At 63.1% G+C, this 57671-nt stretch carries 48 protein-coding genes, 1 other RNA gene and 1 riboswitch (1 of these 50 running past the window's edge); of the genes, 22 read left to right on the top strand and 27 right to left on the bottom strand.

Annotated elements, in window-relative coordinates; translation table 11 throughout:
* A protein-coding gene (locus tag B5F19_RS08040) for an APC family permease (RefSeq protein WP_087289583.1) crosses the window boundary here: on the bottom strand, window positions 1-621 show its 5' end (the start). The gene continues 729 nt to the left of window position 1, outside the view; the window shows 621 of its 1350 coding nt (coding positions 1-621); it begins with the start codon at window positions 619-621; its stop codon lies off the left edge, out of view.
* Window positions 622-945: 324 nt separating this feature from the next.
* Between B5F19_RS08040 and B5F19_RS08035 the strand changes: the two genes are divergently transcribed.
* The 16 genes from B5F19_RS08035 (at window position 946) to B5F19_RS07955 (ending at window position 17952) form a co-directional block, all read left to right on the top strand.
* Window positions 946-1632, top strand: a complete 687-nt coding sequence (locus tag B5F19_RS08035) for a site-2 protease family protein (protein ID WP_087289582.1) — start codon at window positions 946-948, stop codon at window positions 1630-1632.
* Window positions 1633-1665: 33 nt separating this feature from the next.
* Entirely contained in the window at window positions 1666-2469 is an 804-nt protein-coding gene (locus B5F19_RS08030; RefSeq protein ID WP_087289581.1) for a segregation/condensation protein A, read from the top strand.
* A 19-nt stretch (window positions 2470-2488) separates the two neighbouring features.
* Window positions 2489-3124 carry an SMC-Scp complex subunit ScpB gene (scpB, locus tag B5F19_RS08025; protein ID WP_087289580.1) on the top strand — a complete coding sequence of 212 codons (636 nt, stop codon included), beginning with the start codon at window positions 2489-2491 and terminating at the stop codon, window positions 3122-3124.
* Window positions 3121-3756: a DUF2953 domain-containing protein gene (locus B5F19_RS08020; protein WP_087289579.1), complete on the top strand. Its 636-nt coding sequence runs from the start codon at window positions 3121-3123 to the stop codon at window positions 3754-3756. The genes scpB and B5F19_RS08020 overlap by 4 nt, the downstream gene beginning before the upstream one ends.
* Before the next feature lie 3 nt (window positions 3757-3759).
* Window positions 3760-4173 (top strand): GerW family sporulation protein, encoded by a 414-nt coding sequence (ytfJ, locus tag B5F19_RS08015; protein ID WP_087289578.1) that lies wholly within the window; start codon window positions 3760-3762, stop codon window positions 4171-4173.
* 93 nt (window positions 4174-4266) lie between these two features.
* Window positions 4267-5367 carry a D-alanyl-D-alanine carboxypeptidase family protein gene (locus tag B5F19_RS08010; protein ID WP_242972737.1) on the top strand — a complete coding sequence of 367 codons (1101 nt, stop codon included), beginning with the start codon at window positions 4267-4269 and terminating at the stop codon, window positions 5365-5367.
* A gap of 38 nt (window positions 5368-5405) precedes the next feature.
* On the top strand, window positions 5406-6125 hold the full coding sequence (locus B5F19_RS08005) for a pseudouridine synthase (protein ID WP_087289577.1): 720 nt from the start codon (window positions 5406-5408) through the stop codon (window positions 6123-6125).
* 139 nt (window positions 6126-6264) lie between these two features.
* Window positions 6265-7128: a MurR/RpiR family transcriptional regulator gene (locus B5F19_RS08000; RefSeq protein ID WP_087289576.1), complete on the top strand. Its 864-nt coding sequence runs from the start codon at window positions 6265-6267 to the stop codon at window positions 7126-7128.
* A 6-nt stretch (window positions 7129-7134) separates the two neighbouring features.
* Window positions 7135-8376 (top strand): NAD(P)/FAD-dependent oxidoreductase, encoded by a 1242-nt coding sequence (locus tag B5F19_RS07995; protein WP_087289575.1) that lies wholly within the window; start codon window positions 7135-7137, stop codon window positions 8374-8376.
* Between the two features lie 548 nt (window positions 8377-8924).
* A complete protein-coding gene (cmk, locus tag B5F19_RS07990; protein WP_087289574.1) occupies window positions 8925-9602 on the top strand; it encodes a (d)CMP kinase in 678 nt (225 codons plus the stop codon).
* 2 nt (window positions 9603-9604) lie between these two features.
* On the top strand, window positions 9605-10195 hold the full coding sequence (locus tag B5F19_RS07985) for a lysophospholipid acyltransferase family protein (RefSeq protein ID WP_087289586.1): 591 nt from the start codon (window positions 9605-9607) through the stop codon (window positions 10193-10195).
* A complete protein-coding gene (locus B5F19_RS07980) occupies window positions 10192-12144 on the top strand; it encodes a bifunctional 4-hydroxy-3-methylbut-2-enyl diphosphate reductase/30S ribosomal protein S1 (protein WP_087289573.1) in 1953 nt (650 codons plus the stop codon). The genes B5F19_RS07985 and B5F19_RS07980 overlap by 4 nt, the downstream gene beginning before the upstream one ends.
* 991 nt (window positions 12145-13135) lie before the next feature.
* Complete coding sequence (locus B5F19_RS07970) at window positions 13136-13612, top strand: CarD family transcriptional regulator (RefSeq protein WP_087289571.1); 477 nt, start codon at window positions 13136-13138, stop codon at window positions 13610-13612.
* Window positions 13613-13688: 76 nt separating this feature from the next.
* The gene (gene ispD / locus B5F19_RS07965; protein ID WP_087289570.1) at window positions 13689-14426 is read left to right on the top strand and encodes a 2-C-methyl-D-erythritol 4-phosphate cytidylyltransferase; all 738 of its coding nucleotides are present in this window, start codon (window positions 13689-13691) and stop codon (window positions 14424-14426) included.
* 2 nt (window positions 14427-14428) lie between these two features.
* Window positions 14429-14908, top strand: a complete 480-nt coding sequence (gene ispF / locus B5F19_RS07960) for a 2-C-methyl-D-erythritol 2,4-cyclodiphosphate synthase (protein ID WP_087289585.1) — start codon at window positions 14429-14431, stop codon at window positions 14906-14908.
* 416 nt (window positions 14909-15324) lie between these two features.
* The gene (locus B5F19_RS07955) at window positions 15325-17952 is read left to right on the top strand and encodes a cation-translocating P-type ATPase (protein WP_087289569.1); all 2628 of its coding nucleotides are present in this window, start codon (window positions 15325-15327) and stop codon (window positions 17950-17952) included.
* 121 nt (window positions 17953-18073) lie between these two features.
* On the opposite strand, the gene B5F19_RS07950 is transcribed toward B5F19_RS07955, so the two are convergent.
* A complete protein-coding gene (locus tag B5F19_RS07950) occupies window positions 18074-18814 on the bottom strand; it encodes a DUF554 domain-containing protein (protein ID WP_087289568.1) in 741 nt (246 codons plus the stop codon).
* 571 nt (window positions 18815-19385) lie between these two features.
* Between B5F19_RS07950 and B5F19_RS07945 the strand changes: the two genes are divergently transcribed.
* On the top strand, window positions 19386-20429 hold the full coding sequence (locus B5F19_RS07945; protein ID WP_087289567.1) for a tyrosine recombinase XerC: 1044 nt from the start codon (window positions 19386-19388) through the stop codon (window positions 20427-20429).
* Between the two features lie 314 nt (window positions 20430-20743).
* Here the strand turns inward: B5F19_RS07945 and B5F19_RS07940 are convergent, their stop codons facing one another.
* From B5F19_RS07940 to murD, 9 genes are all read right to left on the bottom strand, one after another.
* Entirely contained in the window at window positions 20744-21868 is a 1125-nt protein-coding gene (locus B5F19_RS07940; protein ID WP_087289566.1) for a DUF362 domain-containing protein, read from the bottom strand.
* A gap of 50 nt (window positions 21869-21918) precedes the next feature.
* The gene (locus tag B5F19_RS07935; protein WP_087289565.1) at window positions 21919-22872 is read right to left on the bottom strand and encodes a DMT family transporter; all 954 of its coding nucleotides are present in this window, start codon (window positions 22870-22872) and stop codon (window positions 21919-21921) included.
* Between the two features lie 112 nt (window positions 22873-22984).
* Window positions 22985-24958: an NAD-dependent DNA ligase LigA gene (gene ligA, locus B5F19_RS07930; protein WP_087289564.1), complete on the bottom strand. Its 1974-nt coding sequence runs from the start codon at window positions 24956-24958 to the stop codon at window positions 22985-22987.
* A 224-nt stretch (window positions 24959-25182) separates the two neighbouring features.
* A complete protein-coding gene (gene yunB / locus B5F19_RS07925) occupies window positions 25183-25911 on the bottom strand; it encodes a sporulation protein YunB (RefSeq protein WP_087289563.1) in 729 nt (242 codons plus the stop codon).
* Between the two features lie 58 nt (window positions 25912-25969).
* Complete coding sequence (locus B5F19_RS07920; protein ID WP_087289562.1) at window positions 25970-27217, bottom strand: methionine gamma-lyase family protein; 1248 nt, start codon at window positions 27215-27217, stop codon at window positions 25970-25972.
* Window positions 27218-27300: 83 nt separating this feature from the next.
* A complete protein-coding gene (locus tag B5F19_RS07915) occupies window positions 27301-28299 on the bottom strand; it encodes a M42 family metallopeptidase (RefSeq protein WP_087289561.1) in 999 nt (332 codons plus the stop codon).
* 153 nt (window positions 28300-28452) lie between these two features.
* The gene (locus tag B5F19_RS07910) at window positions 28453-29475 is read right to left on the bottom strand and encodes a M42 family metallopeptidase (RefSeq protein ID WP_087289560.1); all 1023 of its coding nucleotides are present in this window, start codon (window positions 29473-29475) and stop codon (window positions 28453-28455) included.
* A complete protein-coding gene (locus B5F19_RS07905; RefSeq protein ID WP_087289559.1) occupies window positions 29472-30509 on the bottom strand; it encodes a M42 family peptidase in 1038 nt (345 codons plus the stop codon). The genes B5F19_RS07910 and B5F19_RS07905 overlap by 4 nt, the downstream gene beginning before the upstream one ends.
* 781 nt (window positions 30510-31290) lie before the next feature.
* Window positions 31291-32673 (bottom strand): UDP-N-acetylmuramoyl-L-alanine--D-glutamate ligase, encoded by a 1383-nt coding sequence (gene murD, locus B5F19_RS07895; protein ID WP_087289557.1) that lies wholly within the window; start codon window positions 32671-32673, stop codon window positions 31291-31293.
* A gap of 138 nt (window positions 32674-32811) precedes the next feature.
* Between murD and rnpB the strand changes: the two genes are divergently transcribed.
* Window positions 32812-33167, top strand: an RNA gene (rnpB, locus tag B5F19_RS07890) — RNase P RNA component class A.
* 361 nt (window positions 33168-33528) lie between these two features.
* Window positions 33529-33688, top strand: a riboswitch (M-box (ykoK) riboswitch).
* 330 nt (window positions 33689-34018) lie between these two features.
* Window positions 34019-35023: a magnesium transporter gene (gene mgtE, locus B5F19_RS07885; RefSeq protein WP_087289556.1), complete on the top strand. Its 1005-nt coding sequence runs from the start codon at window positions 34019-34021 to the stop codon at window positions 35021-35023.
* A 463-nt stretch (window positions 35024-35486) separates the two neighbouring features.
* Here mgtE and B5F19_RS17470 read toward each other — a convergent pair whose 3' ends face one another.
* Window positions 35487-35918 carry a DUF6291 domain-containing protein gene (locus tag B5F19_RS17470; protein ID WP_162612545.1) on the bottom strand — a complete coding sequence of 144 codons (432 nt, stop codon included), beginning with the start codon at window positions 35916-35918 and terminating at the stop codon, window positions 35487-35489.
* A gap of 374 nt (window positions 35919-36292) precedes the next feature.
* On the opposite strand from B5F19_RS17470, the gene B5F19_RS07870 reads away from it, so the two are divergent.
* Entirely contained in the window at window positions 36293-36709 is a 417-nt protein-coding gene (locus B5F19_RS07870) for a hypothetical protein (protein ID WP_087289553.1), read from the top strand.
* Between the two features lie 71 nt (window positions 36710-36780).
* Here the strand turns inward: B5F19_RS07870 and mtnA are convergent, their stop codons facing one another.
* From mtnA to leuC, 11 genes are all read right to left on the bottom strand, one after another.
* Window positions 36781-37857: an S-methyl-5-thioribose-1-phosphate isomerase gene (gene mtnA, locus B5F19_RS07865; protein ID WP_087289552.1), complete on the bottom strand. Its 1077-nt coding sequence runs from the start codon at window positions 37855-37857 to the stop codon at window positions 36781-36783.
* A gap of 1 nt (window position 37858) precedes the next feature.
* On the bottom strand, window positions 37859-38536 hold the full coding sequence (locus tag B5F19_RS07860) for a class II aldolase/adducin family protein (protein ID WP_087289551.1): 678 nt from the start codon (window positions 38534-38536) through the stop codon (window positions 37859-37861).
* Between the two features lie 5 nt (window positions 38537-38541).
* Window positions 38542-39375: an EFR1 family ferrodoxin gene (locus B5F19_RS07855; protein WP_087289550.1), complete on the bottom strand. Its 834-nt coding sequence runs from the start codon at window positions 39373-39375 to the stop codon at window positions 38542-38544.
* Window positions 39376-39423: 48 nt separating this feature from the next.
* A complete protein-coding gene (locus tag B5F19_RS07850) occupies window positions 39424-39714 on the bottom strand; it encodes a putative quinol monooxygenase (RefSeq protein ID WP_087289549.1) in 291 nt (96 codons plus the stop codon).
* A gap of 18 nt (window positions 39715-39732) precedes the next feature.
* Entirely contained in the window at window positions 39733-40158 is a 426-nt protein-coding gene (gene ruvX / locus B5F19_RS07845) for a Holliday junction resolvase RuvX (RefSeq protein ID WP_087289548.1), read from the bottom strand.
* 289 nt (window positions 40159-40447) lie between these two features.
* Window positions 40448-41113 carry a TIGR03936 family radical SAM-associated protein gene (locus tag B5F19_RS07840; RefSeq protein WP_087289547.1) on the bottom strand — a complete coding sequence of 222 codons (666 nt, stop codon included), beginning with the start codon at window positions 41111-41113 and terminating at the stop codon, window positions 40448-40450.
* Window positions 41106-42950, bottom strand: coding sequence for a TIGR03960 family B12-binding radical SAM protein (locus B5F19_RS07835; RefSeq protein WP_087289546.1), 1845 nt, complete (start codon window positions 42948-42950; stop codon window positions 41106-41108). The genes B5F19_RS07840 and B5F19_RS07835 overlap by 8 nt, the downstream gene beginning before the upstream one ends.
* Before the next feature lie 234 nt (window positions 42951-43184).
* Window positions 43185-44384 carry a pyridoxal phosphate-dependent aminotransferase gene (locus tag B5F19_RS07830; RefSeq protein ID WP_087289545.1) on the bottom strand — a complete coding sequence of 400 codons (1200 nt, stop codon included), beginning with the start codon at window positions 44382-44384 and terminating at the stop codon, window positions 43185-43187.
* A gap of 979 nt (window positions 44385-45363) precedes the next feature.
* Entirely contained in the window at window positions 45364-46440 is a 1077-nt protein-coding gene (gene leuB / locus B5F19_RS07825) for a 3-isopropylmalate dehydrogenase (RefSeq protein WP_087289544.1), read from the bottom strand.
* Window positions 46437-46922, bottom strand: coding sequence for a 3-isopropylmalate dehydratase small subunit (locus tag B5F19_RS07820; RefSeq protein ID WP_087289543.1), 486 nt, complete (start codon window positions 46920-46922; stop codon window positions 46437-46439). The genes leuB and B5F19_RS07820 overlap by 4 nt, the downstream gene beginning before the upstream one ends.
* A gap of 143 nt (window positions 46923-47065) precedes the next feature.
* Window positions 47066-48322 carry a 3-isopropylmalate dehydratase large subunit gene (leuC, locus tag B5F19_RS07815; protein ID WP_087289542.1) on the bottom strand — a complete coding sequence of 419 codons (1257 nt, stop codon included), beginning with the start codon at window positions 48320-48322 and terminating at the stop codon, window positions 47066-47068.
* 135 nt (window positions 48323-48457) lie between these two features.
* Here leuC and B5F19_RS07810 point away from each other — a divergent pair, with 135 nt between their 5' ends.
* Entirely contained in the window at window positions 48458-49078 is a 621-nt protein-coding gene (locus tag B5F19_RS07810; protein WP_242972736.1) for a Crp/Fnr family transcriptional regulator, read from the top strand.
* A gap of 398 nt (window positions 49079-49476) precedes the next feature.
* Here B5F19_RS07810 and spoIVA read toward each other — a convergent pair whose 3' ends face one another.
* Window positions 49477-50955, bottom strand: coding sequence for a stage IV sporulation protein A (spoIVA, locus tag B5F19_RS07805; RefSeq protein WP_343219423.1), 1479 nt, complete (start codon window positions 50953-50955; stop codon window positions 49477-49479).
* A 325-nt stretch (window positions 50956-51280) separates the two neighbouring features.
* On the opposite strand from spoIVA, the gene B5F19_RS07800 reads away from it, so the two are divergent.
* A complete protein-coding gene (locus B5F19_RS07800; RefSeq protein ID WP_242972738.1) occupies window positions 51281-53665 on the top strand; it encodes a phosphoketolase family protein in 2385 nt (794 codons plus the stop codon).
* 445 nt (window positions 53666-54110) lie between these two features.
* On the opposite strand, the gene xerD is transcribed toward B5F19_RS07800, so the two are convergent.
* The 3 genes from xerD to scfB form a co-directional block, all read right to left on the bottom strand.
* Window positions 54111-54992: a site-specific tyrosine recombinase XerD gene (gene xerD, locus B5F19_RS07795; RefSeq protein ID WP_087289539.1), complete on the bottom strand. Its 882-nt coding sequence runs from the start codon at window positions 54990-54992 to the stop codon at window positions 54111-54113.
* A gap of 31 nt (window positions 54993-55023) precedes the next feature.
* Entirely contained in the window at window positions 55024-55644 is a 621-nt protein-coding gene (locus tag B5F19_RS07790) for a hypothetical protein (protein WP_087289538.1), read from the bottom strand.
* Between the two features lie 320 nt (window positions 55645-55964).
* A complete protein-coding gene (scfB, locus tag B5F19_RS07785; RefSeq protein WP_087289537.1) occupies window positions 55965-57398 on the bottom strand; it encodes a thioether cross-link-forming SCIFF peptide maturase in 1434 nt (477 codons plus the stop codon).
* Window positions 57399-57671: the final 273 nt, after the last annotated feature.

Genomic DNA, 57671 nt, shown 5'->3' with positions numbered 1-57671 from the left:
GGTGGCCGCCAGCGCGGCAAAGAGGGGGCTTTCCACCGCGTCCGCCGCCGCGACGGCAGTGAAGTTCTCCACAATCAGGCCGGAGCGCAGCCCGGCTGCAGTGCCGATGACCGCCATGAGCAGAATGGGCACCAGCTTGATGACGGTGAGAGAGACCTGGAACTTGCCCGCCAGCCTGGGGGCGGTAGCGTTCATAAAGTACACCAGGGCCATATAGAGCATGGTGATGGCCAGGCAGGGGCCGCTTAAAATGTCATAGCCAAGCAGGACGCAGGTGTACCGGGCGGACACCCAGCACAGGGTGCTGGTGAGGCAGGGGAAGTACACCGCCGCCATGAACCAGCCCAGATAATAGGCGTAGTTCTCACCCACGGTGGCCTCGGCGTAATCCACCACGCCGCCCACTTTCTCATAGCGGGTGGCCATCACCGCGAAGGCGCAGGCGCTGGCAATGGCGATGCACCCGCCTAGCAGCCAGGCCAGAATGCCGGTTTTCAGGTCGCCGCCGGTGGCGGTGAGAATTTTTTCCGCTTTGAAGAAAATGCCGCTTCCGATGACGATGCCGATCACCATGGCGATGGCGGTGGGCAGACCGTATTTTTTAGTCAGTTGCTCTTCCATAACATTCCTTTCCCAGTTCCTCTATTTAACGCGGTAACGCTGTAAAGTGTCTCAGTAGCAGGGTTATTATTATACCGGAAAAGCCGCCGTTTGAAAAGAGGGGAAATGGCTTTTTTCCTCCTATTCAGACTGCAAAGGTTCCCCGCGCCGGGACAGGCCCACTCCGCACTTGTCAATTCCCGTGGAACTTGGTATAATAAATTTTACTGCATCGACCCGGAGAAGCCGAGGTGCGCGGCCCAATGCGCACGGCGTCATCTCGGGGCACAGCCGGAGACGGCTCTGTTTTGATCTAGCTTTTCCATTTCAAAGAGGTACCTCGCTATGGGCGCACTGACCGGATTATTACACCATATGGATTGGCTGAGCATGCTGCTGTTCGTCATGAGCGGCGTGGCATGCCTCATCTGCCTCACCGTCCACGAGCTCTCCCACGGACTGGCGGCCTACAAGCTGGGGGACCCCACCGCCAAGCTCAACGGACGGCTGACTTTGAACCCCCTGTCACACGTGGACTGGATCGGTCTGTTCCTCCTGCTGGCTGTGGGAGTGGGCTGGGCCAAACCGGTGCCGGTGGACCCCCGGAATTTCCGGGAACCGCGGAAGGGGATGGCTATTACAGCCCTGGCCGGCCCTCTGTCCAACTTTGTGCTGGCCCTGGTCTCTCTGGGGATCGGCTCCCTGCTGTTCCACTTTGGGCCGACGAGCCAGCCGGTGGCCTATCTCCTGCTGTTTTTGTGTCAGCTCTCGGTGCTCAATGTGGGGCTGGGCCTCTTTAATCTCATCCCCATCCCGCCGCTGGACGGCTCCCGGGTGGTGGAAATGTTCCTGCCGGAGCGGGCCTACCGGTGGGTGCTCCGCTATGAGCGCTATCTCATTGTGGCGGTGGTGCTGCTGGCCTGGATGGGCTTCTTCGGTGGGCCCCTGTACCGGGCCATGGCCTGGGTGCTCCGGGGGATGTGTGAGATCACCCAGTTTCCCTTCGCCCTGATTGCCTATTACTTCTTTTAACTGCCTTTACTTCAAAGGCCGGGAGGCGTAGCTTTGGACAGTCCTATCTATCATTTGGAGCGGGTGGTGAAGGCCAGGACCGAGGACCTGGAGGACTTCACAGGTCCTCTGGACCTGATTCTCCATCTGCTGAGCAAAAATAAAATGGAGATCAAGGACATCCAGATCTCCCTGATTCTGGACCAGTACCTGGCCTGGATGGACCAGCGCAAGGAGCTGGACCTGGAGGTGGCCAGCGAGTTTGTCACCATGGCCTCCCAGCTGCTGTATATCAAGACCCGGATGCTCCTGTCCATCCACGACGAGGAGGCCCTGAGCGAGATGGAACAGCTCATCGCCACCCTGGAGGCCCACCAGCGCAACGAGAATTACCTGAAGATCAAAGAGGTGGTCCCCCAGTTGGACCAGCGGTACACCTACGGCCGGGACTTTCTCACCAAGGAGCCGGAACCCCTCCAGCCCAACAAGGAGTACCGCTACGTCCACCCCAAGGAGGACCTGAAAAAAGCCATGCTGGCGGTGCTGGCCCGGTCGGACCACAAGCTGCCCCCGCCGGTGTCCGCCTTTCAGGGCATTGTGGGCCGGGAGCCCTATCCCGTGGCGGAGAAGGCCATGGAAATTTTAAACCGGCTGCTCCATTTGGGGGTGACCCGATTCAAAAGCCTGTTCCGGGGGAGCCGCAGCCGCTCAGAGGTGGTGGCTACCTTCCTGGCAGTGCTGGAGCTGTGCAAGGCCAGGCGGCTGCGCCTGGCGGGGACGGCGGAGGACTGCACCGTCACCAGCACAGGGGAGAGCGGAAGAGAGGAGATTACCGCTCCCTCGGACGGGGCAGAATAACCGGGAGGAGGTTTGCTGCGTGGAACTCAAAGAGATGGAGGCGGCCCTGGAGGCCGTGCTCTTTGCCGCCGGGGAGCCGGTTGGCGTGGAGCGGCTGTGTCTAAGTCTGGAGGCGGACCGGCCCACCTTGGACGCGGTGGCCCAGCGGCTCATGGACCAGTACAGCTATGAGCGCCGGGGAATCCGCCTGCTGCGGCTGGACGCCAGCTATCAGATGTGCTCCGCTCCGGAGTACGCCGACTATGTGCGGAAAACCCTGGAGAGCCGGAAGCCCGCCCGGCTGTCCCAGCCCGCCCTGGAGGTGCTGGCTGTCATCGCCTACTACCAGCCGGTGACCCGGGCCTATGTGGACCAGGTGCGGGGGGTGGACAGCTCCTACACCGTGGGCCTGCTGCTGGAGCGGGACCTGATCGAGGAGAGCGGCCGCCTGGCGGTGCCCGGCCGGCCCATTTTGTACCGGACCACCAAGACCTTCCTGCGCTCCTTCGGCCTGAGCAGTCTGGAGGAGCTGCCCGAGCTCCCCAGCGGCACCCAGGAGGGGGACCAGATGACCCTGAAGCTGGAGGAGGCGGTGGCCAAGCTAAAGGCCGAGGAGGCCGGCGAGACGCCGGAGGGGGAGACGCCTCCGGAACCGGCGGAGGGAGGGACCCCATGATCTGGGGAATTTTCCTGGCCGTTCTGGCGGCGCTGGCCCTGCTGGGGCGCACCCGCCTGGGCTTCCGGGGGACGTACACCCGGCAGGAGGTGGGCGTTTGGTTCCGCCTGGGGGCCTTTCAGTGGCGGCTCTATCCCTGGAAGAAGAGAAAAAAGCCGGAAAAGCCCAAGGAGGCGAAGCAGCCGCCGAGGCCCTCAAAACCGGAGGAGCCCAAGCCGCCGATTCTGTCCCCGGGCGGGGTGTTTCAGCTGGTCAGTCGGCTGCTCCCCGTGGCCCTGGAGGGGGCCGACGCCTTCCGGCGGCGGCTCCAAGTGGACGTGTTCCAGCTGGAGATTGTGGCTGGGGGACCTGACCCGGCGTCCGCGGCGGAGCGGTACGGACAGATCAACGCCCTGCTGGGGGCGGTGTGGCAGCCGGCGGTACAGGCTCTCCACATTCAGGACGGACGGGTCCATGTGGACCTGGACTTTGACCGGCGGGAGCCCGCCCTGTATGGGACGGCCTCCCTGTCTCTCACCGCCAGCCAGCTCCTGTGGCTGGGCCTGCGGTACGGCCCCAGGTGTCTGAATATCTTTTTGGATGTACGAAAACAAGAGAAGGCCGCGCAGGCGCGGCAGAGAAAGGCGGCTTAAACAATGGAACAGCAGCACCCGTTAAACGACCTGATGAGCACCGCTATGGAGAAGATTCGCACCATGGTGGACGCAAACACCATCATCGGCACCCCCATCCAGACGGGGGATGTGACCCTGATCCCGGTCTCCCGCCTGTCCTTCGGCATCGCCAGCGGGGGGAGCGACTTTGTCACCAAGAGCCAGAAGCCGGAGCAGCCCAAAAACTTCGGCGGCGGCAGCGGAGCCAGCGCCCGTCTGGAGCCGGTGGCCTTCCTCATCATCCGGGGGGACAGCGTGCGCCTGCTCCCGGTGGCCCCGGGCCCCATCACCACGGTGGACCGGATCGTGGACGCGGTTCCCGAGGTGGTGGACAAGGTGACCGAGTTCATTGAGAGGCAGCAGGAAAAGAAAGCCCAGGAGGATGAACTGTCGTAAGGCGGAAACACTTTCCAGTCTGTTTCGAGCAAGAAAGCCCCTGTTTCCGGGCAAGCTGATCCCATATCTCCAAATGCAGGAGGCGATGGGAATTTGAAGCGCTGGAAAGGGATTTTCCTTGCATTCCTTCTGGTTTTGACCCAGATCCCGGCGGCCCAGGCGGTGGGGACCTCGGCCTCCTCCGCCATTTTGATGGAGGCTGGCAGCGGCCGGGTGCTCTATGAGCACAACGCGGATGAGCCAAGGCTCATTGCCAGCATCACCAAGCTGATGACCGCCCTGGTGGCCCTGGAGTCCGGGAAGAGCCTGGACGACGTGGTGACCATCCAGGCGGAGGACACCCGCACCGAGGGCTCCGCCCTCTACCTGAAGCCGGGAGAACATGTAAAGTTGGAAACTTTACTGTACGGGCTGCTCCTACACTCCGGCAACGATGCGGCCCTGGCCATCGCCCGTTTCTGCGGGGGGAGCGTGGAGGACTTCGTGGCCGGTATGAACGCCAGGGCCCGAGAGCTTGGCATGACCAACAGCCACTTTGCCAACCCAAACGGCCTCAACGACGAGGGGCATTACTCCTCCGCCCGGGATATGGCCCTGCTGGCCCGGGCCTGTCTGGATAACGAGTATCTGGCCCAGATGGTGTCCACCAGGACCATCACCCTGGATGGGCGCACCTTCACCAACCACAACAAGCTGTTATGGCGGTACGAGGGCTGCGTGGGGATGAAAACCGGCTTTACGGAGAAGGCCGGGCGGACCCTGGTTTCGGCGGCCCGGCGGGACGGGATGACCCTCATCGCCGTCACCCTCAACGACCCCGACGACTGGGCGGACCACGCCGCCCTCTTTGACTACGGCTTCTCCGCCTGTACTCTGGCGGCCGAGGTTCAGACAGGGGAGACGGTGGGGAGCCTGCCCGTGTCTGGCAGCCTGCTCCCCCTGGTCCCGGTCCAGGCGGCGGAGGACCTGTCCTGGCCCCTGCTGGAGGGGGAGACGCTGGAGACGGAGCTGGAGCTGACCCAGACGTCCCTCACCGCTCCGGCGGCGGCGGGGACCCAGGTGGGCGTTCTGCGGGGCTATGTCAACGGCGTCCAGGTGGGGGTGGTCCCCCTGGTGTGCGCAGCGGCTGTGCCCCGCGATCTGGCAGAGCCGCAGAATCCCCTTCAGCGCCTGCTGGGCTGGTTATGGAACTGATTTTGGAACAGAGTGTGATAGGAGAAGGAGGCGGTCCCATGGAGGAGCGGCTGCAAAAACTGATCTCGTCCTGCGGACTGGCCTCCCGCCGGACGGCGGAGGCCTGGATCACGGCGGGGCGGGTGACGGTGAACGGAGTTCCCGCCCAGCTGGGAGACCGGGCGGATCTGGACCGGGACCGGGTGGAGGTGGACGGCGTCCCACTCCGCCCGGGGGAGGAGCGTACATATCTCATGCTCTACAAGCCCCGGGGCTGTGTGACCACACTGTCCGACGAGAAGGGGAGAAAGACGGTGGCCGCCCTGGCGTCCGGCTGCGGCCGGCGGGTATGGCCGGTGGGGCGGCTGGACCTGGACTCGGAGGGACTTCTGCTGATGACCGACGACGGGGCGCTGACCAACCAGCTGCTCCACCCCCGGCACCAGGTGGAGAAGGAGTACCTGGTGTGGGTCACCGGGGACGTGGACCGGGCCCTGCCCATCCTCGCCGGCCCCATGGAGCTGGATGGGGAGCCCCTGATCCCCGCCCGGGTGCGGCGGGGGCGGACCTCCGGGGAGGTCACCCAGCTGTCGGTGGTCATCCGACAGGGGAAAAACCGGCAGGTGCGGCGCATGTGCGCCCTGGCCGGCCTGGAGGTAACGCGGCTCAAGCGCATCCGGGAGGGAGAACTCTGGCTGGACCGGAGCCTGAAGCCGGGCCAGTGGCGGCCCCTGACGGCGGAGGAGCTGGCTCTTCTGGGCGGAAAACCAAAGATTTAACGAAAATGCAAGGCGATTTTGCAAGAGATGGTGAAAATCCTGCAAAATTGACTTGCATTTTTTGTTGGAACCCGTTATCATAGGGCAGGAAGGAAAGAATGGCTCCCGCTCCGGGAGCTCCGTCAGGAGATGATTGCAGATGAATCGGGATATTTTGGCGCTGATCCACGAAAATATGGATACTTTTTCCAAGGGACAAAAGCGGATCGCCAACTATATCTTGGAATCCTATGACAAGGCCGCCTTTATGACGGCCAGCAAGCTGGGGAAGCGGGTCAATGTGAGCGAGTCCACCGTGGTTCGTTTTGCCGCCGAGCTGGGATATGACGGCTATCCCAGCATGCAGCGGTCCCTGCAAAAAATGATCCGAAACCGGCTCACATCGGTGCAGCGCATCGAGGTGGCCAACGACCGAATGGGGGATCAGGACGTGCTGGATATGGTCCTCCAGTCGGACATTGACAAGATCCGGCTGACTCTGGAGGAGATCGACCGGGAGAGCTTTGACAAGGCGGCCGACGCCATTGTGGCGGCCCGGCGCATCTACATTGTGGGCCTGCGGTCCTCGGCCTCCATTGCCACCTTTTTGGGCTTCTATTTCAATCTGATTTTTGATAACGTGGTGATGATCTCCGCCAACACCGTCAGCGAGGTGCTGGAGAGCCTGCTCCGGGTTGGGGAGGGGGACGTGGTCATCGGCATCAGCTTCCCCCGGTACTCCAGCCGGGCGGTCCAGGCCATGAGCTTTGCCCGGGACCGGGGAGCCACCACCATCGCCATCACCGACAGCGAGGTGTCCCCTCTGGCCTCCATCGCCCAGTACACCTTGAAGGCCCGCAGCGACATGGCCTCTTTCGTGGACTCCCTGGTGGCGCCGCTGAGCCTGGTAAACGCCCTGCTGGTGGCGGTGAGCCGAAAGAAGAACGAGGACCTGTCCAAGACCTTCGAGACCCTGGAGAAGATCTGGGAGGAGTACGGCGTATACGAAAAGACGCTGGAATAACAGACCATGACCGATATCATTGTCGTTGGGGGAGGGGCCGCCGGTATGATGGCGGCCCTCACCGCCGCCCAGGGCGGGGCCAGTGTGGCGCTGCTGGAGCGCAACCCGAAACTGGGACGGAAATTGTATATCACCGGCAAGGGCCGGTGCAATGTGACCAACCACTGCTCTGTCCAGGAGGTGCTGGACAGCACCCCCCGGAACAGCCGCTTTCTCTACGGAGCCATGACCCGCACGCCCCCCGCCTGGGTGGAGGACTTTTTCCGGCAGGAGGGGGTCCCCCTGAAGGTGGAGCGGGGGAACCGGGTGTTCCCGGAGTCCGACCGGGCGGCGGACATCATCGACGCCCTGTTCCATGCCCTCCGCCGCAGCCGGGTGCGGGTCATACAGGACCGGGCCCGGCACATCCTTGTGGAGGACGGTGCGGTGTGCGGCGTGGCTGGGGAGCAGGGAGAGCACCACTGTAAGGCGGTAATCCTTGCCACCGGCGGCGCCTCCTATCCCGCCACCGGCTCCACCGGGGACGGCTACGCCATGGCGGCCGAGCTGGGCCACACGGTGGTGGATATCAAGCCCTCCCTGGTGCCTCTGGAGGCAGAGGGGGACCTGTGTCCGCGCATGCAGGGCCTCGCCCTGAAAAACGTGGTGCTGAGGGTGAAGAACCGGAAGAATAAGGTCCAGTTCCAGGAGCAGGGGGAGCTGCTGTTTACCCACTTCGGCCTGTCCGGCCCGCTGGTGCTCAGCGCCAGCGCCCACCTGCGGGACTTTGGAAAGGACGCTTACAGGGCGGTCATCGACCTGAAGCCCGCCCTGGACGAGGAGAAGCTGGACGCCCGCCTGGTGCGGGAGCTGTCCGAGAACGCCAACAAGGACATGCAGAATGTGGCGGGGGCGCTGGTGCCCCGGCTGATGATCCCGGTGGTGCTGGAGCTGTCCGGCATCCCGCCGGAGCGGAAGGCCCATGACGTGACGAAAGGGGAGCGCCGCCGCCTGCTGGAGACCCTGAAGGGGCTCACCATCCCCGTCAAGGGGCCCCGGCCCATCGCCGAGGCCATCGTCACCTCCGGAGGAATCAAGGTGGGGGAGATCGATCCCAAGACCATGGCCTCCAAGAAGGCGCCCGGGCTGTTCCTGGCCGGGGAGCTCATCGACGTGGACGCCTACACCGGTGGTTTTAACCTCCAGATCGCCTGGGCCACCGGCCGCGCCGCCGGCGAGGGCGCGTTACTTTTCTTGAACGAAAAGTAGCGAAAAGAACTTTAGGGCGCAAAACTTAGTTTTGCTTGATCGTTTCTGCCTCTTCTGTTCCACTCGAATGGGACGGAGGGCGGTCCGGTGTGCTGTTCCTGCGGCAAAGTTTGTACCAGGGCCGATGGCAGGGGAAGCGCAGGCGCAGTTCTTGAACCGCAGACGGTTTCCATTTCCACCGCGTTAGGGCCCCAGTGGGCCCGGATTGAAGCGCAGGCAGGTATTCCTGATTTTGAGCGCCGGAAATTTTATGGGACTTGACAGGAGAGGCCCCTCGTAAATCGGGGTCCAGGGGGCCGCGAATATGGGCGCATGAGCGCCCATCCTGAGCGGCTCCTTGGCGGTTCTTTGGTGACTTTCTGGCCGCCCAGAAAGTCACTCGCCCCGCAGGGCGAAACCTTTTAAAACGGCGCGCCGGGGTCGTTGCGCCCTACGCACAAAAAAGCTTATAAGATCAGGCGGCGAAACGCAGTTTCGCCCAAAAGTTCTTTTTGATTCTTTTTCTTACAAGAAAAAGAATGAACAACTCAAACGGAGCGTATACAGTTATGCAAGAGAGAAGCATCGCCATCGACGGCCCCGCCGGGGCCGGAAAGAGCACCCTGGCCCGGGCTCTGGCCCGGGAGCTGGGGTATTTGTATGTAGACACCGGAGCCATCTACCGCACAGTGGCCCTCCGGGCCCGGGAGGCGGGGGCGGACCCGTCGGTCCCGGAGCAGGTGGCTCCGCTGCTGGAGGACCTGGACCTGCGCATGGACTACGGCGGGGACGGGGTACAGCGGATGTACCTGTCCGGCCGGGACGTGACCGAGGCCATCCGGGAAAATGAGATCTCCGCCTTAGCCTCTCAAGTGGCGGCCCTGCCGGCGGTGCGGGAATTTTTGCTGGAGTTCCAGCGGAAGCAGGCCCGGGAACACGACGTGGTCATGGACGGCCGGGACATCGGGACGGTGGTCCTGCCCCAGGCGGGAGTAAAAATCTTCCTCACCGCCGCCCCGGAGGCCCGGGCCCGGCGGCGTACCGCGGAGCTTCTTCAGCGGGGCCAGGACGCGGATTTTGACGAAATCCTGCGTGAGATCCGCCAGCGGGATGAGCAGGATGAGAACCGGCCGGTGGCCCCCCTCCGTCAGGCGGAGGACGCGGCCCTGCTGGACACCACCAATTTGGATTTGAAGGGCAGCTTGGAGGCCCTCCTGACCCTAGTGAGAGAGAGGCTTTCCCTGTGAAAATGAGATTTTATTATAACCTGCTGTACCGGATCGTGTGGCCCTTCTTCTGTCTGGTCCATCCCATCCGCTCCATTGGGCGGGAGAATATCCCGGAGGGAGGCGCGGTGTTCTGCGCCAACCACTCGGCTCTGGCCGACCCCCTGATGGTCTGCTTTGCCGCCACACTGCGCTGGCATATCCGACCCATGGCCAAGATCGAGCTCTCCCGGGTGCCCCTGGTGGGCTGGCTGCTGGGCAAGGCCGGGGTCATCTACGTGGATCGTGGCCATGCCGACGTGAAGGCGGTGAAGGAGGCCCTCACCTGCCTGAAGGCCGGAGGCAAGATGCTGGTATTCCCCGAGGGCACCCGGGTTCACGACGGGGAGGACGTGTCCGCCAAGGGGGGAGCCGCCCTGTTCGCCACCCGGACGGGGGTGCCCATCATCCCGGTGTATGTCTCCCGGAAGAAGTACTGGTTCCGCCGCAGCCCGGTCATCATCGGCAAGCCCATCACCCCCAAGATCGCCGGACGGAAGGCCACCTCCGAGGAGCTAGAGAAGATCATGAACGACGTGATGGAACAGATCTACCGCCTGGGGGAGTCAGCATGAGAGAACTGCATCTGGCCAAGTCGGCCGGTTTCTGCTACGGGGTCCGCCGGGCGGTGGAGCTGGCCGAGTCCGCCGCCTCCTCCGGGACCCCCTGCGTCCTGCTGGGCCACATCATCCATAACCAGAACGTGGTGGACCGGCTGGCCTCCCTGGGGCTGCGCACGGTAGAGTCGCCGTCGGAGGTGCCGGAGGGCTGTCAGGTGGTCATCCGCTCCCACGGGGAGAGCCGGGCGGTCTATGAGGCACTCCAGGCCAGGGGCGCCAACATTTTGGACGCCACCTGTCCCAACGTGAAGCGCATCCACCAGATTGTCTCCCAGGCGGAGGAGCATGGCCGGCAGCCTGTGATTGTGGGCACGCCGGACCATCCGGAGGTGGTGGCCATCGCCGGCTGGTGCCGCCGTCCGGTGGTACTTTCTGGGGTGGAGGATCTGACAAAATGGCTCTCAGGGGACCCAAAACGACGGGAGCTGCCCCTCACATTTGTCTCCCAAACCACCTCCACACAAAAAATTTGGGAAGACTGCGTGAAAAAAGCAAAAAAAGAGTGTACAAATCCGGAATTTTTTGATACAATATGCGGAGCGACATCAAAACGCCAGGAGGAAGCCCATCAGTTGGCCGCGGTATGCGACAACATGGTGGTCATCGGCGACCGGAAAAGCTCCAATACCAAGCGTTTGACCGAGATCTGCCGGGAGGTATGTCCCAGCGTGCAGCAGATCGAACGGGCGGAGGAGCTGGACTGGAGCCGGCTGGCCCAGGCAGAAGTTGTCGGCATCACTGCGGGTGCTTCCACACCCGCGTGGATAATAAAGGAGGTTTGTGACAAAATGAGCGATGAAATCATGGAGATCGAGGAGTCCTTTGCTGACATGCTGGAGCAATCGATCAAAACTTTGAATAATGGGGATAAGGTAACTGGTACTGTTGTGGCCATCACGCCTACCGAGATCCAGGTGGATCTGGGTACCAAGCACTCCGGCTACATTCCTGTCTCCGAGCTCACCGACGACCCCACCGCCAAGGTGGAGGATCTGGTGAAGGTGGGCGACGAGGTGGAGGCCATCGTGGTCCGGGTCAACGATCAGGAGGGCGTGGTCACCCTGTCCAAGCGCCGTCTGGACGTGGACAAGCACTGGGAGGAGATTGAGGCCGCCCGGGAGAACGAGACCGTCCTGGAGGGCGTGGTTACCGAGGACAACAAGGGCGGCGTCGTGGTGTCCGTGAAGGGCATCCGGGTGTTCGTCCCCGCCTCTCAGACCGGCCTGCCCCGGGAGACTCCCATGAGCACCCTGGTCAAGGAGAAGGTCCGCGTCATCATCACCGAGGTCAACCGTGCCCGCCGCCGCGTGGTGGGCTCCATCAGCCGCGTCATCCGCGCTGAGCGCGCCGCCGCCGCTGAGAAGGTCTGGGCCGAGATCGAGGAGGGCAAGCACTACACCGGCACCGTGAAGTCTCTGACTTCCTACGGCGCTTTCGTGGACATCGGCGGCGTGGACGGCATGGTCCACATCTCCGAGCTGTCCTGGAGCCGCATCAAGCACCCCTCTGAGGTGGTGAAGGTGGGCGACACCGTGGACGTGTACGTCATCTCCTTCGACACCGAGAAGAAGAAGATCTCCCTGGGCATGAAGGACCGCAGCCAGGACCCCTGGACTGTGTTCACCACCACCTATCAGGTGGGCGACACCGCCAACGTGCGGGTGGTCAAGCTGATGCCCTTCGGCGCCTTTGCCGAGGTGGTGCCCGGCGTGGACGGCCTGATCCACATCTCCCAGATCGCCGACCACCGCATCGAGAAGCCCGGCGACGTGCTGGCTGAGGGCGATAAGGTGGACGTGAAGATCACCGACGTGGATATGGAGAACAAGAAGGTCTCCCTGTCCATCCGCGCTCTGCTGGAGGAGGGCCCCGCTGACGAGGAGCCCGCCGAGGACGAGGAGTAATCTCCCGCTCAAATAAGAGATGAGAACGCGCTGTCCGTTGGGACGGCGCGTTCTTTTTTGCAGAGAGAATCCTCTGTTGGAAAACGCCTTCCTTTGCAGTAGAGCACAAGCATCAGTCCATTTATGGGCAGGGGAGTCCCTTGGGGCTTCCGCTGATGATAGGAACCGGGCGGCCCGGTGTACCCGCCGCTGCAGACCTCATCCGCCTCGCTTCGCTCGGCACCTTCCCCTAAAGGGGAAGGCTTTCGGGCGGCCACATGGGGCCGCCTCTACGGTGGCGGAAATCTCCAGGGCGGGCGGCTGATAGCCGCCCCTGCGGGCAAACACCAAAGCCGTCCCTTCTTTTCGTAGGGGCCGGACACTGGCCGGCCCGTCGAGGTTCTCTGCGGTTCCAGAGCCCACCCTCATCCGCCTCGCATGCGCTTGGCACCTTCCCCCTCCTAGGGGGAAGGCTTTCGGGCGGCCGCAAGGGCCGCCCCTACATCAAGAAACAAATCCGCATCAGAAGCGTTAGTTCGGCAAAGCCAGGCACGGACCGGAAATCGCACCAGCTGTAATTTTCCACCTAATCAGGCCGCCGTAGGCGGCCCCCAACGCAAAGCCCAGCGAAGCGGGTTTGCGTTGGAGAGGAGGAGCGATGAAGTGAGCGAGCTTTGTCCGATAGGGCGAAGCGAGGGATACGAAATCCGCGACGACGAAGTAGCCCGGATTGAACTGCGGAGAGCTACTCAGATTTTGCGCGCCTTCGAGCCTTGCGAAAATACAGAGCAGGAGAGACGCGGCGGGGGCAAGCCCCCGCCCTACAAAACTGCACATGGAAGCGTGTTTGAGTAAGAGCGTAAAAATGTTAAAATTAAGGAATAATTCTGGAGAACTCCCCAGAGAACTTGTCAAACTCCGGAAAACTGGCTATAATATTCTTGGGTAAGTATCAGAATGTGAAACATGCGCCGGATTCCGGCGAATCAAAACAGAATGGGAGGTGTAAGCAGTGTTTCACATTGGGGACAAGGTTGTCCACCCCATGCACGGAGCGGGCATCGTGGAGAGTATTGTACAGAAGAAGGTCAACGGCGTGACGCGGGATTACTACATCCTGAAGCTGCCGGTGCGGGCGATGGTGGTAATGGTCCCTGTGGAACACTGTGAGGAGATCGGCGTGCGGCCCATTGTGGACAGGGCTCTGGCCGACCGGGTGCTGGATGAGATGGCCTCTCTCCATGTGGAGATGACCAACAACTGGAACCGGCGCTACCGGGAGAATATGGAGCGGCTCAAGAGCGGAGACCTGTTCCAGGTGGCCCAGGTGGTGAAGGGGCTCATGCTCCGGGACGTGGACCGGGGACTGTCCACTGGAGAGCGGAAGATGCTCCACTCCGCCAAGCAGATCTTGATTTCGGAAATTGTCATGTGCCAGAGCAGCAGCTATGAGGACGTAGAGGAGCGGATCAACCAGGCCCTGGCGTAATCACACAACAGGAAAACGCATAGACTGGACAAGGGGGAGCCGAAGGGCTCCTCTTTTGCGGAGGAGGAACAAGAGGATGGCAGGTCTTCTTTCCCGGCTGGGCCGGAAGAAATCGGTACATATCTGGTCCGCCGTGGTGGTGGCGGCCGGGAGCGCCCGGCGGATGGAGGGCATCGACAAGGTGCTCACCACCCTGGGGGAGCTGCCGGTGCTGGTTCACACCCTGCGGGTGTTTCAGCAGTGCCCGGACATCGCGGAGATCGTCGTGGTCACCCGGGAGGACCTGATGGTGGAGGTGGGCAGCATCTGCCAGGACTTTGCCCTCACCAAGGTGAGCAAGGTCATCAAGGGGGGCAAGGAGCGCATCCACTCGGTCCAGGCCGGGTTAAGCGAGGTGCGGGAGGACGCGGAGCTCATCGCCATCCACGACGGGGCCCGGCCCCTGCTGCCGCCCGACGTGCTGGAGGAGGTCCTCCACAGGGCGGCCCAGACCGGGGCGGCTGCCCCGGCGGTGCCCATCACCGACACGGTGAAGCGCTCGGAAAACGGCCTGGCGGTGGAGACGGTGGACCGCTCCACCCTGTTTGCCGTCCAGACCCCCCAGGTGTTCCAGGCCGACCTGATCCGCGCGGCGGTGCAGAAAGCTCTGGAGGACGGGGAGGTGCTCACCGACGACTGCGCCGCCGTGGAGCGGCTGGGCATGAAGGTGTCCCTCACCCGGGGAAGCCGGGAGAATTTGAAGCTGACCACCCCCTTTGACCTGATCGTGGGGGAGGCCATTTTGGACGCGCGGGAGAGGGGAGAGCTGGGATGACCATGCGCATTGGACACGGATACGACGTACACCGGCTGGTAGAGGGCCGGAAGCTGATTCTGGGCGGGGTGGAGGTGCCCCACACCCTGGGGCTGCTGGGCCACTCGGACGCGGACGTGCTCACCCACGCGGTGATGGACGCCCTGCTGGGGGCGGCGGCCCTGGGGGACATCGGACGGCACTTCCCGGACACCGACCCGGCCTATGCGGGGGCGGACAGCCTGAAGCTGCTGGACCATGTGGTGGAGCTGCTGGAGAAGAAGGGGTACCAGGTGGGCAACGTGGACGCCACCATCCTGGCCCAGAAACCCAAGCTGGCCCCCTATATCGAGAGCATGCGGGATAACCTGGCCGCCCGGATGAAGGTGGAGCCGGAGCAGGTGAACGTGAAGGCCACCACCGAGGAGAAGCTGGGCTTTACCGGCGCCGAGGAGGGCATCGCCGCCCACGCGGTAGCGTTACTTTTCTTGAAAGAAAAGTAACCAAAAGAACTTTGTGCGAAACTGCGTTTCGCCTCTTGAGTTTATACATGCCGTGCAGGCAAAAGGATTTTGTGGGAAACCTCTTGTAAAAGCTGAAAATCAAAATTTGCAGGTTCTTAACAAAAAAACTTCATTTCCGACTTGACAGAAGAAACCCTGACTGGTATACTAGCTTCACGGAAGCAAAAGGGAGTAGTGCAGGGCCGCTGTCAACATCCCGGCTTGAAACGCAAGCCTGGCAGCGGACGCCGAGAATTTCGGTTACAAGACTTTTGCGTAAGCGTTTGATTGCAGACGTTTGCGCAGAAGTCTTTTTTTCTTTGCAGCCCGCCCTGATCCCGGACGACCGCTTCTAAAATGCAAACCAGATCCGCTGAAGCTGCATGGTTCCGGCGGAGGGAAGGAGAGACATGTCCATGGAGTCCCGGTATTACAGTCAGACCCCCGAACAGGTCTTAGCGGCCGTGGAGAGCAGGGAGGAGGGCCTCACTTCCCAGCAGGCCCAGGAGCGGCTGGAGCGATTCGGCCCCAACGCGCTGCGGGAGGAGAAAAAGAAGCCGGTGTGGCAGGTGTTCTTGGAGCAGTTCAAGGACCTGCTGGTGGTGATTCTCATTGCCGCCGCTGTGATCTCCATGCTGTCCGGCAATGTGGAGAGCACCATCGTCATCTTTGCGGTGCTGATCCTCAATGCGGTGCTGGGCACCGTCCAGCACTGCAAGGCGGAAAAATCCCTGGAGAGCTTGAAGGCCATGTCCGCCCCCACCGCCCGGGTGCTCCGGGACGGGGAGCGGCTGGTGATTCCCTCCGCCCAGATCGTCCCCGGCGACATTGTGGAGCTGGAGGCGGGGGACATGGTGGTGGCCGACGGCCGCATTCTCCATAACTACTCCCTGAAAGTGAACGAGAGCTCCCTCACCGGCGAGAGCGAGGGTGTGGAGAAGACCGAGGCGGTCATTGAGGGGGACAAGGTGGCCCTTGGGGACCGGAAAAACCTGGTGTTCTCCGGCTCTCTGGTCACCTATGGCCGGGCCCTGGTGGTGATCACCGGCACCGGCATGGACACCGAGCTGGGAAAGGTGGCCGCCCTGATGAACCAGACCCAGCGGCGCAAGACTCCCCTCCAGGAGAGCCTGGACCAGTTCAGCCGCCGGCTGGCCATGATTATCCTCATCATCTGCGTGGGCGTGTTCGCCCTGTCCCTGTACCACGCGGGCAGCTTCGGCACCCAGGCCATCCTGGACTCCCTCATGTTCGCCGTGGCCCTGGCGGTGGCCGCCATCCCCGAGGCCCTCAGCTCCATTGTCACCATCGTCCAGGCCATGGGCACCCAGAAGATGGCCAAGGAGAACGCCATCATGAAGGAGCTCAAGGCGGTGGAGACCCTGGGGGCGGTGTCGGTGATCTGTTCGGACAAGACGGGCACCCTCACCCAGAACAAAATGACCCCCCAGACCGCCTTTGTAGACGGGGAGCTCATTTCCTGCCAGGAGCTGACGCTGGAGAACCCCATTCACCGGCGGCTGGTCCGTGCCGCCATCCTGGCCAGCGACGCCACTACCGACGAGGAGAAGGGGACCGCCGTGGGCGACCCCACCGAGGTGGCCCTCATTATGATCGGCGACCGCATGGGCATCGAGGAGCGGGCCTACCGGGAGCAGTACCCCCGGCTGTGCGAGCTGGCCTTTGACTCCGACCGGAAGCTCATGTCCACCCTCCACGTGCTGGAGGAGGGGGAGACGGTGATGCTCACCAAGGGGGCGCTGGATGTGCTGCTGGACCGGTCTGTGAGCCTGCTCACCTCCGAGGGGGTTGTAGAGCTGACACAGGAACGGCGGGAGCAGATTCTGGCAGTGAACCAGGCTCTGTCCAGCCAGGGGCTGCGGGTGCTGGCCTTTGCTTTCCGTGGGATGCCGGGAGCCCGGCAGGTCACCCTGGTGGATGAGCGGGACTACACCTTTATCGGTCTGATCTCCATGATCGACCCGCCCCGTCCGGAGGCAGTTCAGGCGGTGGCCGACGCCAAGCGGGGCGGCATCCGCACCGTGATGATCACCGGCGACCACAAGGTCACCGCCTCTGCCATTGCCAAACAGATCGGCATTCTCCAGGAGGGAGACGAGGCCCTGTCCGGCGGGGAGCTGGACGAGCTGGACGACCAGGCGCTGGACCGGAAGCTGGAGCATGTGTCCGTCTACGCCCGGGTGTCCCCGGAGCACAAGATCCGCATCGTCAACGCCTGGAAGCGCAAGGGGAAGATTGTGGCCATGACCGGCGACGGGGTGAACGACGCTCCCGCCCTCAAGTCCGCGGACATCGGCGTGGCTATGGGTATCACCGGCACCGAGGTGTCCAAGGACGCCGCCGCCATGATCCTGGCCGACGACAACTTTGCCACCATCGTCAAAGCGGTGGTCAACGGCCGGGGCGTGTACACCAACATCAAAAACGCCATCACCTTCCTGCTCTCGGGGAATATGGCGGGCATTTTCAGCGTACTGGTCACCTCGATTCTGGGCCTGCCCAATCCCTTCCTGCCGGTTCACCTGCTGTTTATCAACCTGCTGACCGACTCCCTGCCCGCCATCGCCATCGGGGTGGAGCCTGCCACCGGCGACCTGCTCTCCCAGAAGCCCCGGGACCCCAAGGAGCCCATCCTGAGCCGGTCTCTCATGGGCCGCATCGGCGTGTACGGCCTTCTCATCGCCGCCGCCACCATGGCCGCCTACTTTATGGGCCTGAACAGCGGGGGGAGCGCCCTGGCCATGACGCTGGCCTTTGCCACCCTCACCCTGGCCCGGCTGTTCCACGGCTTCAACTGCAGGGGGCAGCAGTCCATCTTCGCCCTGGGCTTTTTGAGCAACAAGGCCAGCTTGGCCGCCTTCTGCGCTGGAATCGTGCTGCTGGCGGCGGTGCTGTTTGTGCCCTTCCTGAGCGGCCTCTTCCAGGTGGCCCCCTTTACCATGGAGCAGATCGGCCTGTGCGCCCTGCTCGCCCTATCGCCCACTGTCGTCATCCAGATCGGCAAGTGTGTTGGTCTGCGATGACCATCTTCCTTTCCTTTCTTTTGCAGAGGCGGTCCCGATCCGGGACCGCCTCAATTTTTGCGCCTTCAAATAGAACAGAGCCCCTCCGAAGCGGCCGGAGAGGCTCTGTTTACCCATCAATTTATATCGGAAGGAAAGACACCGCCCACTGAAACACCGGTCCGAAAACCAGGGCAGGGAGGAGGTTGGCCACTTTAAACTTGGCGCCGAAGCACAGGTTGACCCCCACGCAGAAGATGAGCATATTTCCCAGCAAGGACAGGTTGGCGATGACCCCATCGCTGAATATTGGGGCCACCAGCCCGGCGCAGAGGGTGACCGCCCCCTGGAGCACTCCCACCGGCAGGGCGGAGAAGATGGCCCCTTTGCCGTAGATGGAGGCGAAGATCATCACGATCATAAAGTCCAGGATGGATTTGGTGTACAGGGTGGCCGCGTCGCCGGTGAGGCCGTCCTGAATGGAGCCTACGATGGCCATAGCCCCGATGCACACGGTGAGGGAGGCGGTGACAAAGCCCTGGATAAAATGACTGTCGCCGCCCCGGTCGGCCTTGGCTTTCAGCCAGGCCCCCAGCTGCTCCATGCGCCGGTCCAGGTCGATGAATTCGCCCGCCAGCGCCCCCAGGGCCAGTGCCAGGATCATGGCCAGGGTTTTGCCCGTGCCGGCAGAGGAGAGAACGCCGTTTTCCGCGGCCAGCATCCCCGCCAGAGCCCCCGAGGCCCCAATGAACAGGGTGGCCAGCCCCAGAGCCTTCAAAATACCCTCCTGGTAGTGCTCTTTCAAGCCGCCCTTGGCCAGCAGGCCCAGTGAGCCGCCCGCTATAATGGCCAGGACATTGGCGATGGTTCCCGTGCCGATCATGGAGAATTCCCCCTGTCGATTCCGTTATGTCCTTTGAAATTATAGCAGGTTTTCCCGGGAAGGGAAAGGGAGCACGCGAAAATAGACTGGACAAGCGGTGGGAGGCAGCTGTTTGCAGCTGTTTAAAGTGGGGGCGGCTCGAAAGCACGGGGCCGTCGGGACAGGGGCGGCTCAGTATGCGTCCGTCGCAGGCAGTTTGTCAGAGCAGCGCGGCGGACAGCGCCAGTGGACACAGGCCGGACCGCTTGGGCGGTTCTGGCTCCAGAGCGCACCCGTGGTTTTCCGTTGACAGGACCTTCTGGCACGTGGTAAGATAAGAAAAACAATCCAACCATGCTGAAAGAGAAGGGAGGCACAAATCGTCCGCCGCTGGAAGGAGCCTTGAGAGCCAGAAGAGCCGCCGGGGAGGGCGGCTATGAATTTGGGAATGTAGGTCAACAAAATAAAAATTTTGTTGACCTGAGAGGAGGCAAAATGGCCCCTCTCCTGGGTTTTCCCGGATTTCAGGCCTTTGGAGCCTGCGGCGCTCCAGGTCCGGCTTCTTGTCTTTTGCTGCACGATTTGATTACTTGTGACGGATTATCGCACTGATGCACCGCCCATCCTGCGGGATTTCCTGGTCTACCACGAGACCATCCAGGGCCACTCCCGCCGGACCGTGGACGAATATTTTCTGGACCTGCGGAACTTTTTCCGCTTCCTCAAGCTGGACAAAGGCCGCGTCGCCCGCAATACGCCGCTGGACCAGATCTCCATTGACGACGTGGATCTGGAGCTTGTCGGCTCCGTCACCCTCAGCGACGTGTATTCCTATATGAACTACCTGTCCCGGGACCGGATCGTCCATCCCAACAGCCCGGACGCCCACAGCGGGCTCTCCGCGCCCGCCCGGGCCCGTAAGGTGGCCGCCATCCGCTCCTTTTATAAGTACCTCACCAACAAGGCCAAGCTGATCTCCGAAAACCCCATGCAGGACCTGGATTCGCCCCATCTGAGAAAGTCGCTGCCCCGGTATCTGGATTTGGAAGAAAGTGTCAGCCTCTTGGACCACGTGGACGGGGCCAATCAGGCCCGGGATTACTGTATCCTAACTCTGTTTTTAAACTGCGGCCTGCGGATCTCCGAGCTGGTGGGGCTGAACGTCACCGACGTGCGTGGCAATCAGCTGCGGGTGTTGGGCAAGGGCAACAAGGAGCGGATGCTCTTTCTCAACGAGGCATGTCAGAGCGCGCTGGAGGACTGGCTCACCGAGCGGAGCATGCTCACCCTGGTGGACCAGAACGCCCTCTTTGTAACCTTGCAGAACCGGCGGCGCATCTCCCGGGCGGCGGTTCACAAGCTGGTGAAGAAGCATCTGGCCGCCGCCGGCCTGGACAGCACCCAGTACTCCGCCCATAAACTGCGCCACACGGCCGCCACCCTGATGCTCCAAAACGGCGTGGATGTGCGCACCCTCCAGGAGGTGCTGGGCCACGACCACCTGAACACCACCCAGATCTACACCCACGTGGACAACGACGATTTACGCACAGCCGCCCGGGCCAACCCCCTGGGGAAGGTGAAAAAACGGGGGAAACTAGAGGAAAACAAGGAAAACGAGGGAGAAAAAATGTAGCCTCTCCCCTTCCCGCCTACCATCAGAAGAACCGGAAAGGGCCAGAGGCTTTGTTCCTCTGGCCCTCAGGCCGTCGAAAAAGTCTAGAGACTTTTCCGACGGCCTGCAAAAATGCCGTTACTTTCCCGCCGTTCAGCGGCGGAAAAGTCCTCGCTGCGCTCGCTGAACGCCTTGCCATGCAAGGCATTCAGGGCATTCGATCCCACTCGAGGCGGGCTGCCGCCCCCTCGAGCTCCCCCGCCCACACTCGGGAGGTTTTTCGACAAGCTGAGGGCCAGAGAATTTGTTCCTCTGGCCCTTTTTAGTTTCAGGATTTATACGCGGATCAGCTCATAGCTGCGGCTGCCCAGGCCGATCTTCTCGGCGTGCTCCAGACAGCTCCTCCAGTCGGTCTCCGGGGTGGTGTTCTTGAAGTGGTCGTGGTGGTCGCAGAAGCCCTCGGCGTGCATGTTGTCGTCCAGCAGGCTGCCGGGGATGGGCTCCTGCTTCAGGCAGGCGTCGGCGCAGGCCTGGTCCAGGGCCACCGGGTCAAAGGAGGCGAACATGCCCACATCGGGCAGGATGGCCATGTCGTTCTCCCCGTGGCAGTCGCAGTAGGGCGACACGTCGATGACCAGGCTGATGTGGAACTGGGGCCGCCCGTCCACCACCGCCTTGGCGTACTCGGCCATCTTCCGGTTCAAGTCCGGGATTGCCGCGTCATTCTCCGCCGAAATGGCGTCGAAGTTGCAGGAGGCGATGCACCGGCCGCAGCCCACGCACTTGCTGTGGTCGATGGAGGCCTTCCGGTCCTCCCCATAGGAGATGGCGTCCTGGGCGCACTGCTTGGCGCACTGGCGGCAGCCCACGCAGCGCTTGGCGGAGACGGTGGGCTTTCCCGCCGCGTGCTGTTCCATCTTGCCCCGGCGGCTTCCGCAGCCCATGCCGATGTTCTTGATGGTCCCGCCGAAGCCGGTCATCTCGTGACCCTTGAAGTGGCTCAGGCTGATGAAGATGTCCGCATCCATGATGGCCCGGCCGATCTTGGCGGCCTTCACGTACTCCCCGCCCCGGACCGGGACCTCAATGTCGTCGCTGCCCTTCAGGCCGTCGGCGATGATCACCTGACAGCCGGTGGAGTAGGGGGTGAAGCCGTTCTCATAGGCGCTCTCAATGTGCTCCAGGGCGTTTTTCCGCCGCCCGGGGTACAGGGTGTTGCAGTCGGTCAGGAAGGGCAGGCCGCCCAGGAACTTGATCACGTCGGCCACCCGCTTGGCGTAGTTGGGCCGCAGGTAGGTCAGGTTGCCCGGCTCCCCGAAGTGGATCTTGATGGCGGTCATTTTGTGGTCAAAGTCGATGTCGCCGATTCCGGCGGCGCGGATCAGCTTCTCCAGCTTGTCCAGCTGGCTGACGCCGATCTGGGTGCGGAGGTCGGTGAAATAAACTTTGGATGTTGGCATCTTGGTTCTCTCCTCACATTTTTTGAATTGGAAAAATACTTCCCTGTTGGTCAGAAGCGGGAAAAGGCAACGCCCCGCTTGGTCTCGATCACCCCAGGCACAATGGCGCAGAAGGAGCCCGCCACGATCAAAATGATCCCCAGCAGCATGTTCAGCGGGATCTCCTCCCCGTGGAGGGCCCAGGCCAGCACTGGGGACAGGGCTGGCTTGAAGAAATAGACCAGAGAGACAATGCTGGCCGGCTGGTACTCCATGGCCATGAAGTAGGCGCAGAAGCCCACGCCCGCCACACCAGCGGACACATACAGCACCACGGGCAGGTTTTCCAGGGTGTATCCGGCAAACAGCGGAATGTTGGCAAAGGCGGGCAGCCCCGCCGCGGTGATGGCCTGGGCCGCCGCCGGGATGTGGGTGAGGCCGATGAACACCAGGATGATCAGACTGCCAAACAGGAATCCGAAGCAGGTGACCACCGAGCCGCCGAACTGGGCCACTTTTTTCTTTCCCATGACTCCGTAGATGGCAAACAGAATGGTGGCCGCCAGGGCCAGCACCACGCCGAAGGGGTCCAGGCGGGTCTCAAAGGGGTTGATGATGGCCACGGTCCCCAGCACCTCCAGCACCAGGGCGGCGATGTGGCGGCCCCGGATGGCCTCGCCCAGGAACAGAAATGCCAGGAAGGTGACGAACACCGGGTTGCAGCTGAACAGCACGGCCACCACCCCGGAGTCCACGTAGTTCACCGACAGCTGATAGATGGGCATGCAGATGGCGATACCCACCAGGCCCAGCAGGGCGAAATAGGCCACGCTTTTCCGGTCCAGAGACAGCCCCCGCTTTTTCAGCGTCCGCCAGGCCAGCGGGGCCAGGAACAGAAAGCCGATGAAGAAGCGGGCGAAGGTGAGCTGGACGGAGTTAATTTCCCCAGCGATGTATTTTAGTGCCACTTCAAAAGTGCTGAACATGATGGTGGCGATGGCAATAAAGATGTACCCCTGTTTCATATCCGCTCCCCTTTTCTCTCCAGCGTAGGAAGCGGGCGGACCGCAACACGGCCCGCCCGCCGGCATAGTTGATTATAGCACAAAAACAGGGACTTGAACAGAGTGGAGCCGGTCAGGCCAGAAGATTTTGGAACTCCTCCTCAGTGAGGACGGGAATGCCCAGCTCCTGGGCCTTTCTGAGCTTGGAGCCCGCCGCCTCCCCGGCTACCACGTAGGTGGTCTTTTTGGACACGGAGGAGACAGACTTGCCCCCCCGCTCCTCGATGAGGGCGGAGGCCTGGTCCCGGGTGAAGCGCTCCAGCGAGCCGGTGAGCACAAAGGTCATGCCCGCAAAGCGCTGGTCGCTCCCCTGCTCCGCCGCCGTCATGTTCACCCCCGCCTCCTTCAGGCGGGCGATGAGGTGCTGGCTCTGGGGGCTGGCAAACCAGTCCAGGATGCTCTGAGCGGTGATGGCCCCGATGTCGTCCACGGCGGTGAGCTCCTCCAGGGCGGCGCTCTGGATGGCGTCCAGGGTGCGGAACCGGGCGGCCAGAATCTTCCCCGCCTTCTGCCCCACCTGCCGGATGCCGAAGGCGTACAGCAGCCGGGACAGGTCCTGCTCCTTGGAGCGCTCGATGGCGGCGATCAGGTTCTGGGCGGACTTCTTGCCCATCCGCTCCAGGGGCTCCACGTCCTCCGCCTTCAGGAAGTACAGGTCCCCGGGAGTCTTGACCAGCCCGGCGTTCACCAGATTCTCCACCACGGCAATGCCCAGGCCTTCAATGTCCATGGCGTCCCGGGAGGCAAAGTGGGCCAGATTCCGCAGCAGCTGGGCGGGGCACTCGGCCCCGGTGCAGCGGATGTGGGCCCCGTCCTCGTCCCGCTCCACGGGGGCCCCGCACACGGGACACACCGTGGGGAACACATAGGGGACCGTCCCCTCGGGCCGCTTCTCCCCTACCACGGACAGAATCTCCGGGATGATCTCCCCCGCCTTGCGCACCAGCACCGTGTCCCCGATGCGCACGTCCTTCTCGGCAATGAAATCCTGGTTGTGGAGGGTGGCGTTGGTGACGGTGGTCCCCGCAAGCCGCACCGGCTCCAGCACCGCCTTGGGGGTGAGCACCCCGGTGCGGCCCACCTGGATGACGATGTCCACCACCTTGGAGGGCTTCACCTCCGGGGGGTACTTATAGGCCGCCGCCCACCGGGGGAACTTGGCGGTGCTGCCCAGGGTCTCCCGCTGAGCCAAATCGTTGACCTTGATGACCGCACCGTCGATATCAAAGGGGAACTCCTCCCGGCCCTCCCCGATGGCGGCCACCCGGTCCACCGCCTCCTCAATGGTGGCGGCGCTGTAATGGGGAATCACTTTAAAGTTCTTGGACTTCAGATAGTCCAGCGTCTCCAGGTGGGTGCGGAACGTCTCCCCCTCCGCCCACTGGACGTTAAAGACCGCAATGTCCAGCTTCCGGGAGGCGGCCACCTTGGGGTCCAACTGCCGCAGGGACCCGGCGGCGGCGTTCCGGGGGTTGGCAAAGAGGGCCTCCCCCCTTCTCTCCCGCTCCTCGTTGAGGGCGTGGAACACCTTCTTGGGCATATAGACCTCCCCCCGGACAATGAGCTGGCTGGGGGCGTCCGGGATGCGCAGGGGAATGGACTTCACCGTCCGCAGGTTTTCGGTCACGTCCTCCCCCACCTGGCCGTCCCCCCGGGTGGCCCCCCGGACAAACAGGCCGTTTTCATACTCCAGGGCCACGGACAGACCGTCCACCTTGGGCTCCACGTCGTATACCGCGTTGGGGACCACACCCTTCACCCGCTGGTCGAACTGTCGCAGCTCGTCGTAGTCAAATACGTCCTGGAGGGACTCCAGGGGCACCTTGTGGACCACTTGGGTAAAGGACTCCAGGGGTTTTCCGCCCACCCGCTGGGTGGGGGAATCGGGGGTGATGAGCTCGGGGTGCTCCCCCTCCAGCTCCTCCAGCCGGCGGAGCTTGTGGTCGTAGTCGTAGTCCGACATGCTGGGGTTATCCTGTACATAGTACTCGTAGTTGGCCTGCTCCAGCTCCCGGCGAAGGGCCTGGATCTCCTCTTGAATGTCCATCAAAGTTCCTCCTGCGTTTGACTTGGTGGGGATTTCATGGGAATGACGCGCCCCATGCGATATGTCGGGTTGTAGGGACAGTGTCCCCGATAGCCCGTGAACAAGCGGCCCTGCGTGTCCGACTCTGCGACAAATCAGCGGGGGTGTGCGCAGGGGCGGATATGATCCGCCCGTATCCAATTTTCACTGCGGGAACAGCGGGCGGCTGATAGCCGCCCCTACAACTAAAATCCCCCGTTTTGTAAAAAGATCTGGGGCACCTGCCCCACAATGACGGTCTCGGCGATGGGGATCTGGGTCTCGCACACCGCCTCCACCGCTCCGCCGGGGAGCATGAGGGTCAGGGGGACCGCAAGCTCCAGGTCGATCTTGTGGAGGGTCTGGTTCACCCCGGCGGAGGAGAACTGGCTTTGAAACTCCCCCTCCACCGTGCCCACCGTCATGGCGTGGACCTTCATGGTGGGCCCCAGGCCCCAAAGCAGGTCCAGGTCCACCAAACTGCCCAGGGGAATCTGGATCTGGGACACGTCCACCCCGTCCAGGGCCTCCAGCACCACCCCGATCAGCTCCGCCCGGAGCTGGTTCATGGCCGCCGTGTTGGTGGTCAGGGCGGTGATGGTCCCCGCGGAATCCCGCTGGATGGTCACCAGATCTGAGTAGGTGACCGCCTCCTCCCCCAGCTGTTCCCAGATGGCGTGCTCGATCACCCCGGCCACGGCGTTTTGTGCCTGGGCCTGGGCCGCCGTCACCACCATGGGCCGCAGCCGGGCCTCCAGAAAGCCGATGACCGCGGCGGCCAGCAGGATACCCACCAGCAGGGTCACCTGCCAGGGCCTGGGACGCCGCCAGCGCGCCCGCACGGGAGCCGCCCCGGAGCGCCCGCCTCTCCTTGCGCGGGGGCGCAGCGGGCGCCGGGACCGGAAATACCGCCGCAGCCGCCAAAGCAGGTCCATACGCCTCCCCTCCCATCAAGAGAGGATATGCGCCCGGCGGCTTGGCCTATCTCAATTTTTAGTGGTTCAGCAGCTCCTCCACCGCCAGCAGGACCCCCAGCTTGCCCGACTCGAAGGTGAGGCCGCCCTGGAGGTACACGGTGTAGGGCTCCCGCATGGGGGCGTCGGCGGACAGCTCGATGGACGCCCCCTGGATGAAGGCTCCCGCCGCCATAATGACCTGACAGTCATAGCCGGGCATGTCCCAGGGCTCAGGAGTGACGTAGGAGTCCACCGGGGCCCCGAACTGGATGCCCTTGCAGAATTTCTTTAACGCCTCGGGCTCCTTCATGTGGATCATCTGGATGATGTCGTGGCGCACCGCCGAGGACACCGGCTCGGTCTCATAGCCCAGGAGCTCCATCACCCGGGCGGCAAATACGGCGGTCTTGACCGCCTGGGCCACCGTGTGGGGGGCCAGAAACAGGCCCTGGTACAGCAGGCGGTTGTTCCCCAGGGTGGAGCCGCACTCCGCCCCGATACCGGGCACCGTCAGGCGCATGGCGGCTCCCTCCACCAGGTCCCGCCGCCCGGCGATGTAGCCGCCGGTGGGGGCCAGGCCGCCGCCAGGGTTTTTGATGAGGGAGCCCACCACCAGGTCGGCCCCCATGTGGGTGGGCTCGATGGTCTCCACGAACTCCCCGTAGCAGTTGTCCACGATGACCGCCGCGTTGGGATTGGCCTCCTTGATGACGCGGCACATCTCCCCGATCTCCGCCACCGACAGGGACGCGCGGGTGGAGTACCCCTTGGAGCGCTGGATGAGCACCGCCTTCACCCGGGGGCCGGCGGCCGCCTTGGCCATTCCATCCAGGTCGGGCTTGTTGTCAAGGAGTTCTACCTGCCGGTATTCGATACCGTAGTCTTTCAGGGACCCGTGGCCCTTGTCCACCGCGCCGATCACCCCCAGCAGGGTGTCGTAGGGGGCCCCCACAGCGGACACCAGCACGTCCCCCGCCTTCAGACAGCCGTACAGGGCGGCGGCGATAGCGTGGGTACCGTTGACGAACTGGATGCGTACCAGGGCGGCCTCGGTGCCGAAGATCTGGGCGTAGATCTCGTCCAGCTTGTCCCGGCCCAGGTCGTCGTAGCCGTAGCCGGTGGTACCGGCGAAGTAGGCGTCTGATACCCGATGGGTCTGGAAAGCGTCCAGCACCCGGGCGGCGTTCTCCTCGGCGATGGCGTCGATACGGGCAAACTGGTCCTTTAATTCCTCCTGGGCCCGGCGGCCCAGTTCTTTTACTTTTTCGCTGATCTGTAAACTCATAGTTTGGTTACTTCCTCTTATTTTTTCTGTTTTTCCGGGGGAGATTTCGCCGCCCCGGCGGCGAAATCCTCCGCAAAAACTGATTAAGACATTTTCTTCTCCACAAATGCCAAAACCAGCTCCACGCACGCCTGCACGTCAGAGAGGTCCACCATCTCCACCGGCGTATGGATATACCGGCAGGGCACGGACACGCCGCCTGTTTTGACCCCGGTGCGGCTCACATGGATGGCCCCCGCGTCGGTGCCCCCGGTGCGTAAAATGTCCCGCTGGACGGCGATACCGCGCTCCAGAGCTGTCAAGTCTAACTCCTTCACGATCTCTGAGTGGCAGATGACAGAGTGGTCCATCAGCTTGATAGCCGCCCCTTTTCCCAGCTGGACGGTGCCGCACCGGTCTGTGCCGGGAGTGTCGTCCACGTCGGTGACGTCCACCGCCAGGGCGTAGTCGGGTTCGATGGCATAGGCGGCAGTTTTGGAGCCCCGCAGCCCCACCTCCTCCTGAGTGGAGAATACAAAGTAGAGATCGTTAGGGCAGTTTTCCGGCAGCTTCTCCAGCACCTGGAGGAGAATGGCACAGGAGACCCGGTTGTCCAGGTAAGGGGAAATCACTTTCCCACCGCTGGAAAACGTGGGTGTGTCGTAGACGGCGGTGTCACCAATCTGAACCATCTCCCGGGCCTGAGCCTCGTCTCTGGCTCCAATGTCCAGGTAGCACTCGTCCAGCTTCAGCTTGGAGAAGGAGGCCTTTTCCTCCTTCACCACCACGCCCCGCACGCCGTTCTGGAATCGGACAGGGGTGTACAAAATCTCCTGGGGGGCGACGCCTCCCAGCTTGCCCACCCGGAGGAAGCCCTCCTTTTCAACGTGGGTGACAATGAAGCCGATGGAGTCCATGTGGGCGCACAGCATCACCTTGGGGCCGGGTCCCGGCTTGTGGATGATAAGATTGCCCATGGTGTCGGTGGAGGCCTCCCCGCCATAGGGGGCGGCCAGTTTTCGGATGGCCTCCCGGACACCCCCCTCGTTGCCGGAGGGGCCGTGGGCAGAGACCAAAGTTTGAATCAGTTCAAAAAGTTCCATGAAGAAACTGCTCCTTTGTGAGGTTCAGAAAATGTGTGCCTATTTGCAGGGGCGGCCCAGGTGTGCCAAATAGTAGGCCGCAGGACGGCGGGGGCAAGTCCCCGCCCTATGTGGTACAAGTTCCCGGCGGGCCATTCAACGAAAACTGGTGGTTCAAATCCTCGCCAAATGATCCAAAAACGCCCGGGTCAGCTTCCGCATATTCTCAAAGTCCGAAATACACCCCACGCTGGCGGGGGCGTGCAGGTAGCGCACGGCGGCGGAGAGGGCCGCCACCCGCACCCCGGCCTTGGAGCGCTGGATGGTCCGGGTGTCGTTGCCCCCGGCGATATATTCCTTGGTCTGCCAGGGGATGTTCCGCTCCTCCGCAAGGCTTCGCAAGGTCTCAAACAGCTCCCGGTCGTAGATGGTCCCCCCGTCCATGTAGGAGATCACCGGCCCCTTTCCGGGGGCGCATACCCGCCGGGCCCCCTCGATCTCGGGCAGATCGGCGGCGGTAGTGGTCTCCAGCACCAGGGCGATCTCCGGTGTGACCGAAAAGGCGGCCCCAAAGGCCCCACGGGTGCCCACCTCCTCCTGGGCGGTGAAGGCGAAGGTCACATCCAGAGGCAGGTCCTCCTTCAGCAGCTCCAGCAGAATGGCGCAGCCCACCCGGTCGTCGATGGCCTTGGACTTGAGGAAGCCGTCCCCCAGCTCCTCCGGCTCCCCCACAAAGGCGCCGTAGGCGCCCAGGGGGACCTTGGACAGGGCCTCCTCCCTGCTGGCGGCTCCAATGTCCAGATAGAGGGAGTCGGTCTTGGGGACCTTCTTCCGCTCCTCCGCCGTGAGCATGTGGATGGCCTTCATGCCCACAATGCCGGGCACCCGGTCCGGGCCCAGCTCCACCGGCTTGCCCAGCACCACCCGGCGGTCCACGCCGCCCACAAAGTCGAACTTCAAAAATCCGTCCTCGGTGGCCCGGGTGACAATGAGACCCACCTCATCCATGTGGGCGCACAGGAGCACCTTACTCCCCGTGGCCCTCCTGCCCCGTTTGAACACGATCAGATTGCCCAGAGCGTCGGTACAGATGGCGTCGGCGTAGGGCTCCGCCTGAGTTCGGAGATAGTCCCGCACCGCATCCTCGTCCCCGGATACCCCGTTCAGGGCGCACAGGGTCTTTAATGTCTCAATCACAGGGCCTCCGCCTCCTCTCCCAGTCCCCGCACAAAGGCGGCCAGCAGCTTTGCGGTGTTGATCAGGTCGTCCCCATGGACGGTCTCAATGGGGGTGTGCATATACCGCAGGGGGACGGACAGCACCGCCGTGGCGATCCCCTCCCGGATGATCTGCATGGGCCAGCCGTTGGTGCCTGAGGAGCCGGCCATCACCTCGTACTGCACGGACAGCTCCAGCTCCTGGGCTTTTTGTTCCATGCGCTTGGACATCCATTTGGTGCAGTTGGGGCCCAGGCCGATCACCGGCCCCTTCCCCAGGGGGAAGGTCTTTTCCTTGGACGCGTCCGGGGAGTCCCCGTGGGTCACGTCCACCGCCACGCAGAAATCCGGAGCCAGGCCGTAGGCGGCGGTGATGGCTCCGGTGCTGTGGGTCTCCTCCTGGGTGCTGCCCAGGAGATACAGGTCCACGTCCAGCTCTGCGTCCTTCAACTGCTCCGCCGTGTCCAGCAGGACGGCAAAGCAGGCCCGGTCGTCCAGGGCCTTGCCGCACAGGAGCTTGTCCCCCAGGTTGCGGCAGCCGGTGCGGTAGACGGCTGGGGTGCCCACGGGGATGCGGCGCTGGGCCTCCTCCTGGGTGAGACCCACGTCGAGAAACAGGTCTTTGATGGGGATTGCCTGATCCATATCCTCCCGGCTCTGGATGTGGGGGGGCAGACAGGCCACCACCCCATAGGCGGGGGGATCGGAGAGAATGGTCAGCTCCCGGTCGGGGAGCATCCGGGGGTCCACCCCGCCCAGAGGGGCGAAGCGGAGAAAGCCGTCCTGATGGCCGGTGACAATAAAGCCGATCTCGTCCAGGTGGGCGTCCAGAAGCAGTTTTCTGGCCCCCTCCTTTCCGCAGCAGCGCACGCCCACCACATTGCCCATTTTGTCGATCCACGCCTCGTCCACCAGGGGGCGGAGCAGCTCCAGGGCCGCCTGGGCGGCGGGGGTCTCAAAGCCGCTGGGGGCGGGGATGGAGCATAATTGTTCTAATGTTTCCGGGTAGTTCAAGGAATTGGTTCCTCCTTGTTTGCGTCTGTTTTTTATCGTGGGAGAGTTTCGCCGCCTGCTGGCGGCGAGTTTCTTTTTGGACGGCCAAAAAGAAACTAAAAAGCCGCCAGGGGGCCGTTCAGATGGACGCTTCGCGCCCATATTCACGGTCCCCTGGACCCCCGTTTACGGGGGCCGCCAATGCGGGAACTTGGCGGTCAACGCAAAGGCGCGGGTAGTTCAGTCGAACGCCTGCCCCTCGTCTTTCGCTGCCGCTTACCTGGCGGTAAATAGAGAGCTGGGCACTCCCCTATTTGAGTGCGCCTTTGTTGCGGTGGGGCTCAAGTTCAGCTCAGGAATACGGCGGGAGGGGCAAGCCCCTCCCCTACAAGTGCTCAAGAAAGCCTTCCTGACTTGGGTAGGGGAGTCCCTTGGGGCTCCCGTCGTCAACGAATCTGGTACCGTTGGCTCGGCCAAGCCAGGCGCGGCTGTGGGACCGCACCAGCCGCAATTTTTGCAAACCCAGGGCCCCGTGGCCCGGGAGAAATTGCGGAGGTCACTCAGATTTTGCGCGCCGGAAGTATCTGGGAACTTCTCAGGAGGGTCCCCCGTGAATGGGGTCCAGGGGGGCGCGAATATGGGCGCGTGAGCGCCCATCCTGAGCGGCCCCCTGGTGCCTCTTTGGCTTCTTTCTGGGCATCCAGAAAGAAGCTCGCCGCCCGCAGGCGGCGAAACCTCCTGCAAGACGGGAGCGCTGCCCGAGCAGAAAGGAACCCGCCCCGCAGGGCGGAACCCTGCCAAATCAAAGCTCCTGCACCAGCTGCTTAAACACCTGCCCCCGCTCCATGAAATTCTTGAACCGGTCGAAGGCGGCGCAGGCCGGCGAGAGGACCACGATGTCCCCCGGCTGGGCGGCGGCCCTGGCCTCTTTTACCGCCCCGGCCAGATCCCCGGCCATGAAAATATCGGGGGTGTGGGGCCCATACCCGTCCGCCTGCTCCACCGCCTGGCGGATGGCGGGGGCGGTGTCCCCGGTGAGGACCAGGGTCTTCACCCGGTCCACGATCTCCAGGCCAAGCTGGGTAAAGGGGACTCCCTTGTCGTATCCGCCGGCAATCAGAATGACCTTCTGGGGGAAGGACTCCAGACAGGCGGTGGTGCGGGTGGGGCTGGTGCCGATGGAGTCGTTGTACCAGCGCACCCCGTCCAGCTCCCGGACGAACTCGATCCGGTGCTCCACTCCTTTGAAGCGCAGGGCCACCGCCCGGACGCATTTGTCGGGGACCAGGCCGTCCACGGCGGCGATGGCGGCCATATAGTTTTCAATATTGTGGTCGCCGGGGAGCTGGATGAGCTCCAGGGGGAGCACCTCCCGGCTGCCCTGCTCGTTGGTGAGCCAGATGGCCTCGTCCCGGAGGTAGACCCCCTCGTCCAACTGCCACTTCCGGCTGAACCAGGTGACGGGGCACACCGCCTCCGACGCCATGCTCCGCGCCCCCGGGTTGTCAAAGTTTAAAATCAGCCGGTCCTCAGGGCTCTGGTGGAGGAAAATATTTTTCTTGGCCTGGACATACTCCTCCATGGTGTGGTGGTAGTCCAGGTGGTTGGGGCTTATGTTGGTGACCACGGCGATATGGGGGCTCTGGTCCATGGTCATCAGCTGGAAGGAGGACAGCTCCAACACGGCGTAGTCCTCCTCCACCATGTCGGCCACGTCGGCCAGCAGGGGCCTGCCGATGTTCCCCCCCACATACACGTTCTTCCCCGCCTCTTTTAAAAACTCGGCGATGATGGTGGTAGTGGTGGTCTTTCCGTCGCTTCCAGTGACGCCGATGAGCCGCCCGGGGCAGGTCTGGAAAAACACCTCCATCTCCGAACTGAGAGCGGCCCCACGCTGGACGGCGTCCAGCAGCTCCGGGGTGTTGGGGCTCAGACCCGGGGTGCGGAAGATCAGCTCCTCCGGGAGGTCCTTCAGGTAGTTCTCCCCCAAGATCAGCCTGGCACCCAGGCTCTCCAGCTCCTGGGCCTGCTCGGCCAGCCGCTCCCGGGGCGAGCGGTCCCGGACGGTGACCTCCACCCCGGCCCGCAGAAGCATTTTAATGAGCGGGATGTTACTTACCCCCATGCCGATGACGGTGACCCGCCGGCCGCTGAGCTCGGACAGATACTCTTTGATGGTAGACATAACGCCCCCTCCTTCCATTCCGTTCCAGTGAATTCTTACCTGGTTAGTATATTACCATAGCGGCCGGAAAAATTCAATTCCCAAGAACCCGGCCCTTTTATTTGACAACCGTCCGGTTTTCCGGTATGATAGAGGGCGCAAGCGGGCTGGACAGCCGCGCGGGCGGGGCGAAAGGCCCGTCTGTGAGGAAAGTCCGGGCTCCACAGGGCAGGGATAACGGGTAACACCCGCCGGGGGCGACCCTAGGAAAAGTGCAACAGAAATAGACTACCGCTCCGCCATGGGGCGGCAAAGGTGGAAAGGTGAGGTAAGAGCTCACCCGATGGCGTGTGAAAGCGCCCATCGCTGTAAACTCTATCCGGAGCAACGCCGTGGAGGGACACATAGGCCGGCCCGGCCGTCCCGGGGAGGCGGCTTGAGCGCGTTGGCAACAGCGCGTCGAGATAGATGGCTGTCTTAAAAGACAGAACCCGGCTTACAGGCCCGCTTGTACCAGAGGGGATACGCGTTTCGGCGCGTATCCCCTCAATCTGTTGAAAAACCTCTGCGGAGCAGAATCCGTCTGAGCTCAGCCGGGGGCCGCCGCGCCGCGGTGCGGCGCAAAAGCAGCGGCGCTTTTTGACGGAGCCGCCGCCCTCCTCCTGCATATTTTCTCGCAGGGAGCAATGCCTTCGGGGATAGGCGCGGAAACTGCGGGCGGCCGCTCCCCCGAAGGGCGGCGCTCTCCGGGACGCTCCGTACGGGACTGGAAAACGGGAATAAACTCCCCCTCTTTTTCACAAAATACAGGAAATATTCACATAAAAGCGGAAGAAAAATTTTCTTGACACGGCGTTTGACGCCGTGGTATACTGACCGCGGACCCGGTAGGTAAGGCTACCACAGGGATATGGGCCGCTGCCGCAAAAGGATGGAGACATCCTGCGCTGGTTTGAACAGGGCCTGTCGAATGCAAGGCAGGCTCTAATGTGGCTTCACCGCCCTGTGATGCTAAAGCTCGGACGGCGGCCCATGTGTTTTGAGAGAACAAAGACACGCGAGACTGCCGCCGCAGCTTCGCGTGTCTCTCTTTTTCCGGGCCCTTCCAAATCAAAACAAAGTGAGGTGAGTTCCATGGACAGCGGCAGCCGAGGTCACGGAAGACGAATATGGCCCCATACCCTCCGCGTCCATGGAGCGGGACGCGGAAGGCGCGCCGGAGGGTCCGCCTGAAAACGGCGGAAGACGGCGTCTCCCGCCCTCTTTTCCGGCCTGCCCGGGTTTCCCAGCCCTGCTCGAATCGACCGGACCTCCCTGTCTTTGACCGCCGGCTCTGCCGGACTTCGACGACAAGGAGGAAATTCCCATGATGAAGAACAACATTCTGTACACCGCGCCTGCCGCCCAGGATACGGTGGCGGCCGTCATGTCCCGGGAGCCCCTGTTCCTCTCCCCCCGGATGACCGCCCGGGAGGCCCTGGCCCGTCTGCGCCAGGTGGGTATCCCCCAGGACTTTTTGACCAACTGCTATGTGGTGGATGAGGAGGGGCTCCTGCTGGGCCTGCTCACCGTCCGCACCCTGCTGACTCTGCCGGAGAGGGCCCGTCTGGACCAGGCCGCGGAGGCGCCGAAGGCCGTCCTGGCCCCCCAGGAGGACCAGGAGCGGGCCGCCGCCCTCCTGGATCAGCTGGAGGTGTCCGAGCTGCCCGTGGCCGATGGGTCGGGACGTCTGGTGGGCACCTTCACCGCCGAGGACGCTCTGGGCGTTCTCAAAGAGGAGGCCACCGAGGACATGGAGCGTATGGCCGCCATCCAGCCCTCGGAGCGCCCCTATCTCCTCACCCGGGTCCTGGACCTGTACCGGCACCGGGTGGTGTGGCTCCTGCTGCTGATGATCTCCGCCTCCTTCACCGGAGCCATCATCACCTATTTTGAGGACGCCCTGGCCGCCCAGGTTGCCCTCACCGCCTTCATTCCCATGCTCATGGACACCGGAGGCAACTGCGGCAGCCAGTCCTCGGTCACCGTCATCCGAAGCCTCTCTCTGGGGGAGCTCCGGTGGGGCGACTGGTGGAGAGCCTCCTGGAAGGAGCTCCAGGTGGGCGTTCTGTGCGGCGTGACCCTGGCCCTGGTCAATCTGGCCCGGCTGACCCTCTTCAGCCAGGTGGGAACCGCCGTCGCCCTGGTGGTCAGTCTGACCCTCATTGTCACGGTGGTCTCCTCCAAGCTGCTGGGCTGCCTGCTGCCCATCGCGGCCAGCCGGCTGGGGCTGGACCCCGCCGTCATGGCCAGCCCCCTGATCACCACCATCGCCGACGCCGTCTCCCTGCTGGTCTACTTCCGCATCGCGGTCCTGCTGCTGGCCATCTAGGCCATTCAGCCAGCGGATGTAAGCACTTCATCCTCTGTCCACGATTTCTTTACCACTTTTTCAGACTGCCTTCAGGTCCGTCTGATAGGATAGTGCCATTCTCATCAGAGAGACCAGCTATAAAAAGTCAAGAGTTAAAAGAGAAAAGGGTAAAAGGAAAGAGGTGGAATAATCAAAGCAGGGCAAAAGGCCACAGTGGTAACTGTGACTGAGATGAACGGAGTATGTAAGAGGCCAGGATCTCAATAAATTCAGATGCGGTAGGGGTACAAGTCAGCGGATAGCCAGCTATCTCGGCCAAGAGAGGACGGTTGATTTTCCATGCCCTCGCTACGGCGGTTCGGATATTGCGTTCCACCGCAGTCCAAGTACAGTTGAAGTGGAACGCGGTCTCCATGTAGATTTCTTTTGTGACAGCCTCCAGGCGGTCCTCGTCTTCAACAGCGAGCTGAATGGCATATTTTCAGCTCTCTTTCGCCGACAGGGCCTCGTCCTCCCTCCGGCTCTCCTCCAAAACCCGGCGGGCCAGCTCCACGTCCTGGCGGTAGCGCTCCAGGGACTGGGGGCTGTCCTGGGCGGGCGAGGCCGGCCGGGCGGCGAGGGGCGCTCTCCCCTGCTGCTCCCGGCGGCGGGTGCGCAGCTCCTGCTGGGTGAGCCACTTCTGAGTGTCCCGCAGCACCCCGGCCGCCAGAAAGCGGCAGGCCACCGAGGCCTGCTGGGACATCTGGGGGTACAGGTCCAGGACCTCCTCGATGCCCACGGAGGTGTCCTGCCACACCCGGTCCGCATAGGAGCACAGGGCGGACAGCAGCCACCCGCGCTGGTCCGGCGGCAGGCTCTCCACCGCCAGAATATTGTCAAAATAAAAGACGAACCCTCGTTTTCGATTGTTCAAAGCTTTCGCCTCCTTCTACCCTCCTGGAAAAGGGGGCGTTTTGTGGCACGTTCCCGTACAACTAGGGCTCCGTTATAGTAACAGTCACAGTTACAGTCACAGTTACAGTCACAGTTACAGTTACATGTTAATGTCATTGTTATTGTCATTGTCACTGTTACAGTAATAGTGCCGCGCCCGGGGCGGCGGAGAGAGCGGAGAAAGAGAAATTTTTCTGCGTCCGCTTCCGCCCCAACCCCCAGGCCGGAACAGCCCGGCCAATTTTCCATGAAAAACCCGCTTTCTCCATTTGACAACCCTCCCACATAGACTATAATATAGGGTGAGGAAAGACCCGACCGCCTGCTTCGGTTCTGGGAAAGGAGGCCATGGAAATGAACCTGGAATTGAGTCAAAAGCAATTTCGCCGTCTGCTTGACCTGGTGTACATCGGAAACTGGATCTTGAATTCCACCCGGGGCGATCAGCGCTTTACGGATTATGACGAGGTGGAGAGCCTTCTGTTCGGGAGGGCCGCGCTGGAGGGCATGCCCTCCCTGGCGGAGCTGTATCAGGGGGAGATCGTCCCCTCCCGCGCCTTTGTGGAGGGCGGAATCCACGAGGCCATTATGGAATATGAGAACAATGTGTTTTTTGACATCCTGGCGGAGGATCTGGCCCGCCGGGATATGGACGACGCTCCCATCGACGAGAGCAACTACGACGAACTGACCAGCCGCATCGACGCCTACATCGCCGAATTTGAACAGCACGGCACCGACAATATCCTGGTGGATCTGGATACGCCGTAAACAGCCGCAAGCAAACGCAAAACAGCCGCCTTCGGGCGGCTGTTTTTTGCATCTCAGTATGACAAGTAAATTTACTTGCTGGATATTGTCTCAAAAAGCTTTTTCAGCGACCGGGAGAAGGGCGGGCGGCAGACGCCGTACTCGGTGACGATGCCGGAGATCAGGGTGTGGTCGGTGACGTCGAAAGCGGGGTTATAGCACTTCACCCCCGCCGGAGCCATGGGCTCCCGGTACCACAGGGAGCGGATCTCCTCCCCGTCGCGCTCCTCGATTGGGATGTGGGCCCCGTCGGGGCAGGTCCAGTCGATGGTGGAGGTGGGGCCCAGCACATAGAAGGGGACGCCGTAGTGCCTGGCCAGAATGGCCACTCCGCTGGTGCCGATCTTGTTGGCCGCGTCCCCGTTGGCGGCCACCCGGTCGCAGCCCACAAAACAGGCCTGAATGGAGCCGTTTTTCATCACCATGGAGGCCATATTGTCACAGATGAGGGTCACATCCACCCCCGCCTGCTGCAGCTCCCAGGCGGTGAGGCGGGCCCCCTGGAGGAGGGGCCGGGTCTCGTCGGCAAACACTTTTAGGGGGATTCCCCGCTCGTGTCCCAGAAGGATGGGACCCAGGGCGGTGCCGTATTTGGAGGTGGCAAGGGGTCCCGCATTACAGTGGGTCAGCACCCCGTCCCCCGGCTTCAGGAGGGACAGGCCGTGCTCGGCGATTTTTTGGCACATCTCCTCGTCCTCCCGGCGGATGGCCCGGGCCTCCTCCCCCAGGGCGGAGACGATGTACTCGGCCGGCGCACCGGCCATCCGGGCGGCCCGGCGAGTGAGCCGCCCCACCGCCCAGGCCAGGTTTACCGCTGTGGGCCGTGAGCTGACAAGCACTTTTCCCTGTCGGTTCAATTTATCCAAAAAGGCGGGGCCGGATAATCCCTGCTCTATGAGCTGCCGGGCCAGCACGTACAGGCAGTACCCGGCGAAGATGCCGATGGCGGGGGCGCCCCGCACCCGCAGGGACTGGATGGCCTCCACCATGTCCGGAAGCCGGGTCACTGTGCGGTACTCCACCCGGTTGGGGAGCTGGCTCTGGTCCAGCAGGACCACGCTCCGGTCCCCCTCCCCCAGGCGGACGTTGAGGATCTCCTGTTCTGCCATGTCAGTCCTCCTTTCCGGGCTCCCGGCGGCCGGCGAGGCGCTCATACCGGCCGGACAGGGCCAGCAGCCCCTGGGTCTGCTCCCGGGTGAGCTCCACGCCCCCGCCCAGCAGCTGGACCCAGGCGTAAATTTTGGCGGTCTGCTCCACCGTCTCCATGCGGTCGAAGGCCTCCCACAGGTCCCGCCCCCAGGCCAGAGCCCCGTGGTTGGCCAGGAGCACCGCGCTGTGATGGGCCGCAAAGGGGCGGATGCTCTCGGGCACCTCCTGGGTGGAGGGCATGGCGAAGGGGGCCACCGGCACCTCCCCCAGGCCGCTCACCGTCTCGGTGAGGTAGGGCTCCCTCAGGGGCGTGCGCCGGATGGCGAAGGCGGTGGCCATGGGGGGATGGGCGTGGACCACCGCCCCGGCGTCGGGCCGCTCTTTATAGACCAGCAGGTGCATGGCCGTCTCGGAGGACGGGTAGCGCTCCCCGGAGCGCACCCGGCCCTCCAGATCGCACACCACCAGCATGTCCGGCTCCAGGCGGCCCTTGCTCACCCCGGAGGGGGTGATGAGGATGCGGTCCTCCCCCAGGCGGAGGGACAGGTTTCCGTCGTGGCCCACCACATAGCCCCGCTGATAGAGGAGCTGTGCCGCACGGCACAGCTCCTCCCGCAGTACAAGTTCTGTATGGTCCATATCCTTTACACGAAGATCTCGCTGGGGGCCCGGCGGCCGGCGTACTGGTCCTCCAGCTCGTGCTGGTGGTACAGGTAGCCCTCGTGGTCGAAGTACTTGGCTCCCGTGGGGCACTTCTTCACGCAGGCGCAGCACTTGATGCACTTGCCCGCCACGTTGGACACGTCGGCGGGGTCGATGGAGCCCATGGGGCACAGCCGGGCGCACAGCCCGCACTTCACGCACTTGTCCGGGTCGGTCACCGGCTTGGCCTTCAAAAAGTCCTTGATGGGCTCCCCGTGGCGGTCCCGGGGGGTGTAGTAGGGGCGGATGGGGTCGCAGCCGGTAACGGAGACCGCCTGGGCGGGAATCTCTGTCAAGGCTTTCACCTTTTCAGCCGCTTTCTCCCCCAGCTGGGCCACCAGGGCCATGTCCTCCCCGTCGGGGCGGCCTGCGCCCAGGACCTTGGAGAAGGAGTGCTCCCCCACGAAGGCCCCGGCGGCCACGGGCATGAAGCCGTTGTCCCGCATCAGGTTGCGCAGCTCGATGAGGCCGTCGTCGTAGTTCCGGTTGCCGTACAGCACCACGGGCACCCCCAGGGTGCCGTTCCCCTTGATGTGGTCCCGCACATAGGGCATCAGCAGGTTGGGCACCCGCCCGGCGTACACCGGAGTGCCCAGCACCACCAGATCCTCCGGCCCGAAGGACAGGTCCTTCTCCCGGGCCTGGGGCAGGTTGAAGCAGTAAGTATCATACCCGGCTCCCAGCCGCTCCGCCAAATCCTTGGCCAGGGTGGTGGCCACCTTCTCGGTGGTGCCGGTGCCGCTGAAATAGACGGCCCAGACCGTTTTGATGTTCATAAAAACTTCCTCCTCACATATATCTCGTCCGCCTGCGGCGGGGTGCGCTCAGTCCGGAATGGTGCAGGAAATCAGCTTGGTGTCCGCCACATACTCCGGCTTGAAGGCGGCCATCTGCTTCATGTGCGGGGTCTCCAGGTGGGCCTTCTGGGCCGGGGCTCCGGTCCACTTCTCGATGAGCAGCAGGGTGCCGTCCTCCTCCTCGGGCAGGTAGTAGGAGTAGCCCAGACAGCCCTCCTCCCCCCGGATGGCGTCCAGAATGCCGCTCTCCCGGATTTTGCGGACAAAGGCATCCCGCTGTCCCGGGCGCATGGTGTAGGTCACCTGTATCAAAAGCATGAGCAAAACCCTCTTTCGTCAAATTTCCCCCCGGGTCCTCCGGAAGGTGAGATACCCCTCTAAGATCAGGGAGGCGGCCACCGCGTCCACCGTCTTTTTCCGCTTTTTGGCGTTCTTCCCCGCGTCAAAGAGGATGCGGTGGGCGTCGATGGTGGTGCGCCGCTCGTCCCACAGCACGGGCCTGAGGCCGGTGGCCTCCTCCACCTGCCGGGCGAAGTCCCGGTAGAGCTGGGCCCGGGGGCCCTCCGTCCCGTCCATGTTCCGGGGGAAGCCCATCACCAGCTCGTCCACCTGGTACTGCTCTATCAGCCTGCGCAGCTCCTCCAGGACCACCTGGTCCTTCCGGCTGTGGATGGTGGTGGTGGTCCCCGCCAGCAGGCCGGTGGGGTCGGAGATGGCCACCCCCGTGTGGGCGTCTCCGTAGTCGATTGCCATGATGCGCATGGCCTCTCTCCTCTCTTGGTTTGGTCAAAATGTCTCTTATCACTATACCGTAAAATGGGGGAAATTACAAGGGAGGGACCGCTTTTTTGAGGGGGTGTTTTGGGGCTCTTTCGGGGAGTTTTGCCGCCCAATCTTCTCTAGCCTTCCCCTTGGGGGGAAGGCTTTTGGGAGATCCAGCCCTCTCTCCAAGGGAGAAGGCTTTTGAGGGGGAGCGCCCCATCATCACCTCCGAATGAAACAAAAAAGAAGGGCGGCCCGACGGACCGCCCAGAGGGACAAACGAGAAAAATCAGCGGAACGCCTTCCCCTCTCCGTCCAGCACCTCCCGCCGGTGGAAGGTGACGAAATCGGGGGCCAGGTCGGGATAGGCCTGACAGAAGGCGGCGCGGATGAGCTCCGGGTTGAGGCCCGGGTTCTGAGCCTGGACCACCGCGTCCAGGGTGAGGGTGTCGCTCTGGCACTCCAGGTTGAAGCTGCGGATGAGGGGGATCAGGTCCACCTCGGTGTAGCCCTTCTTGGACTTGTTGCTCTTCTTCTGGATGACCAGGCTGTCCCGGCGGAGGAGCTCCTGCATGGCGGGCTCGGTCTCCTGGGGGCGGCCCTCGGAGTACTCAAAGTTCATGATGTAGTTGAGATAGGTGAGCTCCTTGAGCTTGCGCTGGGCGGGGTAGCACTGGTGGATCACGATGCCCTCGGGCATGGCGGCGGTGAGCCGGGCGGGCACCGCCTCATAGGGCGTACCCTCCAGCAGGCCGAACTCCAAAATCTCGCACTGGCTGGAGTAGCCCACCGACAGGGGCAGGGCGATGGACACAAAGGGGTGAGGGTGGAACCCCTCGGTGTGCTTGATGGGGATGCCCGCCCGGGCAAAGGCCCGCTGGAAGGTGCGCATCAGATCCAGATGGGAGATGTACTTGGCCCGTCCGGTTTTGGAAAACAGCAGGCGGTCAGCCATTGCACACCCCTCCCTTCAACAGTCGATTGGCCCCGCAGCCGGAGCAACGGGTGCGGCAGTCCGGGGTGGTCTGGGAGGAATAGCACTGCTCCCGCTCCCGCCACAGGAAGGCGGGGGTGACCATGGGGTCGATGCGGCACCAGGGGAACACCTCGTCCCGAGGCCGCTCCCGGTGGGCGTAGAAGTCCCCGTCCACCCCGCAGGCCTTCAGGGCGTCCATCCACCGCTGGAAATCAAAATACTCGCTCCAGGAGTCCATCTTGGCCCCGTGGAGCCAGGCGTACTCCAGCACGTCGGCCAGCCGCCGGTCCCCACGGGAGAAGACGGCCTCCAGATAGCTGGTCTCCGGGTCGTGCCAGTTGTAGGTGATGGACTTGTCCCGCTTCAGGGCGTCCCGCAGCAGGTCCACCCGGCGCTGGTACTCCTCCCGGGTGATCTGGGCCTCCCACTGGAAGGCGGTGTGGGGCTTGGGAACGAACCAGGAGGTGGAGACGGTGATCCGCACCCCCCGGGCCTTGTTGGGGGAGCACTCCTTCCAGGCAAAATATACCTTTCGTGCCAGATCGGCGATGCCCAGCACGTCCTCGTCGGTCTCGGTGGGCAGACCCAGCATGAAGTAGAGCTTCACGCCGTTCCACCCGCCGGAGAAGCAGGTGCGCACCGACTGGAGGAGGTCCTCCTCCCGCAGGTTCTTGTTGATGGCGTCCCGCAGCCGCTGGGTGCCCGCCTCGGGGGCGAAGGTGAGGCCGCCCTTGCGCACCCGCTGGAGACGCTCCATCAGGTTCATGGAGAAGGTGTCCGCCCGCAGGGAGGGCAGAGACAGCCCGATGTCCCGGGGGGCGCAGTAGTCCAGCAGGTCGTCGCACAGCTCCAGCAGACAGGGGTAGTCGGTGGAGGACAGAGAGGACAGAGTCATCTCCTGATAGCCCGAGTCCTCACAGGCGGCCTTGCCGTACTCCGCCAGCAGCTTGGGGTCCCGGTTGCGCACGGGACGGTAGGTGTACCCCGCCTGACAGAACCGGCAGCCCCGGATGCACCCCCGGAACAGCTCCAGCATCACCCGGTCGTGGACGATCTCGGTGGAGGGGATGATGGTTTTGACCGGGAAGTAGGACTTGTTCATGTCCTCCACGATGCGCTTGCGCACCGTCTCCGGCGCGCCGGAGCCCGCCTTGATTCGCATCTCGGCCAGGGTGCCGTCCTCGTGGTAGATGGGCTCATAGAAAGAGGGGACGTAGATGCCCTCGATCTTGGCGGCCTCCTGGAGGAACTCCTCCTTGGACCAGCACTCCTCCTTGGCCTGGCGGTAGAGCTGGATGTACTCCAGGGTCACGTCCTCCCCCTCACCCAGGACGAACAGGTCGATGAAGGGGGCCAGGGGCTCCGGGTTATAGGCGCAGGTCCCCCCCGCCACGATGAGCGGGGTGAGCTCGGGCCGGTCCTCCGACCGCAGGGGCAGTCCGGCCAGGTCCAGCATGTTCAGCACGTTGGAGTAGGCCATCTCGTACCCCAACGAAAACCCGATGATGTCAAAGTCGGAGATGGGGTCCCCGCTCTCCAGGCCGTAGAGGAGCAGGCCCTCCCGGCGCATCTCCTCCTCCATGTCCCCCCAGGGGGCGTAGCACCGCTCGCACCACACGCCCTCCTGCTGGTTCATCAGGCCGTACAAGATCCGGCAGCCCAGGTTGGACATGCCGATCTCATAGGTATCCGGGAAACACAGGGCGTACCGGACGTCCACCGCCCTCCGGTCCTTGACCACCGCGTTATATTCTCCGCCTGTGTACCGGGCGGGCTTTTGGACCTTGGGCAGGATGTGTTCCAGCGTCCGATTCATGTTGCTCCCTCATCTCTCGTTGTACAAATGGTAAAGATTATTTTACCTGTTTCCAGGGCGTATGACAACCCCTTTTTTCGAGGTAAATTGCATTTGGCGCGTTTTTCCTCCCCTGGGAGGCCGTCCGGGCCGGGCGGCCCCCATGCCGGAGGGGCCCCTCCCCTCTCCCCGGCGCGCCGGAGGACAGAAAAAAGCGCCGCGTGTGCGGCGCTTTTTGTGACAGGGAGAAAAACCTTACACAGCCTCGCCCTTCAGGAACTTCTCCAGGCGGTCCAGGCCCTCCTTGATGTTCTCCATGGAGGTGGCGTAGGACCAGCGGACAAAGTCGGGGGCCCCGAAGCCGGTGCCGGGCACCACGGCCACCTTGCCGTACTTCAGGAACAGATTGCCGAAGTCGTCGGCGTCCTTGATCACGTGGCCGAAGAGCTCCTTGCCCACCAGCTTGGAGATGTTCATCATCACATAGAACGCGCCCTCGGGCTTGATGCAGCTGACCCCCTCGATCTGGTTCATGCGCTCCACCATGTAGTTGCGGCGCTCCTCAAAGGCGGCCTTCATCTGGTCCACGGACTCCTGAGAGGCGGACAGGGCCACGGCGGAAGCTTTCTGGGAGATGGTGCAGGGGTTGCCGGTGCAGTGGCCCAGGTAGTTGCCGATGACCTTGGCGATGGGGGCGGGGGCGGCCACATAGCCGATCCGCCAGCCGGTCATGGCGTAGGACTTGGACACGCCGTTGACGATCAGGGTGCGCTCCTTGATCTCGGGGCTGATGGCGGCCAGGCTGGTGAACTCCCGTCCGTCGTAGGCCAGGCGGTAGTAGATCTCGTCGGAGATCACATAGATGTCCTTCTCCACGCACACCTTGGCGATAGCCTCCAGCTCCTGGCGGTCATACATCATGCCGGTGGGGTTGGAGGGGTTGTTCAGGATCATGCACTTGGTTTTGGGGGTGATGGCGGCGGAGAGCTTCTCGGGGGTGATCTTGAAGTGCTCGGCCTCGGAGGCGTTCACCACCACGGGCACGCCGCCCACCATCTGGATGAGTTCGATGTAGCTCACCCAGTAGGGCGCGGGCAGGATGACCTCGTCCCCGGGGTTGACCAGGGCCCGCAGAGAGGCGTACACACAGGTCTTGGCGCCGTTGGACACGGCGATCTCGGCGGGCTGGTACTCGATGCCGCAGTCCTCCTTCAGGCGCTGGCACACCGCCTTGCGCACCTCCACGGTGCCCACGGAGGGAGTGTACTTGGTGTCGTTGTTGCGGATCGCCTCAATGCCGGCCTCCTTGATGTAATCCGGGGTGGGGAAATCGGGCTCGCCGGCGCCGAAGCCCACCACGTCCTGCCCCTCCGCCTTCATCTGCTTGAACATGGAATCGATGGCCAGGGTGGTGGAGGGCTGAATGGCCAATGCGATCTTAGACAACTCTTTCATACTCTTCTACCTCCGTTAAACATAATTGCAGGATTCTATTCTATCATAGGTCTTGCCTTGCGAAATTATGCAGGATTTCCTGCTTTATTCCGCCATTCCGGGACCGGGCCGCTCACGTCCTGTTCCGGCCTGTCCTGCGGATTCACACTGTGTTATAGTATATCCTCCGGCCATTCAAATTGCAACCCTTGATTTGCTAAATTTCATCAAAAATGAATCATGGGTTCCATGCAAAATGCAAAATGGAGGGATGGGGGCTGCGGAGGTTATCTCAAGTTTGAGGGGAATTTCGCCGCCATCTCTCCAAAGCCTTCCCCCTTGAAGGGGAAAGGCTTGCGGGCGGGTGAGGACACCCGCCCCTACGGCATATACAGAAACTGTCCCTTCTTTTGTAGGGGCCGGTCCCAGACCGGCCCGCCGATCACGGACCAGCTGTCGCCTGCTCGGCAAAGCCAGGCGCGGCTGTGGAATCGCATCAGCTTCAATTTTTGGAAAGCCAGGGCCTGGTGGCCCGGATGTAATCATGAAAAGCCACTCAGATTTTGCGCGCCGGGAATTCTGCTTTCCGCGACAGGTACGCGTCCCCCGTTATGGGGGTTCTAGGGGGACGGCGAATATGGACACGCAGTGTCCATCCTGAGCCGGCCCCCTGGCGGTTCTTTGGTGACTTTCTGGCCGTCCAGAAAGTCACTCGCCGCCGGAGCGGCGAAATCTCTCCGCATACAACAAACCCAATCCAAAATCTACCTCCCTCATCCGTCTGGCCTAACGGCCAGCCACCTTTCCCTATCCCCTCTGTCGCTTCGCGACATCTCCCCTTGACAAGGGGAGTCGGCCCCCAAGGGGAAGGCTTTGGAGAGGTCCAGCCCTTCGGGCTCCCCTCCCTCTAGAGAGAAGGCTTAACAGAAATTCCACGAAAAAGGGGCGGCCAAGCGGCCGCCCCTTTCAGCAATCAGAATACCTGTAAAGTTATAAATGCTTACAGCGCTTCCCGGATGCGCCGTCCCATCTCCTGGGTGCCGATGGGGGTGACGCCGGGCTCGGCGATGTCGGGGGTGCGCCAGCCCTGGGCCAGGACGGCGTCTACCGCCCTCTCCACCGCGTCGGCCTCGGCGGAGAGGTGGAAGGAGTAGCGGAACATCATGGCCACAGACAAAATCGTGGCGATGGGGTTGGCCTTGTCCTGGCCGGCGATGTCGGGGGCGGAGCCGTGGATGGGCTCATAGAGGCCGGGGGCCGTGTCCCCGATGGAGGCGGAGGGCAGCAGGCCGATGGAGCCGGTGATCATAGAGGCCTCGTCGGAGAGGATGTCCCCGAACATGTTCTCGGTGACCACCACGTCGAACTGGCTGGGGTCCTTCACCAGCTGCATGGCGGCGTTGTCCACCAGCACGTCCTCGTACTGCACATCGCTGTACTCCTCCGCCAGGCGGTGCATGACGGACCGCCACAGGCGGGAGGTCTCCAGCACGTTGGCCTTGTCCACGCTGGACACCTTGTGCCGGCGCAGACGGGCCAGCTCAAAAGCCCGGCGGCCGATGCGCTCGATCTCTTTCTCGGAGTAGGCCATCCGGTCGGCGGCCTCCTCCCCACTGTCCTCGGTCTGATAGCGCTCCCGCTTGCCGAAGTAGATGCCGCCGGTGAGTTCCCGGACCATCATCAGGTCGATGCCCTTCTCCGCCGTCTCCTGCTTCAGGGGGCAGGCGTCGGCCAGGGCGGGCCGCAGAGCGGCGGGGCGCAGGTTGGCGTACAGCCCCAGGTCCTTGCGGATGGACAGCAGGGCGGTCTCGGGGCGCTTCTCCGGGTCGGAGGAGTGGCCCCACTTGGGGCCGCCCACCGCGCCCAGCAGCACCGCGTCGCAGGCCTTGCACTTCTCAGCGGTGCCGTCTGGGTAGGACTTCCCTACCGCGTCGATGGCGCAGCCGCCCATCAAAACATCCTCAAAGGTGAAGGCGTGGCCGAACTTCTCGCCCACCGCCTCCATGACCTTGACGGCCTCCCCCACGACCTCGGGGCCGATGCCGTCGCCGCGGATCAAGGCAATTTTGTAGTTCATTTCGCCACCCCCCGGGCCTTCAGGGAGTTGAGCAGGCCGCCGCTCTTGATGATGCCGTCGATGAACTCGGGGAAGGGCGCGGCCTGCCAGGTCTTGCCCTGGGTGGTATCGGTGATCACGCCGGTAGAGAAGTCCACGTCCACCTGGTCGCCGGCCTGGATCTCCTGGGCGGCCTGGGCGCACTCCACGATGGGGAAGCCGATGTTGATGGCGTTGCGGTAGAAGATGCGGGCGAAGGAGGGGGCGATGACGCATTTCACCCCGCAGGACTTCAGGGCCAGGGGGGCGTGCTCCCGGCTGGAGCCGCAGCCGAAGTTGGGGCCGGCCACCACGATGTCCCCCGCCTCCACCGTGGCGGCGAAGTCGGGGTCGATGTCCTCCATGCAGTGGGAGGCCAGGGCCGCCGGGGACGGGTCGTTCAGGTGCCGGGCGGGGATGATCACGTCAGTGTCCACGTTGGCGCCGTACTTATATACTTTCATTTTAAAATCACAATCCCTTCTGATTTTGAGATAGGAGTGAGGAGATAGGAGATAGGAGTTTCCCTCCCGCTCCGGTCTTCCGTTTTAAATATCTCCTATCTCCTATCTTCTATCTCCTATCTGAGTCTAAAAGGCGCAGCCTTTTAGACTCTCGGGTCGGCTACGCATCCGGCCACGGCGGAGGCGGCGGCCACAGCGGGAGAGGCCAGGATCACTTCGGAGGACACATGTCCCATGCGCCCGACGAAGTTGCGGTTGGTGGTGGAGACGGTGCGCTCCCCCTCGGCCATGACGCCCATGTGTCCGCCCAGGCAGGGCCCGCAGGTGGGGGTGGAGACGGCGCAGCCCGCCTCAATGAAGGTCTGGATGAGACCCTCCTGCATGGCCTGGAGGACGATCTCCTGGGTGGCGGGGATGACGATGCACCGCACGCCGCCGGCCACCTTCTTGCCCTTGAGCACCTGAGCGGCGGCGCGTAAATCGCTGATGCGGCCGTTGGTACAGGAGCCGATGACCACCTGGTTGATGGGCAGGCCGGCCACCTCAGACACCACCTTGGTGTTCTCGGGCAGGTGGGGCATGGCCACGGTGGGCTCCAGCTTGTCCAGGTCGATGACCACCTCACGGGCGTACACCGCGTCGGGGTCGGCCTCGAAGGCCTCGCAGGGACGGTTCACCCGCCCGCTGATGTACTCCATGGTCTTCTCGTCCACGGGGAAGATGCCGTTCTTGCCGCCGGCCTCGATGGCCATGTTGGAGATGGTGAACCGGTCGTCCATGGACAGAGAGGCCACCCCCTCCCCGGTGAACTCCAGGGACTGGTACAGGGCGCCGTCCACCCCGATCTCCCCGATCAGGTGGAGGATCACGTCCTTGCCGGACACCATGGGCTGGAGCTTGCCTTTGAGGGTCACCTTGATGGCGGCGGGCACCTTGAACCACAGAAGGCCAGTGGCCATGGCGGCGGCCATGTCGGTGGAGCCGATGCCGGTGGAGAAGGCCCCAACCGCCCCGTAGGTACAGGTGTGGGAGTCGGCCCCCACGATGATCTCACCGGGGGCGCACAGGCCCTTCTCCGGCAGCAGGGCGTGCTCCACCCCCATCTGGCCCACGTCGAAGAAGTTGGTGATCTCGTGCTTGTGGGCGAAGTTCCGGGCCTGCAGGCACAGCTCGGCGGATTTGATGTCCTTGCAGGGGGTGTAGTGGTCCAGGACAATGGAGATCTTGTCCTTGTCAAACACCTGGGTGAAGCCCGCCTTCTCAAACTCGGTGATGGCCACCGGGGTGGTGATGTCGTTGCCCAGCACCATGTCCACCTTGGCCTCGATGAGCTGGCCCACCTCTACGTGGTCCAGACCGGCGTGCTTGGCCAGAATCTTTTGGGTCATTGTCATTCCCATAGCGAATGATCCCTCCTCATTTTTCTTGGGTACAGTTTAGCAGGACCGGTGGAAAAAGAATGTTACATGTGATACAATTAAAACAATGATGTAGGGGCGGCCTGCGGCCGCCCCTGCGAAAGGAACGGATGAACTTTGGAGAACTTTGAACTTGGCCCCTGGAAGGCTTTTGCCGAGACCCTGCCCGAGGTGCGGTGCTCCCCGGGCCACCTCATTTACTTGCAGAACACCGAGGCCACCTGCTTCTACTATTTAAAGAAGGGCCGGGTGAAGAGCTTCATCCAGTCCGACGGCGGGGCGGAGCGGGTGCTCAACGTGTACCAGGCGGGGAGCCTCTTTGGGGAGGCCTCCTTCTTCGACCAGCTGCCCCGGGTGTCCTCGGCGGTGGCCCTCACCCCCTGCGAGCTGGTGCCCATGGACCGGGGGGTGGTCACCCAGGCGGTGGCCCGGGACCCGGAGCTGGCCATGTCCATGCTCCAGTACCTGGCCCGGACGGTGCGCCTGCTGTCCGAGCAGCTGGACGACATGGCCTTCCGGCCGGCGCCCTGGCGGCTGGCCCGGTTCCTGCTCTCCGGGGCCGACCGGCTCTCCACCGTCCACAGCACCCAGGACGAGATGGCCGCCTCCATCTCCGCCAGCCGGGTGACTGTGAGCCGCACCCTCAACGACTTCGCCCGCCGGGGCTGGATAGAGCTGGGCTACCGGGAGGTGCGCCTGCTGCGGCCGGAGGAATTGCGGGCCCTGTGCCGGACCTGAGCATTTTGGGGAGAGACGCCCGTGCAGAACAATCGTTCCATACAGAGGGACATGCGGGCATAAAATTAGTCTCATAAATTGTGCTGGAATAGAACAAAGGTTCTATCCCAGCGTCAGCTTGTCAAAAAACCTTTGTTGAGATGAATCCGCTCAAGTTGGGGCGGGGGAGCTCGAGGGGGCAGCCGCCCGCCTCGAATGGAATCAAATGCCCCGGAAGCCTTGCTGTGCAAGGATTCCGGTAAGCGAAGCGAGGACTTTTGCGCCGCACAGCGGCGCAAAAGTAACGGCATTTTTACAGGCTGTCAGAAAAGTCCTTGGACTTTTTTGACAGCCTGGTGCTGGGATAGAACAAGAGTTCTATCCCAGCGCTCGTCGTGTTTTGCCGATCCAATCGCGCCCTATAAAATGATGCAGATGAGCCCCCCGGAGCCCTCGTTGATGATCCGCTGGAGGGTCTCCCGCAGCTTCTCCCGGGCGTCCTCGGGCATGCGCTTCACCTTGGCGTTCAGGTCCTCCCCCACCAACTCGTGGAAGGACTTGCCGAAGATGTTGGACTGCCAGATTTTCGCCGTGTCCCCCTCGAACTCCTGGAGCAGGTAGTGGATCATCTCCTCGCTCTGCTTCTCGCTGCCCACGATGGGAGACACCTCGGTCTCGATGTCGGCTCTAATCATGTGGATGGATGGGGCGCTGGCCTTCAGGCGGACCCCGTACCGCCCCCCCTGCTTGACGATCTCCGGTTCCTCCAGCACCAGGGAGTCGATGGAGGGCACCACGATGCCGTAGCCGGTCTCCTCCACCTCCTTCAGGGCGTCGGCCACCTTGTCGTACTTGGCCTTCACCTGGGCAAGCTGGGTGAGCAGGGCCATCAGGTCCCCGTCGTCTCCGATCTGGAAGCCCGACTGCTGGGACAGGGTCTCGTAGAACAGGGACCGGGGCAGCTCCAGCACGGCGGAGGCCAGGCCGGTGCCCAGGTCGATGGCGGTGACCCTTGCCTCGCTCACCTGCTCGCACTCCCGCATGGAGCCCACCGCCCCGTCCACGTCCCGGATGCGGCGCAGCCGGTCCGCCCCCTCCCGGATGGCCTCGTACAGGGCGGCCTTGATGGGGTGCTCCTGGGGCAGGGCGTCCACCCAGGGGGGCAGGAACAGGTCCAGCTCCTTCAGGGGGAACTCGTAGAGCACCTGCTTGAGCAGGTCGTGGATGTCCGCCTCCCCCAGCTCCAGGCAGTTGCAGGCCACGCAGGTCACCTGGTGCCGCTGGGCGATGTCGGAGCGGATGGCCCGGGCCCGGTCGGAATTGGGGTAGGCTGAGTTGAGCACCACCAGGAAGGGCTTGCCCAGCTCTTTCAGTTCGGAGATCACCCGCTCCTCCGCCTCCAGGTAGTTTTCCCGGGGGATGTCGGCAATCGAGCCGTCGGTGGTCACCACAATGGCGATGGTGGAGTGCTCCGAGACCACCTTCCGGGTGCCGATCTCCGCCGCCTCGGACATGGGGATCTCGTGGTCGAACCAGGGGGTGGTCACCATCCGCTCCTCCTCCCCCTCCAGCTGGCCCACCGCCCCGGTGACCATGTACCCCACGCAGTCGATGAGCCGCACCTGGAAGGCCCCGCCCCCCTCCATGGAGACGGTGACCGCCTCCTCGGGGACGAACTTGGGCTCCGCCGTCATGATGGTCCGGCCGGAGCCGCTCTGGGGCAGCTCGTCCCGGGCCCGCTCCCGGCGGTACACGTTTTCAATGTTGGGGATGACCATGGTCTCCATGAACCGCTTGATGAAGGTGGACTTCCCGGTGCGCACCGGCCCCACCACGCCGATGTAGATGTCGCCCTCGGTCCGAAGCGCGATATCCTCGTAGATTTTGCGGTCTTCCACTTGAATTCCTCCTTCGGCCTGTGGGCCGGTCATTTCCGTATACTATATGGGGATAAGCCCTCCGATATGCCTGGCCCTTGGCGGGCGCTTAACCGGCTTTTCTCCCCGCTTCTCCCCGGTCACCCCGGCGCTTTTTTCCATCTCTGCGTCCTTTATCCGGCTTGTAGCATCTTCTGTCTCGCTGTTTTTTCGGACAGGGCCGGACTTGAATTGACATTTTTCGATTTTACGGTATACTTAATGGCAAACGACTACTGCAAGGAGGCACCTACCTATGCCCAAAGCTGCCGACCCGGTCCGGCCCGCCCAGAAGGCCCCGGCCCGGATGTCCAAAAAGGACCCCCTCACCAAGGAGCAGGTCCGGGCCATCGACGCCTGGTGGCGGGCGGCCAACTACCTGTCCGCCTGCCAGCTGTACCTGCTGGACAACCCCCTGCTCCGGGAACCCCTGAAAGAGGAGCACCTGAAACGCACCATCGTGGGCTACTGGGGCACCTGTCCCGGCCAGAACTTCATCTACACCCACCTGAACCGGGCCATCGTCAAATATGACCTGGACATGATCTATCTGTCCGGCCCCGGCCACGGGGGCAACGCCATCGTGGCCCAGGACTACCTGGACGGCTCTTACAGCGAGGTCTACCCCAACATCAGCCGGGACGCGGCGGGCATGAAGCGGCTGTTCCGCCAGTTCGCCTTCCCCGGGGGCATCCCCAGCCACACCGCCCCAGAGACCCCCGGCTCCATCAACGAGGGGGGCGAGCTGGGCTACTCCCTGGCCCACGCCTTCGGGGCGGTGATGGACAACCCGGACCTGATTGCCGCCTGCGTGGTGGGTGACGGGGAGGCGGAGACCGGCCCCCTGGCCGCCGCCTGGCACTCCAACAAGTTTTTGAACCCCATCACCGACGGGGCGGTGCTGCCCATCCTCCACCTGAACGGCTTCAAGATCGGCAACCCCACCATCTTCTCCCGCATCTCCCGGGAGGAGGCCGAGATGTTCTTCAAGGGCTGCGGCTGGGAGCCCCGCTTTGTGGAGGGGGACGAGCCGGAGCAGATGCACCAGAAGATGGCCGCCGCCCTGGACTGGGCGGTACGGGAGATCCAGCGGGTGCAGGAGTACGCCCGTACCACCGGCGACGCCGCCCGGCCCCGGTGGCCCATGATCGTCTTCCGCTCCCCCAAGGGCTGGACCGGCCCCAAGGAGGTGGACGGGCAGCCGGTGGAGGGCAGCTGGCGCTCCCACCAGATCCCCATTCCCGTCCACGACGGCAAGCCCGGCCGCGTCCAGGAGCTGGAGCGGTGGCTGAGGAGCTACCATCCCGAGGAGCTCTTTGACGAGAACGGCGCCCTCATCCCCCAGCTCCAGGCCCTCGCCCCCCAGGGGGACCGGCGCATGGGCGCAAATCCCCACGCCAACGGCGGGCTGCTCCTGCGGGACCTGCGCACCCCCGACTTCCGGGAGTACGCGGTGTCCGTCCCCCGCCCCGGCGCGGTGGACGAGGAGGACGCCGCCGTGCTGGGAAATTATGTGCGGGACCTGCTGCGCCTGAACCAGGAGGCCCGGAATTTCCGGGTGTTCGGCCCCGACGAGACCGCCTCCAACGGCCTGTCCGCCGCCTTCCAGGCCAGCGGCCGCCGGTGGATGGACCCCGCCGACCCCCGCACCGACCAGGACCTCTCCCCCGACGGGCGGGTGATGGACGCCATGCTCTCCGAGCACCTGTGCCAGGGCTGGCTGGAGGGCTATCTGCTCACCGGCCGCCACGGCTTCTTCAACAGCTATGAGGCATTCATCCGCATCGTGGACTCCATGGTGTCCCAGCACGCCAAGTGGCTGAAGGTGTGCAACCAGCTCCCCTGGCGTCAGAAAATCGCCTCCCTCAACTATGTGCTCTCCTCCAACGTGTGGCAGCAGGACCACAACGGGTTCAACAACCAGGACCCGGGCTTCCTGGACCACGTGGCCAACAAGAAGGCGGACGTGGTGCGCCTCTACCTGCCCCCGGACGCCAACTGCCTGCTCTCCTGCTTCGACCACTGCGTGAAGAGCCGCAACTACATCAACGTCATCGTGGCCTCCAAGCACCCCCGGCCCCAGTGGCTCACCATGGACCAGGCGGTGAAGCACTGCACCCAGGGCATCGGCATCTGGCAGTGGGCCTCCAACGACCAGGGGGTGGAGCCCGACGTGGTCATGGCCTGCTGCGGGGACACCCCCACCCTGGAGACCCTGGCCGCCGTCACCATTCTGCGCAAATACCTGCCCGATCTGAAGATCCGGGTGGTGAACGTGGTGGACCTGATGAAGCTCCAGCCCCATACGGAGCACCCCCACGGCCTCACCGACGAGGACTACGACGCCCTGTTCACCCAGGACAAGCCCATCATCTTCGCCTTTCACGGCTACCCCACCCTGGTCCATGAGCTCACCTACCGCCGGCACAACAAAAACCTGCACGTGCGGGGCTATAAGGAGGAGGGCACCATGACCACCCCCTTCGACATGCGGGTGCAGAACAACATCGACCGCTTCAGCCTGGTCATCGACACGGTGAAGCGGCTGCCCCAGCTGGGCAATACCGCCGCCTACGTGCTCCAGGAGATGCGGGACAAGCTGGTGGAACACAAGCAGTACATCACCACCTACGGGCAGGACCTGCCCGAGGTGCGGGAGTGGAAGTGGACGCAGTCCCCTTTGGAGCAATAACCCTTTGGGACCTCGCCGCCTGCGGGCGGCGGGGTCCTTTTTATATAATTTTTGGGGATTTTGCCGCTCTTTCTCTGTGGGGGCGGCCACATGGGGCCACCCCCACTGGTAAAACGGAACATATCAGGGCGGGCGGGTGAGGACACCCGCCCCTACGGCGGTCACAGAAGCCTTCCCTTCTTTTTCGTAGGGGCCGGACACTGGCCGGCCCGCCGCGGCTTAGCACGTCGGGAGGGTCACACCCCAGGGTGGCTTCTCTCAGCCTTCGGCCGATTCACCTTCAGCCCCTCCCCTGCAAATCTCAAGAAGGCTTTCCAGACATGGGTAGGGGAGCCCCTTGGGGCTCCCGCCGGGGCGGCGAAATTCCTTTCTGAAAACAAAACCGCCCCCGGACCAACACGCTGGTCCGAGGGCGGCGTCATTCAAAATATAAGTACAAATCCCCTCAAGCCCGGGGGTGGCTCTTGCGGTACACGTCCTTGATCTTCTGATTGAGAAGCCGGGAGTAGATCTGGGTGGAGGAGATATCCGCGTGGCCCAGCATGGCCTGGATGGAGCGCAGGTCCGCCCCGTTCTCCAGCAGGTGGGCGGCGAAGGAGTGGCGCAGGGTGTGGGGGGTAATGTCCTTCTCGATCCCCGCCTTCTCCTGGTAGAACTTGATGAGCTTCCAAAAACCCTGGCGGCTCATGCGCTCCCCGTTCATGTTCACAAACAGGGCGGTCTCCTCCGGGGACTCCACCAGCTGGGGGCGCACCTGATGCAGGTACTCGTTCAGGGCCCGTACGGCGGTGGAGTACAGGGGGATGATCCGCTCCTTTCCCTTGCTGACACACCGGAGCACTCCGGCGGGCAGGTTCAGGTCGTCCACATCCAGGGCAATGAGCTCGCTGACCCGGATGCCGGTGGCGTACAGCAGCTCCAGCATGGCCCGGTCCCGGCAGCCCTTCAGATCGTTGCTGTCTGGCTGCTCCAGAAACAGCTCCACCTCTTTTCCGGTGAGAATCTGGGGCAGCTTGCGCTCCACCTTGGCGGCCACCACCCCCTTGGCCGGGTTGTGGTCCACGATCCCCAGGGCGATGAGGCAGCTGTAAAAGGATTTGATGGAGGCGATGGAACGGGTCACCGTGGCCGCCGACTTCCCCTTCCGGGTGAGGGAGGCGGCGTAGCGCTCCACATCCTGGGTCAGCACCTCCTCCAGCTCCGTGTCCTGGCTGGACATGGCCGCCTCAAACTGGCGCATGTCCCGCAGGTAGGAGCTGACCGTATTGGCCGACGCCCTCTTTTCAGTTTTCAAATACTCCTCATACAGGTCCAATAGCTCCGACACGCAGACAACTCCTTCTCCCAAACGGAGGCATTTACAACACAAACTGGGCGGCGGCCTTCAGCAGCACCGGGGCCGCCATACACTCCAACGTCACACACACAACAAGGCCCAGCCCATACAGCGCCAGCTTCCCCCAGTAGGCGGAGCCCTGAGGCAGCGGCACCCGGCCGTCCCCCAGCACCCGGCACAGCAGGGCGTACGCCCCCTCCAGGCACTGGCATCCCGCCAGAAACAGCACCGGAGCCCACAGAAGGGCCGGCAGACCAAACAAGAAAAACGCGCTCGCCAATCCCACCGGACCGAAGATCCGGCAGAAGGCGGCCACGGAAAAGGAGAATAGAAATCCGCGCGCCAAAAAAAGGACCGGAATCCCGGCCACCCCCAGCGCGGTGACCCCCAGGATGCACAGCCCGATCAAAAAGCGCCCCTGCTCCCACAGCATGGGCCAGAACCGGGCCTGGATCTCCCCTGCCTGAGCGGCGGAGAGATAGTCCCGCAGAAAGGACTCCAGCTCCTGGGCGGCCTGACCGGCGATCAGACTGACCATCAGGCTGCCCAGCACTCCGCCCAGAACAAAGGAACATCCCAGGGCGGTCAGGGGGCCCAGCTGGCGCAGAGCGGGCCCCAGATGTACACCGTCGCGTCGGTTCATGGCTGTCACCTCATGTTCAGCCTATGAGCCCGCTCCGAAAAATAGAAGCGAAGTCCGCGGCGTTCCCGGCAGGGCTGTTTGCAGCCTTTCTCCAGTCCCGGCGCGTCCTGTGCAGGCGGCTTCTGTTAAAACTATAACGCACCGGCGGCGTTCCCGCAAGTCTTTTCCCGCATTTTCTAAAATTTTTTCCATTCTGCCAATTTTTTATGTAAATTGCGTTATGTCTACTCGTGAAACCAAAGAAACCGCGCCGACCTTGCGACGGCGCGGTTTTGCCGGCTATGTTGTGGTTTTTGAAAAATCAGGGCCCAAAATCTCGATTATTCCGCTTTTTGGCAGTCCTCGCACTGATTACAGTTTGTATAATTACCTTCTGTATTAGGGACCTCCCCCATGCCTGCGGCGATGGCCTTCAGGGCGATGGCGCACTCCAGACGCTTGCGCTCCATTTCGCAGGCCACCTCGTTGGAAAGACTTATGTCACCGTTGACCAGCAGGTTGGAGGCGGAGCAGCCGCCGCTGCAGTAGAACCGGGCCCAGCACTCCCGGCAGGCGGGGCGGGTGTAGATGTTCTGGTTGGCGAACTTGCCGGAGATGTCCATGTTGAAGGAGCCGTCGAACACGTTGCCCATGCGGTACTCCTCCTTCCCCACGAACTGGTGGCAGGGGAAGATGTCCCCGTCGGGGGTGACGGCCACATACTCGCACCCGGCGCCGCAGCCCCGCAGCCGCTTGATGACGCAGGGGCCCTGAGCCAGGTCCACGTTGAAGTGGAAGAAGTTCACGTCCTTCCGGCCCATCAGCTCCCGGGCCAGCTTCTCGTACTCCTCCTCCACCTTGGCCAGGTCCTCCTCCTTGATAGCGAAGGGGTCATCCAGAGGGCCGCTGGCGGGCTCCACCGACACGTGGCGGAAGCCCAGGTCGGCCAGGTGCATCACATCGGCGGCGAAATCCAGGTTCTCCCGGGTGAAGGTGCCCCGGGCGTAGTAGTCCTTGGTGCCCCGTCCGGCCACCAGCTTCTGGAACTTGGGGACGATCACGTCGTAGCTCCCCTTCCCTCCGGCGGTGGGGCGCATGTGGTCGTTGACTTCCTTGCGGCCGTCCAGGGACAGCACCACGTTGGACATTTCCCGGTTGATGTAGTCGATGTTCTCGTCATTGAGCAGCATGCCGTTGGTGGTGATGGTAAAGCGGAACACCTTGTCATGTGCTTTCTCCAGGGAGCGGGCATAGGCCACCGCCTCCTTCACCGTGTCCATGGCCATGAGGGGCTCGCCGCCGAAGAAGTCGATCTCGATGTTCCGGCGCTTGCCCGACTTCTGCACCACCCAGTCGATGGCCTTCTTGGCGGTCTCGGCGTCCATGGTCATCCGGTGGCCGGTGCCGAAGTCGCCGGTGCCGGCGAAGCAGTACCGGCAGCGCAGGTTGCAGTCGTGGGACACGTGGAGGCACAGGGCCTTCACCACCGCCTGACGGGGCAGCTCCATGGCGGCCTCCGGGTCCAGATAGTCGTCGCTGGAGAACAGCAGGCCCTGGTCCTGGAGGGCCCGCAGCTCCTGCCAGGTCTCCTCCAGCTCCGCCGGGTCATACTGGGACAGCGACTCCAGAATGTCCTGGGGGCAGTGCTCGCCCAGCTTCTCCTCCCCCTCCACCCGGGAGAGCAGGTCGTAGCTCATTGGGTCCAGCACGTGGACCGCGCCGCTGTTTACGTCCGCCACCAGGTACTGGCCCAGGGCGGTAAAGGTATGTACCATTCTAAAAGTCCTCTCTCTTTCCTGTTTGGGATGATTGATGATGTTGAGTTTAAAATTGTGTTTGTCCGCTTTGCTCAAGAAGCCTCCTCCCGGGGGGGAAGGTGGCCCGAAGGGCCGGATGAGGGGGCGGATTTCGGATTGCGTTCGTTATACGCAGGGCGGTCTCGCCGCCTGCGGGCGGCGACCTACTTTGCCCATGGCGGCTCGTCGTCGCAAAGTCCACTCCACTCCGTTTCCGCCTAGCGGCGAAAACTGCGTTTGTTCCCTTGCTCC

Source organism: Pseudoflavonifractor sp. An184, assembly GCF_002160305.1.
GTDB classification, from domain to species: domain Bacteria; phylum Bacillota; class Clostridia; order Oscillospirales; family Oscillospiraceae; genus Lawsonibacter; species Lawsonibacter pullicola.
This window is presented reverse-complemented; position numbering and strand designations above follow the sequence as displayed.

Excerpts from the sequence above, each read along its gene's own strand:
- leuC (WP_087289542.1), bottom strand. The coding sequence starts at position 48,322 with ATGGGAATGACAATGACCCAAAAGATTCTGGCCAAGCACGCCGGTCTG.
- mtnA (WP_087289552.1), bottom strand. The coding sequence starts at position 37,857 with ATGGCAGAACAGGAGATCCTCAACGTCCGCCTGGGGGAGGGGGACCGG.
- B5F19_RS08005 (WP_087289577.1), top strand. The coding sequence starts at position 5,406 with ATGGAGGAGCGGCTGCAAAAACTGATCTCGTCCTGCGGACTGGCCTCC.
- B5F19_RS08000 (WP_087289576.1), top strand. The coding sequence starts at position 6,265 with ATGAATCGGGATATTTTGGCGCTGATCCACGAAAATATGGATACTTTT.
- B5F19_RS08020 (WP_087289579.1), top strand. The coding sequence starts at position 3,121 with ATGATCTGGGGAATTTTCCTGGCCGTTCTGGCGGCGCTGGCCCTGCTG.
- B5F19_RS07840 (WP_087289547.1), bottom strand. The coding sequence starts at position 41,113 with ATGGCTGACCGCCTGCTGTTTTCCAAAACCGGACGGGCCAAGTACATC.
- yunB (WP_087289563.1), bottom strand. The coding sequence starts at position 25,911 with ATGGACCTGCTTTGGCGGCTGCGGCGGTATTTCCGGTCCCGGCGCCCG.
- B5F19_RS07870 (WP_087289553.1), top strand. The coding sequence starts at position 36,293 with ATGAACCTGGAATTGAGTCAAAAGCAATTTCGCCGTCTGCTTGACCTG.
- murD (WP_087289557.1), bottom strand. The coding sequence starts at position 32,673 with ATGTCTACCATCAAAGAGTATCTGTCCGAGCTCAGCGGCCGGCGGGTC.
- B5F19_RS07995 (WP_087289575.1), top strand. The coding sequence starts at position 7,135 with ATGACCGATATCATTGTCGTTGGGGGAGGGGCCGCCGGTATGATGGCG.
- B5F19_RS07860 (WP_087289551.1), bottom strand. The coding sequence starts at position 38,536 with ATGGACCATACAGAACTTGTACTGCGGGAGGAGCTGTGCCGTGCGGCA.
- B5F19_RS07985 (WP_087289586.1), top strand. The coding sequence starts at position 9,605 with ATGAGATTTTATTATAACCTGCTGTACCGGATCGTGTGGCCCTTCTTC.
- cmk (WP_087289574.1), top strand. The coding sequence starts at position 8,925 with ATGCAAGAGAGAAGCATCGCCATCGACGGCCCCGCCGGGGCCGGAAAG.
- B5F19_RS07920 (WP_087289562.1), bottom strand. The coding sequence starts at position 27,217 with ATGAGTTTACAGATCAGCGAAAAAGTAAAAGAACTGGGCCGCCGGGCC.
- B5F19_RS07850 (WP_087289549.1), bottom strand. The coding sequence starts at position 39,714 with ATGCTTTTGATACAGGTGACCTACACCATGCGCCCGGGACAGCGGGAT.
- ligA (WP_087289564.1), bottom strand. The coding sequence starts at position 24,958 with ATGGACATTCAAGAGGAGATCCAGGCCCTTCGCCGGGAGCTGGAGCAG.
- B5F19_RS07830 (WP_087289545.1), bottom strand. The coding sequence starts at position 44,384 with ATGAAAGAGTTGTCTAAGATCGCATTGGCCATTCAGCCCTCCACCACC.
- B5F19_RS07790 (WP_087289538.1), bottom strand. The coding sequence starts at position 55,644 with ATGAACCGACGCGACGGTGTACATCTGGGGCCCGCTCTGCGCCAGCTG.
- B5F19_RS07835 (WP_087289546.1), bottom strand. The coding sequence starts at position 42,950 with ATGAATCGGACGCTGGAACACATCCTGCCCAAGGTCCAAAAGCCCGCC.
- B5F19_RS07915 (WP_087289561.1), bottom strand. The coding sequence starts at position 28,299 with ATGGAACTTTTTGAACTGATTCAAACTTTGGTCTCTGCCCACGGCCCC.
- B5F19_RS07820 (WP_087289543.1), bottom strand. The coding sequence starts at position 46,922 with ATGAAAGTATATAAGTACGGCGCCAACGTGGACACTGACGTGATCATC.
- ruvX (WP_087289548.1), bottom strand. The coding sequence starts at position 40,158 with ATGCGCATCATGGCAATCGACTACGGAGACGCCCACACGGGGGTGGCC.
- ispF (WP_087289585.1), top strand. The coding sequence starts at position 14,429 with ATGCGCATTGGACACGGATACGACGTACACCGGCTGGTAGAGGGCCGG.
- ispD (WP_087289570.1), top strand. The coding sequence starts at position 13,689 with ATGGCAGGTCTTCTTTCCCGGCTGGGCCGGAAGAAATCGGTACATATC.
- B5F19_RS07940 (WP_087289566.1), bottom strand. The coding sequence starts at position 21,868 with ATGCCAACATCCAAAGTTTATTTCACCGACCTCCGCACCCAGATCGGC.
- mgtE (WP_087289556.1), top strand. The coding sequence starts at position 34,019 with ATGATGAAGAACAACATTCTGTACACCGCGCCTGCCGCCCAGGATACG.
- B5F19_RS07800 (WP_242972738.1), top strand. The coding sequence starts at position 51,281 with ATGTCCAAAAAGGACCCCCTCACCAAGGAGCAGGTCCGGGCCATCGAC.
- B5F19_RS07855 (WP_087289550.1), bottom strand. The coding sequence starts at position 39,375 with ATGAACATCAAAACGGTCTGGGCCGTCTATTTCAGCGGCACCGGCACC.
- B5F19_RS07980 (WP_087289573.1), top strand. The coding sequence starts at position 10,192 with ATGAGAGAACTGCATCTGGCCAAGTCGGCCGGTTTCTGCTACGGGGTC.
- B5F19_RS07935 (WP_087289565.1), bottom strand. The coding sequence starts at position 22,872 with ATGAAACAGGGGTACATCTTTATTGCCATCGCCACCATCATGTTCAGC.
- leuB (WP_087289544.1), bottom strand. The coding sequence starts at position 46,440 with ATGAACTACAAAATTGCCTTGATCCGCGGCGACGGCATCGGCCCCGAG.
- ytfJ (WP_087289578.1), top strand. The coding sequence starts at position 3,760 with ATGGAACAGCAGCACCCGTTAAACGACCTGATGAGCACCGCTATGGAG.
- B5F19_RS08035 (WP_087289582.1), top strand. The coding sequence starts at position 946 with ATGGGCGCACTGACCGGATTATTACACCATATGGATTGGCTGAGCATG.
- B5F19_RS07950 (WP_087289568.1), bottom strand. The coding sequence starts at position 18,814 with ATGATCGGCACGGGAACCATCGCCAATGTCCTGGCCATTATAGCGGGC.
- scfB (WP_087289537.1), bottom strand. The coding sequence starts at position 57,398 with ATGGTACATACCTTTACCGCCCTGGGCCAGTACCTGGTGGCGGACGTA.
- B5F19_RS07955 (WP_087289569.1), top strand. The coding sequence starts at position 15,325 with ATGGAGTCCCGGTATTACAGTCAGACCCCCGAACAGGTCTTAGCGGCC.